This is a genomic window from Sporosarcina jiandibaonis (assembly GCF_013184495.1).
GTDB lineage: Bacteria > Bacillota > Bacilli > Bacillales_A > Planococcaceae > Sporosarcina > Sporosarcina jiandibaonis.
Genome location: NZ_JAAOIY010000001.1, coordinates 863326 through 920996, shown reverse-complemented (window position 1 = coordinate 920996; position 57671 = coordinate 863326). Strand labels below are relative to the sequence as shown.

58 protein-coding genes (2 of these 58 only partly in view) are annotated in these 57671 nt (G+C 41.7%); 56 read left to right on the top strand and 2 right to left on the bottom strand.

Features of this window, described 5'->3' with window-relative positions; translation table 11 throughout:
- The 5 genes in view from carB to pyrE are tightly spaced (each overlapping or abutting the next) and all read left to right on the top strand, a layout consistent with a single transcriptional unit that may run on beyond the window.
- Window positions 1-2298 carry the 3' portion of a carbamoyl-phosphate synthase large subunit gene (carB, locus tag G8782_RS04790; RefSeq protein ID WP_172369747.1) on the top strand. It extends 900 nt beyond the left edge of the window, so the window shows 2298 of its 3198 coding nt (coding positions 901-3198); the start codon falls outside the window, past its left edge; its stop codon occupies window positions 2296-2298.
- Window positions 2295-3071 (top strand): dihydroorotate dehydrogenase electron transfer subunit, encoded by a 777-nt coding sequence (locus G8782_RS04785; protein ID WP_172369746.1) that lies wholly within the window; start codon window positions 2295-2297, stop codon window positions 3069-3071. The genes carB and G8782_RS04785 overlap by 4 nt, the downstream gene beginning before the upstream one ends.
- Window positions 3068-3982 carry a dihydroorotate dehydrogenase gene (locus G8782_RS04780; protein WP_172369745.1) on the top strand — a complete coding sequence of 305 codons (915 nt, stop codon included), beginning with the start codon at window positions 3068-3070 and terminating at the stop codon, window positions 3980-3982. Before G8782_RS04785 ends, G8782_RS04780 begins: the two co-directional genes overlap by 4 nt.
- A complete protein-coding gene (pyrF, locus tag G8782_RS04775; RefSeq protein WP_172369744.1) occupies window positions 3979-4689 on the top strand; it encodes an orotidine-5'-phosphate decarboxylase in 711 nt (236 codons plus the stop codon). Before G8782_RS04780 ends, pyrF begins: the two co-directional genes overlap by 4 nt.
- Window positions 4690-5316: an orotate phosphoribosyltransferase gene (gene pyrE / locus G8782_RS04770; RefSeq protein WP_172369743.1), complete on the top strand. Its 627-nt coding sequence runs from the start codon at window positions 4690-4692 to the stop codon at window positions 5314-5316.
- 321 nt (window positions 5317-5637) lie between these two features.
- Here pyrE and G8782_RS04765 read toward each other — a convergent pair whose 3' ends face one another.
- Complete coding sequence (locus tag G8782_RS04765) at window positions 5638-7329, bottom strand: Rqc2 family fibronectin-binding protein (protein ID WP_172369742.1); 1692 nt, start codon at window positions 7327-7329, stop codon at window positions 5638-5640.
- Window positions 7330-7493: 164 nt separating this feature from the next.
- On the opposite strand from G8782_RS04765, the gene gmk reads away from it, so the two are divergent.
- From gmk to spoVM, 13 genes are all read left to right on the top strand, one after another.
- Window positions 7494-8114 (top strand): guanylate kinase, encoded by a 621-nt coding sequence (gmk, locus tag G8782_RS04760; RefSeq protein ID WP_172369741.1) that lies wholly within the window; start codon window positions 7494-7496, stop codon window positions 8112-8114.
- Entirely contained in the window at window positions 8115-8339 is a 225-nt protein-coding gene (gene rpoZ / locus G8782_RS04755) for a DNA-directed RNA polymerase subunit omega (protein ID WP_172369740.1), read from the top strand.
- A gap of 89 nt (window positions 8340-8428) precedes the next feature.
- A complete protein-coding gene (gene coaBC / locus G8782_RS04750; RefSeq protein ID WP_172369739.1) occupies window positions 8429-9646 on the top strand; it encodes a bifunctional phosphopantothenoylcysteine decarboxylase/phosphopantothenate--cysteine ligase CoaBC in 1218 nt (405 codons plus the stop codon).
- Window positions 9636-12047 (top strand): primosomal protein N', encoded by a 2412-nt coding sequence (gene priA, locus G8782_RS04745; RefSeq protein WP_172369738.1) that lies wholly within the window; start codon window positions 9636-9638, stop codon window positions 12045-12047. The genes coaBC and priA overlap by 11 nt, the downstream gene beginning before the upstream one ends.
- A gap of 24 nt (window positions 12048-12071) precedes the next feature.
- Window positions 12072-12590 (top strand): peptide deformylase, encoded by a 519-nt coding sequence (def, locus tag G8782_RS04740; RefSeq protein WP_172369737.1) that lies wholly within the window; start codon window positions 12072-12074, stop codon window positions 12588-12590.
- Window positions 12587-13528, top strand: a complete 942-nt coding sequence (gene fmt, locus G8782_RS04735; RefSeq protein WP_172369736.1) for a methionyl-tRNA formyltransferase — start codon at window positions 12587-12589, stop codon at window positions 13526-13528. Before def ends, fmt begins: the two co-directional genes overlap by 4 nt.
- Window positions 13525-14886, top strand: a complete 1362-nt coding sequence (gene rsmB, locus G8782_RS04730) for a 16S rRNA (cytosine(967)-C(5))-methyltransferase RsmB (RefSeq protein ID WP_172369735.1) — start codon at window positions 13525-13527, stop codon at window positions 14884-14886. Before fmt ends, rsmB begins: the two co-directional genes overlap by 4 nt.
- Before the next feature lie 27 nt (window positions 14887-14913).
- Window positions 14914-15675, top strand: coding sequence for a Stp1/IreP family PP2C-type Ser/Thr phosphatase (locus G8782_RS04725; RefSeq protein ID WP_172369734.1), 762 nt, complete (start codon window positions 14914-14916; stop codon window positions 15673-15675).
- Entirely contained in the window at window positions 15672-17654 is a 1983-nt protein-coding gene (gene pknB / locus G8782_RS04720) for a Stk1 family PASTA domain-containing Ser/Thr kinase (protein WP_172369733.1), read from the top strand. The genes G8782_RS04725 and pknB overlap by 4 nt, the downstream gene beginning before the upstream one ends.
- Window positions 17651-18562 carry a ribosome small subunit-dependent GTPase A gene (gene rsgA, locus G8782_RS04715; RefSeq protein ID WP_246231545.1) on the top strand — a complete coding sequence of 304 codons (912 nt, stop codon included), beginning with the start codon at window positions 17651-17653 and terminating at the stop codon, window positions 18560-18562. Before pknB ends, rsgA begins: the two co-directional genes overlap by 4 nt.
- Window positions 18555-19223, top strand: a complete 669-nt coding sequence (gene rpe / locus G8782_RS04710; RefSeq protein ID WP_172369732.1) for a ribulose-phosphate 3-epimerase — start codon at window positions 18555-18557, stop codon at window positions 19221-19223. The genes rsgA and rpe overlap by 8 nt, the downstream gene beginning before the upstream one ends.
- Complete coding sequence (locus G8782_RS04705; protein ID WP_172369731.1) at window positions 19220-19873, top strand: thiamine diphosphokinase; 654 nt, start codon at window positions 19220-19222, stop codon at window positions 19871-19873. Before rpe ends, G8782_RS04705 begins: the two co-directional genes overlap by 4 nt.
- Entirely contained in the window at window positions 19866-20024 is a 159-nt protein-coding gene (gene spoVM / locus G8782_RS04700) for a stage V sporulation protein SpoVM (RefSeq protein WP_246231544.1), read from the top strand. The genes G8782_RS04705 and spoVM overlap by 8 nt, the downstream gene beginning before the upstream one ends.
- Window positions 20025-20057: 33 nt before the next feature.
- Here the strand turns inward: spoVM and rpmB are convergent, their stop codons facing one another.
- Entirely contained in the window at window positions 20058-20246 is a 189-nt protein-coding gene (gene rpmB, locus G8782_RS04695) for a 50S ribosomal protein L28 (RefSeq protein WP_172369729.1), read from the bottom strand.
- 216 nt (window positions 20247-20462) lie between these two features.
- Between rpmB and G8782_RS04690 the strand changes: the two genes are divergently transcribed.
- The 38 genes from G8782_RS04690 to G8782_RS04505 all read left to right on the top strand — a co-directional run.
- Complete coding sequence (locus G8782_RS04690) at window positions 20463-20825, top strand: Asp23/Gls24 family envelope stress response protein (protein WP_172369728.1); 363 nt, start codon at window positions 20463-20465, stop codon at window positions 20823-20825.
- 18 nt (window positions 20826-20843) lie between these two features.
- On the top strand, window positions 20844-22511 hold the full coding sequence (locus G8782_RS04685) for a DAK2 domain-containing protein (RefSeq protein ID WP_172369727.1): 1668 nt from the start codon (window positions 20844-20846) through the stop codon (window positions 22509-22511).
- A 100-nt stretch (window positions 22512-22611) separates the two neighbouring features.
- Window positions 22612-23274 carry an L-serine ammonia-lyase, iron-sulfur-dependent subunit beta gene (sdaAB, locus tag G8782_RS04680; RefSeq protein WP_172369726.1) on the top strand — a complete coding sequence of 221 codons (663 nt, stop codon included), beginning with the start codon at window positions 22612-22614 and terminating at the stop codon, window positions 23272-23274.
- 13 nt (window positions 23275-23287) lie between these two features.
- Window positions 23288-24193, top strand: a complete 906-nt coding sequence (gene sdaAA, locus G8782_RS04675) for an L-serine ammonia-lyase, iron-sulfur-dependent, subunit alpha (protein ID WP_172369725.1) — start codon at window positions 23288-23290, stop codon at window positions 24191-24193.
- Window positions 24171-26225: an ATP-dependent DNA helicase RecG gene (gene recG, locus G8782_RS04670; RefSeq protein WP_246231543.1), complete on the top strand. Its 2055-nt coding sequence runs from the start codon at window positions 24171-24173 to the stop codon at window positions 26223-26225. The genes sdaAA and recG overlap by 23 nt, the downstream gene beginning before the upstream one ends.
- 192 nt (window positions 26226-26417) lie before the next feature.
- Entirely contained in the window at window positions 26418-27002 is a 585-nt protein-coding gene (gene fapR, locus G8782_RS04665) for a transcription factor FapR (protein WP_172369723.1), read from the top strand.
- On the top strand, window positions 26999-27991 hold the full coding sequence (gene plsX, locus G8782_RS04660) for a phosphate acyltransferase PlsX (RefSeq protein ID WP_172369722.1): 993 nt from the start codon (window positions 26999-27001) through the stop codon (window positions 27989-27991). The genes fapR and plsX overlap by 4 nt, the downstream gene beginning before the upstream one ends.
- Window positions 27988-28926, top strand: coding sequence for an ACP S-malonyltransferase (gene fabD, locus G8782_RS04655; protein ID WP_172369721.1), 939 nt, complete (start codon window positions 27988-27990; stop codon window positions 28924-28926). Before plsX ends, fabD begins: the two co-directional genes overlap by 4 nt.
- Window positions 28923-29669 (top strand): 3-oxoacyl-[acyl-carrier-protein] reductase, encoded by a 747-nt coding sequence (gene fabG / locus G8782_RS04650; protein WP_172369720.1) that lies wholly within the window; start codon window positions 28923-28925, stop codon window positions 29667-29669. The genes fabD and fabG overlap by 4 nt, the downstream gene beginning before the upstream one ends.
- A gap of 51 nt (window positions 29670-29720) precedes the next feature.
- Window positions 29721-29957 carry an acyl carrier protein gene (locus tag G8782_RS04645; protein WP_172369719.1) on the top strand — a complete coding sequence of 79 codons (237 nt, stop codon included), beginning with the start codon at window positions 29721-29723 and terminating at the stop codon, window positions 29955-29957.
- A 319-nt stretch (window positions 29958-30276) separates the two neighbouring features.
- Complete coding sequence (gene rnc / locus G8782_RS04640; protein ID WP_172369718.1) at window positions 30277-31041, top strand: ribonuclease III; 765 nt, start codon at window positions 30277-30279, stop codon at window positions 31039-31041.
- On the top strand, window positions 31042-34599 hold the full coding sequence (smc, locus tag G8782_RS04635) for a chromosome segregation protein SMC (protein WP_172369717.1): 3558 nt from the start codon (window positions 31042-31044) through the stop codon (window positions 34597-34599).
- A gap of 18 nt (window positions 34600-34617) precedes the next feature.
- Window positions 34618-35616 (top strand): signal recognition particle-docking protein FtsY, encoded by a 999-nt coding sequence (ftsY, locus tag G8782_RS04630; protein ID WP_172369716.1) that lies wholly within the window; start codon window positions 34618-34620, stop codon window positions 35614-35616.
- A gap of 69 nt (window positions 35617-35685) precedes the next feature.
- A complete protein-coding gene (locus tag G8782_RS04625) occupies window positions 35686-36021 on the top strand; it encodes a putative DNA-binding protein (protein ID WP_172369715.1) in 336 nt (111 codons plus the stop codon).
- 14 nt (window positions 36022-36035) lie between these two features.
- Window positions 36036-37391 (top strand): signal recognition particle protein, encoded by a 1356-nt coding sequence (gene ffh / locus G8782_RS04620; RefSeq protein ID WP_172369714.1) that lies wholly within the window; start codon window positions 36036-36038, stop codon window positions 37389-37391.
- 113 nt (window positions 37392-37504) lie between these two features.
- Complete coding sequence (gene rpsP, locus G8782_RS04615; RefSeq protein WP_172369713.1) at window positions 37505-37777, top strand: 30S ribosomal protein S16; 273 nt, start codon at window positions 37505-37507, stop codon at window positions 37775-37777.
- Between the two features lie 12 nt (window positions 37778-37789).
- The gene (locus tag G8782_RS04610; protein WP_172369712.1) at window positions 37790-38023 is read left to right on the top strand and encodes a KH domain-containing protein; all 234 of its coding nucleotides are present in this window, start codon (window positions 37790-37792) and stop codon (window positions 38021-38023) included.
- A gap of 68 nt (window positions 38024-38091) precedes the next feature.
- Window positions 38092-38607 (top strand): ribosome maturation factor RimM, encoded by a 516-nt coding sequence (gene rimM / locus G8782_RS04605; RefSeq protein ID WP_172369711.1) that lies wholly within the window; start codon window positions 38092-38094, stop codon window positions 38605-38607.
- Complete coding sequence (gene trmD / locus G8782_RS04600) at window positions 38604-39341, top strand: tRNA (guanosine(37)-N1)-methyltransferase TrmD (protein ID WP_172369710.1); 738 nt, start codon at window positions 38604-38606, stop codon at window positions 39339-39341. Before rimM ends, trmD begins: the two co-directional genes overlap by 4 nt.
- A gap of 131 nt (window positions 39342-39472) precedes the next feature.
- A complete protein-coding gene (gene rplS / locus G8782_RS04595) occupies window positions 39473-39823 on the top strand; it encodes a 50S ribosomal protein L19 (protein ID WP_172369709.1) in 351 nt (116 codons plus the stop codon).
- 97 nt (window positions 39824-39920) lie between these two features.
- Window positions 39921-40478 carry a signal peptidase I gene (gene lepB, locus G8782_RS04590; protein ID WP_172369708.1) on the top strand — a complete coding sequence of 186 codons (558 nt, stop codon included), beginning with the start codon at window positions 39921-39923 and terminating at the stop codon, window positions 40476-40478.
- A gap of 18 nt (window positions 40479-40496) precedes the next feature.
- Window positions 40497-41360, top strand: coding sequence for a ribosome biogenesis GTPase YlqF (gene ylqF, locus G8782_RS04585; protein ID WP_172369707.1), 864 nt, complete (start codon window positions 40497-40499; stop codon window positions 41358-41360).
- An 88-nt stretch (window positions 41361-41448) separates the two neighbouring features.
- Complete coding sequence (locus G8782_RS04580) at window positions 41449-42234, top strand: ribonuclease HII (RefSeq protein WP_172369706.1); 786 nt, start codon at window positions 41449-41451, stop codon at window positions 42232-42234.
- A 328-nt stretch (window positions 42235-42562) separates the two neighbouring features.
- Window positions 42563-43723: an ADP-forming succinate--CoA ligase subunit beta gene (sucC, locus tag G8782_RS04575; RefSeq protein WP_172369705.1), complete on the top strand. Its 1161-nt coding sequence runs from the start codon at window positions 42563-42565 to the stop codon at window positions 43721-43723.
- A gap of 17 nt (window positions 43724-43740) precedes the next feature.
- Entirely contained in the window at window positions 43741-44643 is a 903-nt protein-coding gene (sucD, locus tag G8782_RS04570; protein ID WP_172369704.1) for a succinate--CoA ligase subunit alpha, read from the top strand.
- A 57-nt stretch (window positions 44644-44700) separates the two neighbouring features.
- Window positions 44701-45594, top strand: coding sequence for a DNA-processing protein DprA (dprA, locus tag G8782_RS04565; RefSeq protein ID WP_172369703.1), 894 nt, complete (start codon window positions 44701-44703; stop codon window positions 45592-45594).
- 112 nt (window positions 45595-45706) lie between these two features.
- Window positions 45707-47782, top strand: coding sequence for a type I DNA topoisomerase (topA, locus tag G8782_RS04560; RefSeq protein WP_172369702.1), 2076 nt, complete (start codon window positions 45707-45709; stop codon window positions 47780-47782).
- Between the two features lie 314 nt (window positions 47783-48096).
- A complete protein-coding gene (gene xerC, locus G8782_RS04555) occupies window positions 48097-48996 on the top strand; it encodes a tyrosine recombinase XerC (protein WP_172369701.1) in 900 nt (299 codons plus the stop codon).
- Between the two features lie 14 nt (window positions 48997-49010).
- Window positions 49011-49550 carry an ATP-dependent protease subunit HslV gene (gene hslV / locus G8782_RS04550; RefSeq protein WP_172369700.1) on the top strand — a complete coding sequence of 180 codons (540 nt, stop codon included), beginning with the start codon at window positions 49011-49013 and terminating at the stop codon, window positions 49548-49550.
- The gene (hslU, locus tag G8782_RS04545) at window positions 49550-50953 is read left to right on the top strand and encodes an ATP-dependent protease ATPase subunit HslU (RefSeq protein WP_172369699.1); all 1404 of its coding nucleotides are present in this window, start codon (window positions 49550-49552) and stop codon (window positions 50951-50953) included. The genes hslV and hslU overlap by 1 nt, the downstream gene beginning before the upstream one ends.
- Window positions 50954-51039: 86 nt before the next feature.
- A complete protein-coding gene (codY, locus tag G8782_RS04540; RefSeq protein WP_172369698.1) occupies window positions 51040-51816 on the top strand; it encodes a GTP-sensing pleiotropic transcriptional regulator CodY in 777 nt (258 codons plus the stop codon).
- A 260-nt stretch (window positions 51817-52076) separates the two neighbouring features.
- Window positions 52077-52811 carry a 30S ribosomal protein S2 gene (gene rpsB / locus G8782_RS04535; protein ID WP_172369697.1) on the top strand — a complete coding sequence of 245 codons (735 nt, stop codon included), beginning with the start codon at window positions 52077-52079 and terminating at the stop codon, window positions 52809-52811.
- A gap of 80 nt (window positions 52812-52891) precedes the next feature.
- Window positions 52892-53782: a translation elongation factor Ts gene (gene tsf, locus G8782_RS04530; protein WP_172369696.1), complete on the top strand. Its 891-nt coding sequence runs from the start codon at window positions 52892-52894 to the stop codon at window positions 53780-53782.
- Window positions 53783-53856: 74 nt separating this feature from the next.
- Window positions 53857-54582: a UMP kinase gene (gene pyrH, locus G8782_RS04525; RefSeq protein ID WP_172369695.1), complete on the top strand. Its 726-nt coding sequence runs from the start codon at window positions 53857-53859 to the stop codon at window positions 54580-54582.
- On the top strand, window positions 54582-55139 hold the full coding sequence (gene frr, locus G8782_RS04520; protein ID WP_172369694.1) for a ribosome recycling factor: 558 nt from the start codon (window positions 54582-54584) through the stop codon (window positions 55137-55139). Before pyrH ends, frr begins: the two co-directional genes overlap by 1 nt.
- Before the next feature lie 288 nt (window positions 55140-55427).
- Window positions 55428-56222 (top strand): undecaprenyl pyrophosphate synthase, encoded by a 795-nt coding sequence (uppS, locus tag G8782_RS04515; RefSeq protein ID WP_172369693.1) that lies wholly within the window; start codon window positions 55428-55430, stop codon window positions 56220-56222.
- Window positions 56219-57013, top strand: coding sequence for a phosphatidate cytidylyltransferase (locus tag G8782_RS04510; RefSeq protein WP_172369692.1), 795 nt, complete (start codon window positions 56219-56221; stop codon window positions 57011-57013). The genes uppS and G8782_RS04510 overlap by 4 nt, the downstream gene beginning before the upstream one ends.
- Window positions 57014-57028: 15 nt before the next feature.
- Window positions 57029-57671: the 5' portion of a 1-deoxy-D-xylulose-5-phosphate reductoisomerase gene (locus tag G8782_RS04505; protein WP_172369691.1), read on the top strand. It continues 506 nt past the right edge of the window; 643 of the gene's 1149 nt are visible here — the first part of the coding sequence; the start codon lies at window positions 57029-57031; the stop codon falls past the right edge of the window.

Below are 57671 nucleotides of genomic sequence, written 5' to 3'. Positions count from 1 at the left end.
CCGCGTGTTAGTCGTTCTTCGGCATTGGCTTCCAAAGCGACTGGTTATCCGATCGCAAAATTGGCAGCGAAAATTGCGGTAGGCCTGACGCTAGATGAAATGATGAACCCGGTGACTGGAACAACATATGCTTGTTTTGAACCGACACTTGATTATGTCGTGACAAAAATTCCGCGTTGGCCTTTTGATAAATTTGAATCTGCCAAACGAAATCTTGGTACGCAAATGAAAGCTACAGGAGAAGTCATGGCGATCGGGCGGACTTTTGAAGAGTCGATCTTGAAAGCTGTTCGTTCACTAGAAATCGGTCAATTTGACTTAGCGCTAAAAGATGGCTCGACAAAGACCGATAAATGGATTGAAAAAAGAATACGCCGTGCAGGCGACGAGCGACTATTTTTTATCGGCGAAGCCTTACGTAGAGGAATTACAGTTGAAACGCTTCATGAGTGGAGTATGATTGATAAATTTTTCCTGCGTAAATTCGAAAACATTATTAAGTATGAAGAAGTCGTTGAAGCAAATCCATTCGATCAAGAAACATTATACGACGCGAAACGAATGGGCTTTTCGGATGTTGCGATTGCAAAACTATGGAAAACGAAAGAAGTCAAAATATATAACTTGCGTAAAGAACTCGGCATTGTTCCGGTTTATAAAAAAGTCGATACATGCGCAGGGGAATATGAGTCAGATACGCCTTATTTTTATGGAACTTATGAAGATGAGAATGAATCGAATCGAACTGATAAAAAGAGTGTCATCGTATTAGGTTCTGGACCGATACGAATCGGTCAAGGCGTCGAATTCGATTATGCGACGGTCCACTCAGTTTGGGCTATCCAAGAATCAGGTTATGAAGCGATTATTATTAATAATAATCCAGAGACAGTTTCAACGGATTTCTCAATCTCCGACAAACTTTATTTTGAACCGCTAACGTTGGAAGATGTTATGAATATTGTCGATTTAGAACAACCAGAAGGCGTCATCGTGCAATTCGGCGGACAAACCGCTATCAATCTCGCTGACGGACTTGAGGCACGCGGAGTGAAAATCTTAGGAACTTCGCTCGAAGATACGGACCGAGCAGAAAATCGAAATAAATTCGAAAGTGCGCTCCGAGAAATCAGTATTCCGCAACCGCTTGGAAAGACAGCAGTTTCTGTTCCAGAAGCAATTGCAATCGCCGATGAAATCGGATATCCCGTCTTAGTAAGGCCTTCTTACGTACTTGGCGGACGTGCGATGGAAATCGTATACGCGGAAAAAGAGTTAATTTATTACATGGAACATGCGGTTGAAGCAAGTCCAGAACAGCCCGTTTTGATCGACAGATATTTAACGGGGACTGAAATTGAAGTGGATGCAATCAGCGACGGGGAAAACGTCCTTATCCCGGGAATCATGGAACATATCGAAAGAGCCGGAGTTCACTCTGGAGATTCAATCGCCGTGTTCCCGCCGCAAAATTTATCCAACAAATACGTGGAGACAATTACGGATTACACAACTAGACTTGCAAAAGGATTGAATATTATCGGGCTCCTTAACATCCAATACGTCATTTCTAAAGATGAAGTATATGTGATCGAAGTCAATCCGCGTTCAAGCCGTACAGTGCCGTTCTTGAGTAAAATCACGAATATCCCGATGGCGAATGTCGCAACGAAAGCAATCCTTGGACAATCAATAGTCGATCAAGACTATCCGACTGGACTCGCGGTAGCTCCTGAAGGGGTATATGTAAAAGTTCCGGTGTTTTCATTTGAAAAACTTGGACGTGTCGATATAACGCTTGGACCTGAAATGAAGTCTACAGGCGAGGTTATGGGGAAAGATGTAACGATTGAAAAGGCTTTATATAAAGGGCTAGTTGCCGCTGGAATGGAAATAAAAGAATACGGATCAGTCTTAATGACAGTATCCGATAAAGATAAAGAGGAAATCGTCGGAATCGCTAAAAGATTTACGAATATCGGCTACCGAATTCTTGCAACCGCTGGAACCGCAAATGTAATAAAAGATGCAGGAATTCGGGTAGAAATGGTCGACAAAATCGGTTCGGAAGGTCCGACGCTTCTCGATGTCATTCAACAAGGCGAAGCACAACTCGTTATTAATACACTGACAAAAGGAAAACAACCAGAACGTGATGGTTTTCAAATTCGCCGTCAAACAGTAGAGAACGGAATCCCTTGCTTCACATCGCTAGATACTGCGGATGCAATGCTTCGCGTCATTGAATCCATGACTTTCCAAACCGAAGAAATGATAAAACAAGAGGTGCGCGTATGATCATCCAAGACAAAATGATCGTGAAGTCTCAAAAAGAAATCGCGCATAATATTTTTGAGATGAAGCTTTCAGGAAAACTTGTTGGTGAAATTACGTCCCCGGGCCAATTTGTTCATATTCGTGTGAATGATTCTTATGAAATGTTGTTGCGCAGACCAATATCAATTGCGGCACTAGACACGGCTGCAAATGAAATTACAATTTTATATCGTGCGGAGGGGCAAGGGACCAAATCCCTGTCTACTAAACGGGAAGGCGATATCGTCGATGTTTTAGGTCCATTGGGAAATGGATTTCCGGTTGAGGAAACGGAGGCTGGTGAAACAGCCTTCCTGATAGGCGGCGGAATTGGCGTGCCGCCGCTTTATGAACTCTCAAAACAATTAACAGCAAAAGGTGTAACTTGTGTCCATATACTCGGTTTTCAATCGGAAGATGTTGTTTTTTACAAAGAAGAGTTTAACGCACTCGGAGAAACGCATATTATCACAGTTGACGGTACAGCTGGATCGCAAGGGTTTGTTACAAACGTTATGGAAAAGTTGGGAACTGACTTTTCTACTTATTACAGTTGCGGTCCAATGCCGATGCTAAACGCGGTTGAAAAAATGTATGAAGGCAAAAAAGGATTTCTTTCATTCGAACAACGCATGGGGTGCGGAGTTGGCGCCTGCTTTGCGTGTGTTTGCGAAACGACAGAAGGCTCAGAGAAAAACTATATTAAAGTTTGCTCCGACGGTCCGGTATTTCCAGCAGGGGTGGTGGCGATATGAACAGACTTTCAGTTGATTTACCAGGTTTACAGTTGAAAAACCCGATAATGCCAGCATCCGGTTGTTTTGGATTTGGGAAAGAGTACGGGAAGCTCTATGACTTATCTGTTTTAGGTGCAATCATGATCAAAGCGACGACACTTGAAACGAGGCTCGGAAATCCAACACCGCGCGTCGCCGAAACGTCTTCGGGCATGCTCAATGCGATTGGTCTTCAAAATCCAGGGTTGGAAGGCGTAATGGAAGGAGAACTGCCATGGTTGGAACAGTTTGATGTTCCAATAATCGCGAACGTCGCGGGAACAGAAACCGCGGATTATGTGGAGGTTGCCAAAGAGATTTCCACTGCGCCTAATGTTCATGCGCTCGAATTAAACATCTCTTGTCCAAATGTCAAAGAAGGCGGGATTACTTTTGGAACGGATCCGAAAATCGCGAAAGAATTGACGGCTGCGGTTAAAGCCGTTTCCAAAGTACCTGTTTATGTAAAATTATCACCGAACGTCACAGACATAAAAGAGATTGCAATAGCGGTCGAAGAAGGCGGTGCTGATGGAATTACGATGATTAATACGCTTCTCGGCATGCGACTCGATGAAAAAACTGGGAAACCGATTATCGCCAACAAAACCGGCGGATTATCAGGGCCGGCCATTAAGCCAGTCGCGATTAAAATGGTGCATGAAGTTAGCCAGGTTGTTAACATCCCCATTATCGGTATGGGCGGGGTAACAAATTCCCAGGATGTCATTGACTTTCTTTCAGCAGGCGCAAGTGCGGTTGCAGTCGGGACAGCGAACTTTGTAAATCCTTTCATCTGCCCGACAATCATTGAAGAATTACCTTTAAAACTAGACGAACTCGGTATTAATCACATTTCCGAATTAGTAGGAAGGAGCCACCGATTTTGAATAAATCGCCGATTATCGCGCTCGATTTTCATTCAGCAGAAGAAGCATTTAGATTTTTAAAACCATTTGATCAAAGCGTAAATGTGAAAGTGGGCATGCAACTTTATTATAAAGAAGGACCGGAAATTGTCGCGAGGTTAAAAGAAAAAGGCTATGGCATTTTTCTTGATTTAAAACTCCACGACATTCCGAACACGGTAAAATCAGCGATGGAGGTACTTGCGGGATTCGGTGTTGATCTTGTAAACGTTCATGCGGCCGGCGGCATTAGAATGATGGAAGCGGCATTGGAAGGACTTGATAAAGGAACAAAAGCGGGACTTCAACGCCCTTCACTCATTGGTGTCACCCAACTGACATCAACTGATGAACGACAAGTTCGTGAAGAACAATTAATAGGTGCTTCATTAGATCAATCGGTGTTGCACTATGCAAAATTGACACAGCAGGCAGGACTTGATGGCGTTGTCTGTTCAGTCCTAGAAGCGTCAGCAATTTCACAAACTTGCGGGCCGGATTTTTTCAAAGTGACACCGGGAATTCGTCTGTCAGACGGTGCGAAAAATGACCAGATTAGAATCGCCAGACCAGAAGAAGCAAGACTTTCCGGCTCAACGCATATCGTAGTCGGCCGTGCGATTACAGCGGCACAAAATCCATATGCAGCATACGAATTAATTACTTCACAGTGGGAAGGGCTGAAATAAATGGTCAAAAAAGAAATTGCAGAAATTTTATTGAATGCAGGCGCCGTTGAAATCAATCCCAATGAACCATTTACATGGGCATCCGGTATTGAATCCCCGATTTATTGCGACAACCGGCTAACGATGTCAGATCCGGCAGGACGTAGACAAATCGCTGAAGGGCTCGCTGATTTGATCCGTACGAATTACCCTGATACGACAATCATTGCCGGTACCGCAACAGCTGGAATTCCACACGCTGCATGGGTGGCGGACATTCTTGGTTTGCCGATGGTTTACGTCCGGTCATCTGCAAAAGGACACGGAAGAAGTCGTCAAATCGAGGGGAAAATCACCCGCGGCGCTAAAGCGATTATTGTCGAAGATTTAATATCGACAGGAGGAAGTAGCTTAAACGCTGCAGCTGGACTCCGCTCTGAAGATATCGAAGTTACGGGGATTGTTTCAATCTTTACATATGAATTGAAGAAAGCTGATGAAGCTTTTGAAGCCGAAAAATTAACATACGCAAGCTTAACGGATTTTGGTGCTTTAATCGAAGTGTCAAAAGAAAAAGGAGCAATTGATGAAAACTCAATCAGCAGCTTGCTGGATTGGCACGGGAAATTAAAAGAGGGAAGATTATAAACTAGTGGATGTGCGTCTGAGATTGTTCTCGGGCGCCCAAATTTGTCGTTCAGCGAGTGAATTCCTCTCCCCGCCGTTCGAACTCTGAGCTTCATCTTCTGAGCGTGTCGCCTAATGGTGAAAAAAGAGTAGCCGGCTCAATACGAGAATAAGCCTTGGGGCAACGAGCACAACCAGACCCGCACCGAGAGCAACCCGCAACGCACCGAGAATAAAAAACATAGTCGGCTCGATACGAAAATCTCATCTGGCCCGAATACCTCCATGCTATTTTAAAATCAAAAAACGCGAGCAGCTAATCCGCTGCTCACGTTTTTTCATTTACTTACGCAATTTTCGAACCAAATCTTCTTCTGGGGTTACAAAGAGTGTTTTTTGTTCAAAGTAGATAACAAACCCCGGTTTGGAACCGTTCGGCTTTTTAACATGCTTCACTTCAGTGTAATCGACAGGAACTGACGAAGAGTCACGTGCTTTACTGAAGTAGGCCGATAGCATGGCCGCTTCTAAAATTGTATTCTCGTCTGGTTGTTCGTCATGAATGACGACATGGGATCCAGGGATGTCTTTCGTATGGAGCCAAATGTGATTTCGCGCTGCTAGTTTAAATGTCAGATAGTCATTTTGTTTGTTATTTTTCCCTACGGAAATTGTTATCCCCAAAGATGATATATACGATTCCGGTTTTGGTTTTTTCGGTTTTCTGCGCTTTTTTACATTGCGCGCTTTCATTAATCCAAGTTCCGCCAATTCTTCACGTATTTCTGCGATGTCATCGGGGGATGCTTGAAGGACTTGCTGTTTCAGCATTTCAAAGTATTCAATGTCATCCGCTGCTTTTGTAAGCTGTTCGGAAATCATGACTAAAGCATTTTTCGCTTTCGAATACCTGGTGAAAAATCGTTGCGCATTTTCAATTGCTGTTCGTCGTGGATCCAACGGAATCGTAATTGTTGTTCCTTGTTCATAATAATTATCGACGACCGCCTCGGATGCGCCTCTTTTAATCGCATGACTATTCGCCGTTAATAGTTCGCCGTACAATTGAAACGTATCAAGTTTACTTGCTGATTCTTGTTCTTTTTGCAGCTTCTTGATTTTGGACTTCAATTTAGCAATTTCATTATCTAGCCAACGTTCCAAGTCAGCAGCTTGCGATTTCACTCGCTCCCGGTCCGCTCGTTCAAAATAAACTTTATCGAGTAACTCGCTGACTGTTTTAAATTCAGCTAACAATTTGTCGGCATGTGTCAGGGACGTCGCTGAAAAAACAGTTCGATTGCCTTTTTCAGAAATATTCGGGTATGCTTGTTCGCCATTAAACGATGACAGAAAATCTTTTAATATCGAAAAACCATCAGAAGTTGCGCCGTTTTTTACCCGGAATAATAACTCATCTCCGTTAATCGGTGAAAACCCAGAAAAAACTCGGACAAAATCACGACCTGTTTCCACCTCAGGAAGCAAATCAATAAATTGTTGTTCAGTTATTTCAAAAGGATTAAGTTTATCTTGCGGCGGTGCTGGTATATAACGTTGCCCTGGTAATATTGTACGATAACTGTTAACTGAAGGGGGCAGATGTTTTATACTATCAATAATTAGTTCGCGATCAGGATCAATAAGAATTAAATTACTATGTCTCCCCATAATTTCAACATACATTTTTCGGCGAATATCGTCCCCGATTTCATTTTTCGCTTGAATATCAAATGAAATTATTCTATCTGTTCCATATTGCTCGATCGAAGAAATAAAACCGCCTTCAAGATGTTTTCGCATGACCATGCAAAACATAGGAGGTTCCGGAGGATTCGTAATCGCTTCATCGGTCAATTGAATTCGAGAATAGGACGGATGAACAGAAATAAGCAGACGATGATTTTGACCGCCTGACCGAATAAGAAAAACGAGCTCTTGAGCGTTCGGTTGATGTATTCTGGAGATACGTCCCCCTTTTAAAACTTGCAGTTCTTTTACCATTGCTGTGGTGAATAAACCATCAAATGCCATAACGATTCCTCTTTCATTACATTTTGCTCCATTTTAGCACTCTATCGTGCATTTATGCTATAATATGAACAAGTTGTTTTCATTAAATAGATTGCAGTTTATTTTTGAAATAAATTTGATCTAACTAAAAATTGACAAGTATACCAAACAAAAAGAGGGATTAAATGTACAAAAAACGGGGACTTCTAATCGTTCTGTCCGGACCATCCGGTGTTGGTAAAGGAACGGTGAGAAAAGAACTATTTACACAACCGAATACGAACTACGAGTATTCTGTCTCAATGACTACGAGGAGCCCGCGCGAAGGCGAAGTAGATGGCGAAGACTATTTTTTTAAAACACGTGAAGAATTCGAGGCGCTCATTGACCAAGGAAAACTTCTTGAGTACGCTGAGTATGTAGGAAATTATTACGGCACGCCGTTAGATTACGTCAATGCGACACTCGATGCCGGACGAGACGTTTTTCTGGAAATCGAAGTTGTTGGCGCTGCACAAGTTCGCGAACTCGTTCCGGACGGGCTGTTTATATTCTTGGCTCCGCCAAGTTTGTCCGCACTTGAAACTCGACTTATTGGCAGAGGCACAGAAACCGAAGATGTCATTAAGTCAAGAGTATTGAAAGCTCGAGAAGAACTCGAGTTGATGAATCTGTACGACTATGTGGTCGAAAACGATGAGGTTCAAAATGCATGTGAACGAATTAACGCTATCGTAACAGCTGAACATTGTCGCAGAGAACGCGTTGAAAAAATATACATCCAGATGTTGGAAGGGGATTGCTAAATGTTATATCCATCGGTCGATTCAATGAAAGCGAAAATTGATTCAAAATACATCCTTGTTACACTTGCTTCTAAACGTGCACGTGAAATCCAAGAAGTAGGAAACAAGCTGCTCCCATCTTATAAAGCTAAAAAAGATGTCGGTAGAGCTTTAGAAGAAATCGTAGCAGGTGTTTTGACAAAAACTACACAAGACGAATCGATTATTTACGAAGACGAAATTTAAATAAACAAAATAAAAATAGTGATGACATCGTACTCCCTAAGAAATTTGTTTTTCTTTGGGAGTTTGTCATTTTAGAAAGGAAGAGTTTAGTGTTAGCAAATAAAAAAATTCTTATTTGCGTAACTGGTGGCATTGCGGTTTATAAAGCCGTTGCACTCGTTAGCAAGTTATCCCAAGCGGGAGCAGATGTGAAGGTTGTTATGACAAAATCAGCTATGGAGTTTGTCACGCCACTAACTTTTCAGGCAATGTCAAGAAATGACGTTTATTTTGACACGTTTGATGAAAAAGATTCTCGTGTGATTGCACATATCGACTTAGCCGATTGGGCAGATTTGGTCATCGTTGCACCGGCTACTGCGAATGTTATCGGGAAAGTAGCGAATGGGATTTCTGATGATATGGTGACGACGGTGCTTTTAGCAACGACTGCTGAAGTTTGGTTCGCACCGGCAATGAATGTCAATATGTATGAAAAGCGATCGGTTATCCGGAACATTGACACGCTTGCTAAAGATGGATACCGGTTTATAGAACCGTCAGAAGGCTTTTTAGCTTGTGGATATGTCGGAAAAGGACGCCTTGAAGAACCGGAGAAAATTGTCAAGCTAGTTCAAGAGAATTTTGTCCCTAAAAATCTGCCACTGACAGGGAAGAAAGTGGTTATAACAGCCGGACCGACACGTGAAAGAATCGATCCTGTCCGCTACGTGTCAAACTTTTCGAGCGGAAAAATGGGCTATGCGATGGCAGAAGCCGCTACTAAACTGGGTGCTAAAACAATACTCGTCTCTGGCCCCGTCTCGCTAAATCCACCGTCTGGCGTACAAGTGATTCATGTTGAAAGCGCGGCTGAAATGTTCGAAGCGGTAAGCAGAAATTATGATGACGCGGAAATTGTTATCAAAGCAGCCGCGGTCGCTGATTATCGCCCAGCTGAAATTCATCCGCAGAAAATAAAAAAGTCGGATAGCGATTCGGTCATTAATCTAGAGCGAACAACTGATATATTGAAAACGCTTGGGGAACGAAAACAGCAACAAATTCTGGTGGGCTTTGCAGCTGAAACCGAAAATGTCATTGAAAATGGCATGGGTAAGTTGGAAAGGAAAAATCTGGATTTCATTATTATAAATGATGTAACGGATCCTGATGGCGGCTTTGGGAATGACACGAATGTCGTAACGTTATTATCAAAAAATGGGACAAATAAGTTATATCCCGCGATGCCGAAAAATGATCTTGCAACTCTTTTACTAGAGGCGATCATTGAAGAGGTAAAGGTCGGCAATTCGCATGATCGCTGAAGTCATTGTTGATGTTGCGGCATATCCGATTGATAGGCCATTTGATTACATAGTTCCTGAACCATTGACGTCAATCATTGAACCAGGTGCACGAGTTAAAGTTCCTTTCGGGCCAAGAAAAGTCATTGGCTATATCACAAAGTTGAAAGATGAAAGTGATTTAGAAGAAAGTAAATTAAGGCCAATCCATGAGTTGGTCGATTTAGAACCCGTATTAACGAATGAATTACTAGATCTCTCCAAGTGGTTGGCGGTTCAAACTTTGTCATATGAAATTGATGCGATGCAAGTGATGTTGCCAGCTGCAATGCGCGCGAAATATGAAAAATTTATTATCGTAAATGAACCTGAAAAAATCGATGATATAGAATTCAGCTTGTTTTTAGCTGGTAGAAATCGCGTTCCGATGAAAGAAGCAGAATCACGCAACTTGCTTGGAGTGTTGAAAAACCTAGTAAAAGACGGAATCGTTACCGTCGATACAACAGTCAGTCAACAAACAGCTATGAAAAAAGTTCGGATGATTCAAATCGTAGAGGAAATCGAACTGCAGCGCATTAAAGAATCCTTGCATCCAAATGCGAAACGCCAAATCGAATTGGTGAATTGGATGCTTGAAAATGCCGGGAAAACAGTTCCTGCGAAAACAATCACTGATGCATTAGGGATACAGAGCACCGTTATTAAAGCGCTTGTTGACCGAGGTGCGGCGCATGAGAGTTACGAAGAAGTATACCGAGAACCTGAAGCATCGGGACTTAAAGATGTGCCAATTCCAGTACATTTAACAAATGAGCAAGAAGTTGCCCTGAACAGTATTTTGAGTTCAGTAGAAAATGAGAAGCCGGAGACGTTTTTATTGCACGGTGTCACGGGAAGCGGAAAGACAGAAGTCTATTTGCGTGCAATTCAACAAGTTTTGGAGAGAGGAAAAGAAGCAATTGTTCTCGTACCGGAAATCTCCTTAACGCCGCAAATGACTGCTCGATTCAAGGCGCGTTTCGGCCCGCTTGTGGCGGTGATGCATAGTGCGCTCTCTTCTGGTGAAAAGTATGATGAATGGCGAAAAATCCGGCGAGGCGAAGTGAAAGTGGTCGTTGGAGCGAGGTCAGCTATTTTCGCGCCATTTGAAAATGTAGGTATTATTATTTTGGATGAAGAGCATGAAGGCACTTATAAACAGGAAGATAACCCCAGATACCATGCCAGAGAAGTTGCGATTAAAAGGGCTGAATATTATAATTGCCCAGTTATTCTCGGAAGTGCCACTCCATCGCTCGAATCATACGCACGTGCTACCAAAGGAGTCTATACATTACTCACTTTAATGAATAGGGCGAAAAACCAGGCGCTTCCGGAAGTGGCTATTGTTGATATGCGAAATGAATTAAAATCGGGAAATCGCTCAATGTTTTCAGTTGCACTTGCCGAAGCGATTCGAAAACGATTAGAAGCTGGGGAACAAAGTATCTTATTTCTAAACCGCCGGGGATTTTCTTCTTTCGTATTATGCAGGGACTGCGGAACAACAGTAGAATGTCCTAATTGCGATATATCTTTAACGTATCATCGTGCAAACGAGCGTTTAAAATGTCATTATTGCGGTCATGAAGAGCGGGTTCCCTTGATTTGTCCAGAGTGCGAAAGTGAACATATTCGTTTTTTTGGAACAGGCACGCAAAAAGTAGAAGAGGAAATAGCGAATCTCTTTCCAGAAGCTCGTGTAATAAGAATGGATGTGGACACGACAAGGCGAAAAGGATCCCATGAACGGTTGCTTCGTCAATTTAGTGAAGGGAAAGCAGATATTTTACTGGGAACCCAAATGATTGCCAAAGGGTTAGACTTTCCAAACATTACACTGGTCGGCGTTCTTGCAGCGGATACGACGCTTCACTTGGCAGATTTTCGCGCAGCTGAAAAGACTTTTCAGTTGATGACTCAAGTAAGCGGCCGTGCAGGCAGACATGAGTTGCCCGGCGAGGTATATATCCAAACGTATTCTCCGGAACACTATGCAATTGAGTTAGCAAAAGAGCATCATTACGAACCTTTTTATAATTTGGAAATGGCTGCGCGCAGACAATTTGGCTATCCGCCATTTTATTTCGTGACGCTTGTCCAATTTACACATGAAGATGTCTTGAAAGTTGCCGATTACGCGAGTCGAGCTTCAACCTTTTTGCAGTCGAATTTGTCGCCTGATACAGTTATTATCGGTCCGACCGCTGCTGCGATTAGTCGAGTGAACAATAGATATCGATACCAATGTTTGTTAAAATACAAAAAAGAGCCCAAGCTAACCGAAACGTTACAACAACTGATCAGATTATATCGTACGGATTGGATTAAAGCTGGGCTTACAATGAGCGTAGATGTAGATCCAGTATCTATTTTCTAACCAGAATGAAAAGAGGAACCTAAGTTGGCAATAAAAGAAATTGTGGAGCATCCATCTCCCATCTTGTTAAAAAAATGCAAGGAAGTTGTGAAGTTTGATGAAAAACTTGCCAAACTTCTTGATGATATGTATGAAACAATGAAAGAAGTCGATGGTGTCGGTCTTGCCGCACCGCAAATAGGCGAAGCAATCCAGGTTGCGATCGTAGAAGTAGATGAAGAACAAGATGTCATCGAACTTATTAACCCTGTTGTGACTGCAATCGGAGGGTCTGAAATAGAAATTGAAGGATGTCTGAGTTTCCCAGGATTGTACGGTGAAGTAGAACGTCCTTTTTATGTAAAAGTTGAAGCGCAGGAGAGAGACGGCTCACTTTACGAAATCGAAGCAGAGGGGTATGAAGCTCGTGCGATCCTTCATGAAATTGATCACTTGAACGGTGTTTTATTTGATTCGAAAATCATTCGTGTTGTTGATCTTGAAGAACTCGAGGCGCTTGAAGAAGAGGAGATTGAAATGAGCAGGGAAGGTGAACAAGTTTGACTTCAATTATTTTCATGGGGACGCCCGATTTTTCAGTGCCGATTTTATCGATGCTTCGGGAAGAAGGGTATGATGTCGTAGCGGTCGTCACGCAACCGGACAGACCTGTTGGAAGAAAGCGAGTTCTAACGCCGCCGCCGGTGAAAGTAGAAGCCGAAAAGCTAGGAATACGCGTCATCCAACCTGAGAAGTTATCAGGTTCGGCCGAACTCGATGAAATTATTTCCTTGAATGCGGACCTTATTATTACAGCGGCATTTGGTCAACTTCTTCCAAAAGAATTGCTCGATGCGCCGAGGCTCGGATGCATTAACGTCCACGCGTCGTTACTGCCGAAATATCGGGGCGGCGCGCCAATTCATAAAGCCATTATGGAAGGTGAAACGGAAACCGGCGTCACGATTATGTATATGGTCGAAAAGTTGGACGCGGGCGATATTATTTCACAAGTCACTGTGCCGATCAATGATACTGATGATACCGGTACATTATTCAACGTATTGTCAGAAGCGGGTGTAGAGCTACTGAAAAATACACTTCCTTCGATTCTAAATGAAACAAATGAACGAATTGTTCAAGATGAATCTCTTGTGACATTTGCGCGTAACATTTCAAGAGAAGAGGAACGCATCGATTGGACAAAGAGCGGTAAAGAAATTTACGATAAAATCCGCGGTCTGCATCCGTGGCCAGTCGCTTATTCTGTATTTCAAGACGCCAATGTGAAAATTTGGTGGGGTGAAAAAGTAGAAACTTCGTCTGATGCTGAACCTGGAACGATTATCGATATAGAAACTGACCGTATTATTGTGAAAACCGGTGATAATACCGGAGTAGCAATTACCGATATCCAACCAGCAGGAAGAAAAAGAATGCCTACTGAAGTATTCATCCGTGGAATCGGTGCGGCATGGAATAAAGGAGATCGGTTTGAATGACCAAGCCAACTAAAAAAATATGGAACGGAAATGTGCGAGACGCAGCCCTTTCCATATTGATGGAGATAAATAATAACCAAGCTTATAGCAACCTTTTACTTCATCGAACGATAAAGAAATATAATATCGAAGCAAAAGATCGCGCCCTATTAACTGAATTGACCTATGGGACGCTTCAACATCGGATGACACTTGATTATTATTTAGAACCTTTCGTTCGCGGGAAACTTGATGGTTGGGTACGAGAGCTTCTAAGAATGTCATTATATCAAATTGTTTATTTGACGAAAATACCGCCTCATGCTGTCGTTCATGAAGCAGTTGAAATTGCTAAAAGACGCGGCCATAAACGGATTGCGCCGACCGTTAACGGGATTTTACGTTCTGTTCTACGTAAAGGCGTTCGGTCACTTGATGACCTTGAAGATGGTGCTGCTAAGATTGCCATTGAAACGAGTCATCCGAAATGGCTAATCGAGCGATGGATTGACATGTACGGTGAAGAAGATGCCGTAGCGATGGCGCATGAAAATAATAATCCGGCTTCTGTAACAATGAGAGTCAACACCAAAAAGACGACTGTTGATGAAGCAATCGCAGCACTTAAATCTGAGGGAATTGAAGTTCGGCGCGGGGAAGTCGTCCCTGAAAGCCTAATTAGTGAATCAGGAAATCCCAGTAACACAGATAGCTTCAAAAAAGGACTCATTACCATCCAAGATGAAAGTTCAATGTTACCGGTTAATGCGCTTAATGTTGAACCAGGTATGACAGTCCTTGATATGTGTGCGGCACCGGGCGGGAAAACAACCCATATTGCAGAAAAGATGAACGATGAAGGCGAAGTTTATGCTCATGATATTCACGAGCATAAAATGAAACTGATTAAGTCGAATGCAGAAAGACTCGGTCTCAATTCGATTATTCCAAAAAGCGGCGATAGTCGGAAGTTAGTCGAATTGTATGGAGAATCGTCGTTTGATCGGATTCTCCTTGATGCACCGTGTAGCGGGTTTGGCGTTATTCGAAGAAAACCTGAAATAAAATATGTGAAAAATGAAATGGATATAAAAGGTTTATTAGCCGTGCAATCAGAACTATTGGATACTGCAGAAAAACTTCTCAAACCAAATGGTATAATCGTGTACAGTACGTGTACAGTAGAATATGAAGAAAATCGGGGTATGGTTGAAAGGTTTTTAGAAAGACATAAAAACATTGAATTGATTCCGCACGCGAATTTACAGGAGAATGAAAAATTGTCGATTGAAAATGATACGCTTCAAGTTCTTCCTCAACACTTTGGCGGAGACGGTTTTTTCGTCGCGGCGTTTAGAAAAAAGATTATTAACAATTAAAGCAGACAAGATAGAATGGGGAGATGGATGGTGCAATTTGAAGTTCTTTCAGATATTGGGAAAAAAAGAGCAGTGAATGAAGACAGCGCGGCAGTCTTTACACTTCCCGAAGGAATAACACTTGCGGTCATTGCAGATGGAATGGGGGGGCATCGCGGGGGCGATTTTGCGAGTTCAGCTGCGATACAAGTTATCGAAGAGGAATTTATGAAATTGAAAGATCGAGAAATCGACCAGGAAATTGATTGGACTCTTTGGTTAAAAGAAACAATCTATCATGTCAATCGATTTTTATTTAATTATGCAAAAGATCATGAGGATTACAAGGGAATGGGTACGACTCTTGAAACAGCGATTATTAAAAATCGTTCCTGCCATATATACCATATCGGGGACAGTAGAGTTTATAAGATAGACCCCGAGGGAATACGTCAAGTTACGGTGGATCATTCCTATGTAAATGTTCTTCTCGAAAGCGGGGAAATCACCAAGGAAGAAGCTGCTAAACATCCGCAGCGCAACTGGATTATGAAGGCCCTGGGATCTGAAAGAACAATTGAACCAGACTATCATTCAATAGAACTTGAAAAAGATAGCTATCTACTCCTTTGTACTGACGGTTTAAGTAATAAAGTCGATGCAGAATCAATGCATCGTATTATTTTATCAGATTGCTCACTGCGTGAAAAAACGGAAGCGCTCGTAAACTTGGCAAATAAATTGGGCGGCGAAGATAACATTTCAGTTATTCTGCTAAAGCCTTCGGATGAGGAGGTGTCGGTCTTGTGATTGGCAAACGAATTGGCGGACGTTATGAAATATTGAAGTTTATCGGCGGAGGCGGCATGTCGCGCGTATATCTTGCACATGATATTATCCTCGACCGGGATGTCGCCATAAAAGTTTTGAATTATGACTTTTCAAATGAAGAGGAACTCAAACGGCGTTTTATGAGAGAGGCTCTTTCTGCTACAAGCTTAATGCATCCGCATATTGTTGACATCTATGATGTAGGAGAAGACGGCGATATCCATTACCTTGTAATGGAATATATTGAAGGTCAAACATTGAAGGAATATATACAATCCAATGGACCATTAGCACCTGAGCAAGCTTTGCCGATTATGCAACAGTTGGTCTCGGCCATCTCAAATGCGCATTATAACGGCATTGTTCATCGGGATATAAAACCGCAAAATATTTTGATGGACCACGATGGAAATGTGAAAATAACTGATTTTGGTATCGCGATGGCATTAAGTGCTACCGCTTATACAAAAACAAATTCAGTATTGGGCACCGTTCATTACTTGTCGCCAGAACAAGCGCGCGGCGGCATGGCAACAAAAAAATCAGATATTTATTCTTTAGGAATTGTCTTTTATGAATTATTAACAGGGAAGCTCCCATTCTCAGGTGAATCGGCGGTTTCAATCGCTTTAAAGCATTTACAGGAAGAAACGCCTTCTGTACGAAAGTTATTTCCGACAATTCCGCAAAGCGTAGAAAATGTCATTTTAAAAGCGACCGCTAAAGACGCTGTTAGCAGATATAGGTCCGCGGATGAAATGCAAGACGATCTTGCAACAGTCTTATCACCTGAACGAGCAAATGAAGAAAAGTTTGCCATTACGTTTGATGATGAAACGACACGAGCGATTCCTGCTATTTCAGCGACATCAAAGTTCGATAATGTACAACAAACAAAAGAAAATCATCCGGTTGAGCCAGAAGAAGAAATAGTTGAAGAACCAGTCAAGAAGAAGCGTAAAAAATGGCCGATATTCTTAGGAATTATAGCCGGTCTTGCTGTAATCGGACTATTAATCATGTTTCTACCTGCTTTATTGGGACTTAATAAAATTGAAGTTCCTGATGTTAGTGATATGGATGAGAGAGAAGCAATCGATCTACTTGAAGAAAAAGGTTTTATCGTTGCAGAAGATAGAACTGAACAAACTTCTGATGAATTTGCAGCCGGTAAAGTAATTCGCACCGTTCCTGAAGCTGGAAAAGAACGAAGACCGGGAACTGAAATCACTCTTTATATTAGTACAGGAAAAGAAGCGACAGAGTTAACGGACTATACCGGACGCGACATCGAGCAAGTAAAGGGTATAGTGGAAAATATGGGTTTTAAATCGGTTAAAATAGATGAAGTTTTTGATAATGAAACAAAGGGAACAATTATAAAACAATCACCTGAAGCAGGTCCTGAATACGTGCTCAGTGAAACTGACTTAGTCCTTACTGTAAGTAAAGGGAAAGAGATGCGAAAACTTGAAAATCTTGTTGGTTATGATGAACAGAAATTAGAGGAATATGCCAAGTCGTCGGGATTAAACATAGTCGTGACTAGCAAGGTGCACCACGCAACAGTCGGACAAGGAAGAATTATTTCTCAAGAACCAGCTGCCGATACAATGATTGAAAAAGGCGGAAGGGTTGAAGTTGTTCAATCTTTAGGTCAAGAGCAAAAGCCGATTAAACAATTAATTCAAACCGTAACGATTGAATATGTCCCTGAAGATCCTGAAGACGGTGAGGACGAAGACTCGGAAGGGGAAAGAAAACCGAATAGAATTCGAATTTATATTCAAGACCGTAAAAATTCAATGGCTGACGTATTTAGCGATTTCGAAATCACCGAAGATACGCCGAGAAGAATCACCATCGAGTTGGAAGAAGGGCAAAGCGGCGCTTACCGAATTATGCGAGACGATACACAAATTGCAGAAGAAACATTCCATTATGACGAAGTTGATTGAGAGAGAGGGTAATTTATCTGGAAGGACAAATTAGAAAAGCGATTAGCGGATTTTATTATGTAGAATGCGATGGCAAAATCGTTCAATGCAAAAGTCGCGGTGTTTTTAGAAAACGCGGGGTTCACCCGCTAGTAGGCGATTTTGTCACCTTTGTTCCTGATGGCGATAATGATGCAACAATTACAGTCGTTCACGAACGAAAAAACGAACTCGTGCGACCGCCGATTTCTAATGTGGATCAGGCGATTCTCGTTTTTTCAATCGTAGAACCAGACTTTAGTGCTCATTTACTTGATCGTTTTCTTACCGTTATTGAATCATTTAAAATTCGCCCGGTTATTTGTTTAACAAAAAAAGATCTTGCGAATGAAAAAGAGCTTGAAAAAGTTGAAATAGCCGCAAAATACTATGAGAAAATCGGTTATTTAGTTATGAAAACTTTTATAGAAGATGAAAATTTACCTGAATTGCTTGGGCCGATATTAAGAGGGAAAACTACTGTATTAGCAGGTCAATCGGGTGTAGGGAAGTCCACATTATTAAATAATGTGCTTCCTTCACTTGGTTTGAAAACAGGCGTGATTTCAGAAGCCCTAGGTCGAGGAAAGCATACGACAAGACATGTTGAGCTGTTAGAAGTCGCTGGCGGCCTTGTTGCGGATACACCGGGATTTAGTTCACTTGAGACTGATCATATCGAAAAAGAGGAGCTTTCTCGCTACTTTATAGAAATCGATCAAGCATCGGATTATTGTAAATTCCGTGGTTGCATACATTTGAACGAACCGAAATGCGAAGTGAAGAAATTAGTTGAGGATGGAGAAATTGTAAAAAATCGCTACGAAAATTATCTTTACTTTTTACAAGAAATAACAGAAAGAAAGCCGAGGTATGAAAAACATGATTAAAATTGCACCTTCAATTTTGGCCGCAGATTTTTCAAAGCTAGCCGAAGAAGTACAAGAAGTAGAAAAAGCAGGAGCGGATCTCATTCATATTGATGTTATGGACGGCCATTTCGTGCCAAATATTACAATGGGACCAATCGTTGTTGAAGCGTTAAGACCGGTAACATCATTGCCGCTAGACGTCCATTTGATGATTGAAAATCCGGACGCTTATATCGAGCAATTTGCAAAAGCAGGAGCAGACTATATAACGGTTCATGTTGAAGCTTGTCCGCATTTGCATCGCACGCTCCAACTGATTCGGTCGACTGGCGTGAAGACGGGGGTCGTTTTGAATCCACATACACCTGTAGAAACGATTCTACATGTTCTTGACAATGTTGATATGGTTTTATTTATGACGGTAAATCCAGGGTTTGGCGGTCAAGCGTTTATTCATACCGTACTACCGAAAGTAAAACAACTCGCTGCAATTATTAAAGAACGGAATTTAGAGATTGAAATTGAAATTGACGGCGGTGTAGATGAAAACACGATAATTCCTTGCGTTGAAGCCGGGGCGACAATTTTAGTTGCGGGTTCAGCTATTTTCAATAAAGAAAATCGTGCTGAAGCTTTACAAAAGATCAAAGCGGCAGGAGAAGGAGTTATTAATCAATGAAATATGCCATTGTCTGTGCGGGAGGACCAAAACATGAACTTGCGGATTTATCCGGATTTCATGAAAAGGAAACAGTGTTTATCGGCGCAGACAGAGGGGCGATTCATCTACTTGAAAAAGGAATCACTCCGAATGAAGCAGTTGGAGATTTCGATTCTGTTTCAATAGAAGAGTATGAACAAATTAAAAAGACAATCAAAAACATCTCGGAATTCAATGCGGAAAAAGATGAAACCGATACTGAACTAGCGATTGCACGTGCGCTCTCTTATAAACCCGAAAATGTATTATTGACGGGTGTCACAGGCGGTCGGCTTGATCATTCAGCGTCTGCGCTTCATCTTTTGTATCGCTTGCAAATCGAATATCCCGACATTTCATTTTCGATTATCAATCGAACAAACGAAATGACAATCCTGCTCCCGACTGTACATAAACTGCTTCATGACCAACGTTATCCATTTGTTTCATTTTTTTCTTTTGGCCTAAAAGTGACAGACCTTACGCTTACTGGATTTAAGTATGAAACTTTTAATGAAACGCTGGAGTTAGGCATGACAAAGTTTACAAGTAACGAGACAGCTTCTCATATCTGTACTATCTCCTTCCGCGGGGGCATATGCTTAATGGTAAGGAGTTCAGATGCTTGAAAGGAGTGGGGAGTTGCGCGTTTATACATTTACTTTACCAAAGTTTGTGAGCGGTTTCGTCCGGAAATGTATAGTTGTCTTTCGTAAAGATGAAAAATCTAAGCCATCGAACAAGAAAAAGAGGAAGAAAAACGAAAAAATGCCAGGCTGAAGTTTTTCAGCTTGGCATTTTGTTTCTCTTCCATTAAACTCTTTGAACTTTACCTGATTTTAGAGCTCTTGCAGAAACCCAAACTCTTTTAGGTTTACCGTTAACGAGGATGCGGACTTTTTGAAGGTTCGCTCCCCATGTACGTCTACTTGAGTTTAGTGCGTGAGAACGTGTATTTCCTGTACTAGCTTTACGGCCAGTGATTACGCATTGTTTAGACATATTTGTACCTCCTCGTAAATGAAGATTAAGCGATGCATTTCTTAAATTCGCATACAATTAAATTTATCATAGTTAAGTCGGTATTGCAACCTATTTCGATGCAACTTTCAAGCTGAATGCCTTTACAAGCACTTTGAAAAGATAATGCTTTCTTTTATTATTATGTGGGGTATAGTACAATAGGGTGAGTAAAACTAGGATGCGGAGGGACGCACTATGTCAATCGAAGTAATAAACGAGTTTGGCAAGATCGATATCACAAATGATGTTATTGCTCAAGTCGTTGGTGAATCAGCTATAGAGTGCTATGGTATTGTAGGTATGGCTTCTAAGCATCAAATCCGAGATGGTTTAACAGAAATACTTCGTAAAGAAAATTTTGCGCGTGGCGTCATTGTTCGAAATATTGGCGATGACACGCATATTGATATGCACGTCATAATTGGATATGGCACAAAAATTTCAGAAGTTGCCTATCAAGTACAATCAAAAGTAAAATACACATTAATGAAAACTGTTGGATTATCCGTTAAATCGGTTAATATATTTGTCCAGGGAGTTCGCGTAACGAACCTGTAGAAGGAGGAAATTATTTCAATGAAGTCAATAGATGGTTTAAAATTTGCGGAAATGATAAAGCTCGGTGCTCATCAGCTTTATCTAAATGCCGACTACGTCGATTCGTTAAACGTGTTTCCCGTTCCTGATGGCGATACAGGAACAAATATGAATTTGTCTATGACATCCGGGGCAAATGAAGTCGAAGCGAATGCCGTCGAACATATCGGTGAAACAGCAGGAGCTCTCTCAAAAGGATTGCTGATGGGAGCACGGGGAAATTCAGGTGTCATCTTATCGCAATTGTTCCGCGGTTTTGGAAAAGCGATTGAAAAAGAAGCTTTTCTTGACGGCAAAAAATTTGCCGAGGCGTTACAATACGGTGTTGAAACAGCATATAAAGCGGTTATGAAGCCAGTAGAAGGCACAATTTTAACGGTTGCAAAAGATGCTGCCAATGCTGGAGTGGAAGTTTCGAAAACAACAGATGATTTCATTGAAGTAATGGAAGCCGTCGTTCGGGAATCGAAAGCTTCGCTTGAACGCACGCCTGATTTACTTGCGGTTTTAAAAGAAGTCGGTGTTGTGGATAGCGGCGGACAAGGACTTGTATACGTCTACGAGGGATTTTTGGCATCTCTGAAAGGCGAAGGACTTCCAGAAAGAACCGATGATCAAGCGATGAAAGAAATGATCAATGAACAACATCATCTTAGCCTTCAAGGATTCATGAATACAGAGGACATTGTCTATGGTTATTGCACGGAATTCATGGTGAAATTCGAAGATAAGAAACTGGCGAATAATCCTTATGATGAATCTGATTACCGTCAAGAATTAAGCCGATTCGGCGATTCACTTCTAGTTATATCAGATGATGACGTCGCAAAAGTTCATATTCATTCAGAAGAGCCGGGCGACGTGCTTTCATTTAGTCAGAAATATGGTTCGCTAATCGATATTAAAATTGAAAATATGCGTGAACAACATATTAACCTCGTGGGGGCAGACCACAATGTACATAATGGTAAACAATCTGAATCCATTAAACATCCTTATGCTATTGTAACGGTTGCAATGGGTTCCGGAATTGCTGAGTTATTGAAAAGCGTAGGCGCTTCAGCAGTTATCGAGGGTGGACAAACTATGAATCCATCCACTGAAGATATCGTGAAAGCGATCGAAGATGTTGGAGCCGAGCGTGTCTTAATATTACCGAACAATAAAAACATTATCATGGCCGCAGAACAAGCCGCGGAAATAGTGGGAATTGAAGCGGCGGTCGTACCGACGAAGACTGTTCCTGAAGGATTATCTGCAATTCTTGCATTTAATCCGGAAGCTGAAGTTAGCGTGAATGCAACTGCGATGACGGAAGCTGCATCCTATGTAAAAACCGCGCAAGTAACTCATGCAGTCAGAGATACGACGATTGATGGTCTGACGATCAAGAATGGCGAATTCATGGGGATTGCCGAAGGGAAAATCGTAACGACTCATGCATCAATTGAAGAAGTGACAAAATCACTTTTATCAAAAGTTATAGACGATGACGCTGAAATCGTCACAGTCCTATACGGTGAAGAGGTAAGTGAAGAAGATGCTTCAGTCATAGAAAGTTATATCGAAGATAACTTTGACCATGTGGAAGCAGAACTTTATCATGGAAATCAACCGCTCTATCCATATATTATTTCAGTTGAATAATAGGCTAAAACAGTGTTGCTAATTCAAAAGCGCACTGTTTTTGTTCTATTCAAGTTTTTCATGTAAAATAGAGACAGGTTTTAGGGAGGGGGAAATTCAGGTGAAATTCAGATCAGTATTTGAAATAATCGGTCCAGTCATGATCGGACCTTCATCTTCACATACAGCAGGGGCCGCAAAGATCGGACGTGTAGCGCGAACACTTTTTGGACGCCAACCGGAATGGGCTCGCGTACACCTTTATGGTTCTTTTGCAGAAACATATAAAGGGCATAGTTCTGATGTTGCGATAATCGGGGGATTACTAGATTACGATACTTTCGATGAACGTATAAAAACTTCCTTTGAAGAAGCTGAAAAAGTCGGTTTGACATTTGAATTTATCCCGGAGGAAGAAGAAATGCCTCATCCGAACACGGCTAGGATTGTAATTGGGGACAGTAGCAGTGTCATGGAATTGACAGGGATTTCTATCGGCGGCGGGAAAATGGAAGTTGTTGAACTGAACGGATTTCCACTAAGACTTTCAGGGAATTATCCAGCACTTCTTGTAGTCCATGAAGATACAGCAGGAGTCATTGCAAACGTTTCCAATGCGCTTGCTAATAGAGGCGTGAATATTGCCCATATGGAAGTCGGGCGAAAAGAAAAAGGTCAAATGGCATTAATGGTCATCGAAGTCGATCAGTTAATCGATGACGACCTTATCGATGAAATAAAAGTTTTACCACATATCACTCAAATTTCGACGATTGCCGATTAAGGGGGACGGAAGAATGGATGTATTATTTAGCTCGGTTAAAGAACTTGTCGCGCTTGCGGAATCGCAAAATAAACCCATATCAGAAATCATGATCGAACAGGAAATATTAATCACGAAAAGAACTCGTGAAGAGATTATCGAACAAATGGATAATAATTTAAAAGTAATGGAAGAAGCGGTTGAAAGAGGATTGCAGGGAGTCCGCTCAACATCAGGATTAACTGGCGGAGATGCAGTACTTATTCAAAAATATATGGAGTCCGGAAAATCGCTTTCTGGTGACGTCATATTAGACGCGGTAAGTAAAGCAGTCGCGACGAATGAAGTAAACGCGGCAATGGGAATGATTTGTGCAACACCGACAGCTGGTGCGGCAGGAATTGTTCCGGGAACTTTATTTGCAGTGAAAAATAAATTGAATCCAACACGCGAACAAATGATAAATTATTTATTTACTTCGGGTGCATTTGGATTTGTCGTTGCAAACAATGCCTCTATATCCGGTGCGGCTGGCGGATGTCAAGCTGAAACGGGATCGGCCGGGTCAATGGCAGCGGCGGCAATTGTTGAGATGGCAGGCGGAACACCACAGCAAAGTGCGGAGGCGTTCTCGATTGTCATGAAGAATATGCTCGGACTTGTCTGTGATCCTGTTGCAGGCCTCGTTGAAGTACCTTGTGTGAAACGAAATGCAATGGGAGCGGCTAAAGCGCTTGTCGGTGCAGACATGGCGTTGGCGGGCGTAGTCAGCCGAATTCCTACGGACGAAGTAATCGAAGCGATGCACCGAATCGGTCAGTCAATGCCTTCAGCTTTACGGGAAACGGCAAAAGGCGGACTTGCCGCAACACCTACGGGGAAAGCATTGCAAGCAAAAATATTTGGAGAGCAAACAGTTGGCAGCAGCTCAGTCACTTAATGACTCCGTAACGACCGTGAAAGGAATCGGAAAGAAAGCTGGAGAGCAACTCGAGTCATTGAAAATCATCACCATTTCCGATTTAATAATGACGTTCCCGTATCGTCATGACGATTTTACATTGAAGGACTTATCTGAAACACCGCATAATGAGCGTGTCACCATCGAAGGAAGAGTCGAAAGTGAACCTGCAGTTCTGTTTTTAGGGAATAAACGATCTCGTCTTCAAGTCCGTCTTCTCGCCGGCAGGCATCTCGTGAAGGCGGTCTTTTTTAATCAGCATTACTTAAAAGATCGCCTTGAACCTGGCTCGATAGTGACAGTAACCGGGAAATGGGATCGCGGCAGGCAATCGATCAATGTATCGAACTTTACTTCCGGTCCAAAATCCGAACAAGCTAACTTTGAACCTGTTTATAGTTTGAAAGGCGTCATGCATCAAAAAACATTTCGCCGCTATATGCGCAATGCATTAGACAGTGTCAAAGGACTTCACGAAGATCCACTGCCTGCTGAAATACTCGAAGCTTATAAGTTGCCCGCACTAGAGCAAGCTCTGGAAATGATTCATTTTCCAAAAAGTTCAGCACATATGAAACACGCCAGAAGACGATTTGTTTACGAAGAGCTTTTACTCTTTCAGTTAAAAATGCAAGGAATGAAAAAGATTCGAAAAGAGTCGGATAAAGGCGTCGTTATCGAATATGATCTTGGCAAAGTGAAAGCGCTGATCGCTTCATTGCCATATGAATTAACCGGCGCCCAAAAGCGTGTCGTCAACGAATTATGCGCAGAATTGAAAAGCGATGTGCGGATGAATCGACTCTTGCAAGGGGATGTCGGTTCGGGGAAAACGGTCGTGGCGGCTATCGCGCTTTACGCAGCCATTACAGCGGGGTTCCAAGGGGCCCTAATGGCGCCGACAGAAATACTTGCCGAACAACATGCCGCATCACTCGCCCAGTGGTTAGAGCCTTTTGGCGTTACAGTCGCGTTTCTTTCTGGTTCGACAAAAGGTAAGGCGAGGGAAAATTTGCTTGAAAGGTTAGCAGCAGGCGATGTCGATTTACTTATCGGTACGCATGCACTTATTCAACCAGATGTGATCTTTAAGAATTTAGGTCTCGTTATAACGGACGAGCAACATCGTTTTGGTGTTGAACAAAGGCGCGTGCTGCGCGAAAAAGGCATTAATCCCGATGTTTTATTTATGACAGCAACGCCAATTCCTAGAACGCTCGCGATTACCGTTTTTGGAGAAATGGATGTTTCTGTATTGGATGAATTGCCGGCAGGCCGTAAAGAAATCGAAACGCACTGGATGAAAGAAGAATCCTTGCACCCGATATTGAATAAAATGCAAGCGGAGCTACAAGCCGGAAGACAAGCCTATGTCATTTGTCCGCTTATTGAAGAGTCCGATAAACTAGACGTTCAAAATGCGGTTGATGTTTATGAGCAATTATCTACACATTTTCGAGGCCGATTCACAGTCGGGCTTATGCATGGTCGACTTCATTCGGATGATAAAGAAAACGTTATGCGCCAGTTCAGCGAAGGTGAAATTGACGTTCTTGTGTCCACAACGGTTGTCGAAGTCGGCGTTAACGTTCCAAATGCTTCTTTCATGTTAATTTACGATGCTGGACGTTTCGGTCTTTCCCAACTACACCAATTAAGAGGTCGGGTTGGAAGGGGAGCTGCGCAGTCATATTGCGTCCTATTAGCAGACCCGAAAACAGAAGAAGGCAAAGAACGAATGCAGTCGATGACAGAAACGAATGATGGTTTTGTTTTAGCTGAAAAGGATCTGGAGCTCAGAGGCGCCGGCGACTTTTTCGGCAGGAAACAAAGCGGCATGCCAGAATTCAAAATGGCGGATCTCGTCCATGATTACAGGGCGCTAGACACAGCCAGGAAAGACGCAGAAAAGTTCTTGGCTTCCGATGATTTTTGGGAAGCACCAGAATACGCGCTTTTAAGAAAGCAACTTGAGGAATCAGGCGCGCTGGGGAATGAACGAATTGATTGAGAAGATTGTACTTTATTTGAATTAAAGCCGATGCCTTAGTATGGGTATCGGCTTTGTTATTCACTTGAACTAGACTAGTCGCTAAAATAGTTTTCCTTAACTCCGATGCTCTCTGCATTTCTTGCTTGCATTCTAATTTCTATCTTTATATACTGATGTTAGTACCAAGTGCTAACTCGGAAGGTGAAACGATTGCGAATGCCTAAAAAAGAGAGGCAAGTGCTTCTCAAAAAGTTGGTAGAACAAGATCCGTTTTTGACAGATGAAGAACTGTCGAAACGATATGACGTAAGCGTTCAAACAATTCGATTGGACAGACTTGAATGCGGAATACCGGAACTGCGAAAACGATTAAAAAGAGTAGCTTCGCAGTCTATGGCAGGCGAAGTAAAATCACTCAGTTCCGACGAAATAATAGGTGACATTATCGATATAGAACTTGATAAACGAGCATTGTCTATTTTTGATGTTACAATAGACCACGTCTTCCAACGAAGCGGGATTGCACGTGGACATCATCTTTTTGCCCAAGCAAATTCACTGGCAGTTGCGGTTATGGATGAAGACCTTGCTTTAACAGTAAAGTCGACAATCGATTTTCTGAAACCAGTGAAAGCCGGCGACCGTGTAATTGCACGTGCAGAAGTTAAAAAAGACAGCAATATGGAAAATCGAACACTTGTTGAAGTAGTTTCCAAAGTCGGTGACTTGGTCGTGTTTACAGGCCAGTTTTATATGTACCGGACGACGGAGCGGAAACAGGAGGAATTATTATGATTATCGCTTTAGACGGAATGGGCGGAGACAACGCACCGGAAGAAATAGTCAAAGGCGCATTAAAAAGTGTCGAGGCTTTTGACGATATACATATACATATTTTCGGGGATGAAAAAGCAATTGCCCCTTACTTAAAAGAACATGATCGATTAACAGTCATTCATTGCACAGAAATAATCGAACCAGATGATGAGCCCGTTCGAGCAATCCGTCGTAAGAAAGATGCCTCAATGGTTCGCATGGCAGGTGCCGTTAAAGACGGATCTGCACAAGCGGGTGTTTCTGCGGGGAATACGGGCGCGCTTATGGCGGCAGGACTTTTTATCGTCGGACGAATCGACGGCATTGAACGACCCGCACTTGCGCCAACACTTCCGACAGTTGACGGTCAAGGATTTGTCATGCTCGATTTGGGTGCCAACTCGGACGCTAAACCATCCCATCTCGGCCAATACGCAGTGATGGGAAGTATTTATGCTGAAAAAGTGCGCGGCATTTCTAATCCGCGAATCGGTTTATTAAATATTGGAACTGAAGAAGGAAAAGGAAATGAACTGACAAAAGCTGCATACGATGTTTTGAAAGCTGCTCCGATTAACTTTATCGGTAACGTAGAAGCCCGCGATTTATTGATGGGTGCTGCAGATGTAATTGTTACTGATGGCTTTACAGGAAATATGGTATTAAAAACAATCGAAGGAACTGCACTAGGATTTTTCACGATGTTGAAAGATGTTTACACATCATCATTAAAAACAAAGGTATCCGCTGCGCTTGTAAAAAGTGAACTAAGCGGATTAAAAAAGAAAATGGATTACTCGGAATACGGCGGAGCCGGATTATTCGGTTTGAATGCGCCAGTGATAAAAGCTCACGGTTCATCGAATGCAAATGCAATTTATAATGCGATTCGACAAGCGCGTACAATGGTTGAATATGATGTGAGCGGAACAATCCGTAAAACGATTGGAGAGGAGCAGAAAGAATGACGAAAATTGCATTTGTTTTCCCGGGACAAGGATCTCAATCTGTCGGGATGGGACAAGAACTTGCGGGTGAAAATGGAGAGTACTTTAAGAGAGCCGATGAAGTACTAGGGTTTTCATTGAGCAATCTTATTTTAGAAGGTCCGCAAGAAGAACTAACAGTGACGTACAACGCGCAACCCGCACTTCTAACTGTCGGATCGATGATTGCATCGAGATTGATTGAAGAGGGAATTACACCTGATTATACAGCGGGGCATAGCTTGGGCGAATATACGGCGCTTGTCGCGTCCGGAGTACTATCATTTGAAGATGGCGTATCTGCTGTACATAAACGTGGACTTTACATGAATGAGGCGGTTCCAGCAGGTGTTGGCGCGATGGCTGCAATTCTTGGTTTGGATGCTGAAGCTGTAACAAAAGTAACAGATTCCATTACCGCAAACGGCGATGCAGTACAGCCTGCGAATTTGAATTGCCCGGGTCAAATCGTGATTTCGGGTACAAAAGAAGGCGTTGAAAAAGCTTGTGTCGAATTAAAAGAAGCAGGCGCTAGAAGAGCAATCCCGCTCGATGTTAGCGGACCATTTCACTCTTCACTAATGAAACCAGCAGCTCAAAAGCTTGATGAAACGCTTGGTGAAATTTCAATGAAAGATGCACAAATTCCATTGATTGCAAATGTGAATGCATCGATTGTCGAGAATAGTGAAGAAATAAAAGGATTGCTCGTCGAACAATTATACTCGCCTGTTTTATGGGAAGATTCAGTTCGTACAATGCTGGACAATGGCGTGACACATTTTATTGAATGCGGTCCGGGCAAAGTGCTTAGCGGATTAATCAAGAAAATTGATCGTTCAGCTACAGTCTTGCCGGTTTATGATGAAGAATCGTTAGAAGCAGTCGTTGAGGCTTCGAAAGGATGGTCAAAATGAGTAGATTTGAAGGTAAAGCGGCAATCGTTACGGGTGCATCCCGTGGGATTGGGCGAGAAATTGCACTGAATCTAGCAAATGAAGGCGCAAAAGTGGTTGTCAATTACAGCGGTAGTAAAGACAAAGCGGATGAAGTTGTCGAGTTAATCAAAAATGCGGGCGGAGAAGCATTCGCAATCCAGGCTGATGTGTCGAATGCCGATAGCGTAAAAAATATGATTGACGAGACAATTGCAACATTCGGCTCAATTGATATACTAGTTAACAACGCGGGCATTACGAGAGATAACTTATTAATGCGCATGAAAGAAGACGAGTGGGACGATGTTATTGATATTAATCTGAAAGGCGTTTTCCTCTGCACAAAAGGCGTGACGCGTCAGATGATGAGGCAACGCGCAGGGAAAATTGTAAACGTAGCATCAATAGTCGGCGTTTCCGGTAATCCTGGGCAAGCCAATTACGTCGCAGCAAAAGCTGGCGTGATCGGTTTAACGAAAACGACGGCGAAAGAACTTGCGACAAGAAATATTAACGTCAACGCTGTAGCGCCTGGATTCATAACCACGGATATGACAGAGACTTTGAGTGAAGATGTGCAAAAACAAATGCTTGCGAACATTCCTCTTGGTAAACTGGGCAGTCCAGAAAATGTGGCGAAAACAGTCTTGTTCTTGCTTTCAGATGACGCTGCATATATAACTGGACAAACAATCCATGTTGACGGCGGAATGGTCATGTAGTCTTGAACAAAATCCATAAGTAAGTATAATCATCGAGGGGAGGTGACAGATTTGGCAACAGTAGTAGAACGTGTAACGAAAGTAATCGTCGACCGCCTTGGCGTCGATGAAAGTGAAGTTAAAATTGAAGCATCCTTCCGTGATGACCTCGGTGCAGACTCTTTAGATGTAGTTGAGCTCGTAATGGAATTAGAAGATGAATTCGATATGGAAATTTCCGATGACGACGCAGAAAAAATCGGCACAGTCGGTGACGCAGTTTCGTATATCGAAGCAAAAGTAAACTAATTAACAGACATAATTACTTAGTTCATCGCAAGGGCGTGAAATTCAATTTTATTTCACGCCAAAATATAAGAGACGCATCCATCCGATCGCAAGAAAGGATAGTGTGCGTCTCTTTTTTAGTTAGTTGGGGGCCGACAGCGGCATTTTAGGTGAGGCAAAGGTCACGAGTTGCAATCAAAACCAAGTCGAGTGCAAGCAAGCTCCACCGATTGGATTTCCCTATGCAACTAAATGCCATCTTCTTCTATTGTCCTTTGCACTTACAGGCTGAACAAGGTAAAATTAAAGGTATCATGTTCTGAAAGGTAGAATCGTTCTTATGACAGGTAGACGCAATACGGAAAAAAATAGAAAAACACTACTTCCAATAGCAGTGCGAAACAAATTCGATGAGCTGCAACAAAGATTATCAATCACTTTTGAAAATCCTTCCCTTTTATACAATGCTTTTACCCATTCATCTTATGTGAATGAGCATCGAAGAAAGAACTTCATGGATAACGAACGACTTGAATTTTTAGGCGATGCCGTACTTGAACTCGGTGTATCGCAATATCTATATTCAACAGAGCCAGGAATGAGCGAAGGCGAATTAACGAAGCTGCGAGCTGCAATTGTATGCGAACCGGCACTCGTCAAGTTTGCCAATGAATTGGAGTTCGGCCAATATGTCTTACTCGGTAAAGGTGAAGAACAAACCGGAGGAAGAATGCGCCCAGCTCTCCTTGCAGACGTTTTTGAAGCGTTCATCGGAGCTTTATATATCGATCAAGGCATGAATGCAGTAACAAAATTTCTGGATACAGTCGTTATTCCGCAAGTCAGCAACGGTGCTTTTTCGCATGTGATGGATTACAAAAGTCGACTACAGGAAATCATTCAGCAGTCGAATAACGGACATCTTCAATATGAAGTGATCGAAGAGAAGGGCCCGGCCCACGCAAAAACATTTATCACAGTCGTAAGGCTCGGCGACACAGAGCTTGGTACAGGTAACGGGAAATCGAAAAAAGAAGCGGAACAAGAAGCTGCCCGACATGCGATTGGTAAACTTAAGAGTGAGCAGGTTGAAGGGGAGATTTAAATGTTTCTGAAAAGACTCGAAATAATAGGCTTTAAATCATTTGCCGAACGGATTGGCATCGACTTTGTTCCCGGAGTGACAGCAGTTGTCGGTCCGAATGGGAGCGGGAAAAGTAATATCACAGATGCAATTCGATGGGTACTCGGCGAACAATCCGCAAAATCGTTGCGCGGAGCGAAAATGGAAGATGTCATTTTTGCTGGAAGCGATTCACGGAAGCCGCTAAACTTTGCCGAAGTAACCCTTATTTTAGATAATAGTAAGGGTCTTTTTCCGCTTGACTACACTGAAATCAGTGTGAGTCGACGGGTTTTTCGTTCCGGAGAAAGTACATATTTATTGAACGGGCAACAATGCAGATTACTAGATATTAATAACGTATTTATGGATTCAGGGCTTGGCAAAGAAGCTTTTTCCATCATCTCGCAAGGTCGCGTTGACGAGATATTAAATAGCCGGCCGGAAGATCGCCGGAGTATTTTTGATGAAGCTGCAGGCGTTTTGAAATATCGCAATCGAAAACGCAAGGCTGAACACAAGTTATTCGAAACATCTGACAACTTAGACCGCGTACTCGACATTTTAAAAGAACTCGAGATTCGGATCGCCCCGCTTAAAGAGCGTGCAGAAGCAGCAGAAAAGCATGCTATCCTTTCTGAAAAAACACGTGAGGCCGACAGTTTATTATTAAATTACGATGCCGGGAAGCTCCGTGTGGAAATAGAAGCCAAATTAGAGGAAGCTGAGAAGTTCGAAGAAAAACAACAGCAACTTAAAATAGCTACAGAAAATGCTGAGAAAGAGACTAGCCAGTTGAAGCATCAACTCGCAACAGTCGATCGAGAGTTGGAAACATTGCAGAAAAAGCTCGTAGATGTGAGCTCGGAGGCGGAAAAATGGGAGGGGCGCCGACTTCTTTCTGTTGAGAAAGAACGAAATGCCACTGTCCAAATTGAAAGGCTACAAGTGGATCTTTCGTCTACTCGTGAAGAAAAAACTACGTTGCTGGCAAAATTAGAGCAATCCAATGCCAAATTAAGTTCCTTAACGGCTGAATACAAAACGATATCAACTGAGATGAATGAAATTTCTCAAATACTGAAGCGAACTGTCGTTGAAACGGAAAATGAAATTGAAGAGTTGAAAGCGACCTATATTGACAGTTTGAATGAAGAAGCTACACTTCGAAATGAATTGAAGCATATAGAAGAAAGACTCGCAGGTGAAAAGTATTCTTCAGAAAAAATAGTTGAACAGACAAAGTCGTTGAACAAACGCCTTGAAGAATTGACTGTTGAAAAAACAGAAAAGGAACGAGCGCTTGCTAAATTATCCGCGGAAATGAAACAAGTAAGTACCGCTTTTAAAAGCAACACAAATGAACTTCGTAAACATGAAGCCGAATTAAGCAAGAAAGAGCAACTTCTTCAACAAGCCTATAATAAGCAGCATGAGATGCAGGGAAGAATGCGTGCTTTAAAAAGTATGGAAGAAGACTTTTCAGGGTTTTATTCGGGTGTAAAAGAGGTGCTTGTCGCTCGTAAATCTGGCAAGTTGAGTGGAATAAACGGTGCGGTAGCTGAACTGATTACCGTTGACAATGATTATGTCAATGCTGTTGAAACGGCTCTTGGGGGAGCGATGCAACATATCGTAACCACGTCAGAGGTTGATGCTAGAAAAGCGATTGGTTACTTAAAATCCCGCAATGCTGGACGCGCGACATTTCTTCCGCTGGATGTTATGAAATCCAGAAAAATTCAACCAACTGCTTTAAGGGCGATTGAGCAACATCCCGAATTTATAAATACTGCTGACAATCTTGTGAATGTGCAAGGTCCATACAAAATCATAACAGAAAACCTATTAGGCAACGTCCTCGTTTCCAAAACGCTTACAGGAGCATCAGAAATTGCCCGAGCAGTAAATTATCGATTCCGCGTCGTCACGCTTAATGGAGATATTGTAAATGCAGGCGGTTCACTAACGGGCGGCGGTACAAAAGGTCGTGCTACCGTCTTCTCCAGAAAGGCTGAACTCGAAACGTTACAAAGTCAACTTGCCAAAATGGCGAATTCGATCGGAGTGGCAGAAGTTTCAATTGGCGATTCAAAAATGAAAGTTGCCGAGTTTATGCAAAAAGCAGAACAATCCCGGCAGGCCAATGAAAAATTACAATTGGAGATGGCCGCTGCGGGGTCAAGCATTCGTGAAACGGATATTGCGATCAATGCACTCGAAATTGAAAGAGCTTCTGTCGAAATGGGAAGACGCGGTGCAGAAACGACAGGTTCTGAACTCGCGAATAGGAAAAACGAATTAGAAGAAAATCACCAACAACTTATCAATAAATTAGAAACAATTAAAAATGAAATCGAAACGCTTGAAAGACTTGCAACGAATCGTCGAAATGAAGAGGCCTCATTGACATCCAGATTAACAGAATTGCGCGAGCGGGCAGCCGTGCTGCGCGAACAGATTTCCTATGAAAAAACAGCGATCCGCGACATGGAGCTTGCAATAGGAGCAGCACAAGAAAGAATAACGTCGATTTCTAAAGAACTGGATTATATCAATGGCGTAGACGGCGAAGAAAATTTAACCGCTGAAGAAATCTCGAAACATATTGAGCAGTCGATAGCTGAAAAAGAAGAAGTAGAAACCGCGATTGTAAAATATAGAGAACAAAGATTGAAACAATCGGCAAGCATTGAAGAAAAAGAAGTAGCTTTACGCAATCTTCGATCGGATGTAGAAAAGATGAACGTTAAACATAATAACGTTACAATCGAGTTATCTCGCTTAGAAGTCAAGTACGAAGCCATTTCCGGGCGATTACTTAACGAATATGGTTTGCGACCAGATTTTCAATCTACCATCGAATTTGATGAAGAGGCGATGCGCGAGAAGCTAATTCAACTGAAACGAGAATTGGCATCAATTGGTCCTGTTAACCCTGGAGCAATCGATGAATACAAAGAAGTTTCAGAACGGCATGAGTTTTTAACTGCCCAACGAAATGATTTGCTCGAAGCGAAAAAAACGTTGCAAATCGCAATGTCTGAAATGGACGAGGAAATGACTTCGAGATTTTCATCTACGTTTAATGCAGTGCAAAATCGATTCCGACATGTCTTCAAGGAAATGTTCGGCGGCGGAAATGCAGATTTAATATTAACTGACCCGAATAATTTATTGGAAACAGGCGTCGATATTGTCGCTCGACCTCCCGGGAAAAAACTGCAAAACCTAAGCTTGTTATCGGGCGGAGAGCGTGCATTGACGGCTATTTCCTTATTGTTTGCTATAATCGAAGTCCGTCCTGTTCCGTTTTGTATTTTGGATGAAGTTGAAGCGGCTCTCGATGAAGCGAATGTTATCCGTTATAGTAAATACTTGAAGAAGTTTTCAGACAAAACCCAGTTCATTGTGATTACCCATCGAAAGGGAACAATGGAAGGGGCAGATGTACTGTACGGGATTACAATGCAAGAATCTGGTGTGTCAAAACTAATTTCGGTAAAGCTGTCTGAAATACCAGAAGAAGCGATAATGTAAAAGATGGAGGGGTATTGATTGTCTTTTTTCAAGCGAATGAAAGAAAAGATTACAGGAACAAATGAAGCGGTAACCGAGAAGTTCAGAGATGGTCTAACAAAAACGAGAGACCAATTCACATCTAAGGTGAATGATTTAGTTGCGCGTTTCAGAGAAGTGGATGAAGAGTTTTTCGAAGAACTCGAAGATCTTCTTTTGCAAGCCGACGTGGGCTTCGAAACTGTCATGGAGCTAATTGATGAACTGAAGATTGAAGTTCAAAGGAAAAACATTAAAAATACAGAAGGTATTCAAACGGTGATTTCTGAAAAGCTCGTTGAAATTTATGAGAGCGGCGAAGAGGCGAATAGCGATTTAAATATCCAGGAAGACGGACTTTCTGTCATTTTGATGGTTGGCGTAAATGGCGTCGGAAAGACGACGACGATCGGAAAGCTAGCGGCGCGTTTAATGGCCGAAGGAAAAACAGTCATGCTTGCAGCGGGAGATACATTTAGAGCAGGCGCAATCGATCAATTGGTCGTTTGGGGAGAACGAGCTGGCGTAGAAGTGATTCGGCAATCGGAAGGTTCCGACCCGGCAGCAGTCATGTACGATGCTGTTCATGCCGCCAAAAACCGAAAAGTGGACGTCCTAATTTGCGATACAGCGGGGAGACTTCAAAACAAAGTGAACCTGATGAATGAGCTGCAAAAAGTCCGTCGCGTCATTAGCAATGAAGTCGAGGGAGCGCCGCATGAAGTATTGCTGGCACTGGATGCAACGACTGGTCAAAATGCACTAGTTCAAGCGGAGACATTCCAAGAAGCGACAAATGTAACTGGTATTGTACTTACAAAGCTTGATGGAACAGCAAAAGGCGGGATTGTTCTAGCAATTAGAAAGAAATTAAACATCCCTGTGAAGTTTGTCGGGCTCGGAGAGAATATGGACGATTTGCAACCTTTCGATCCAGAGAAATATGTGTATGGTTTATTTGCCAATGAATTAGACAAACAATTCGAGGCAGACAAGTAAAATCACTTGACAGAGGAAACTCTTCATATTATGCTAACTTGGGACAAAATGAATTGAGGTGGTTGACGTATGGCGCTAATTAAGACAACACGCATTAACTTCCTCTTCGATTTTTATCAGTCTTTATTAACTGATAAACAAAGAATTTATATGGAATTATATTATTTAGAAGATTTTTCGCTAGGTGAAATTGCAGAGGAATATGGGATATCACGTCAAGCTGTTTACGATAATGTCCGTCGATCAGAAGTGATGCTCGAAGACTATGAATTAAAATTGAACTTGTTTTCGAAGTTTCAAAAACGATTAGAGATTATTGAAGAAATGGAAAAGTTATTAACGGATTCGCTAGATCAATCCGATAAAGTACAAGAATTATTGGAGACATTGAAAGATTACATGTAGGAGGTGCGTCAAGCATGGCATTTGAAGGATTAGCTGAGCGATTGCAAGGGACGCTCCAAAAGATTAGGGGCAAAGGCAAGGTTAACGAAGCTGACGTTAAAGAAATGATGCGAGAAGTTCGGTTTGCGCTCATTGAAGCGGACGTTAACTTAAAAGTCGTTCGTGAATTTGTGAAAACAGTTAGTGAAAAAGCTGTTGGTTCAGATGTTATGAAAAGTTTAACACCGGGTCAACAGGTTGTTAAAATTGTTAAAGATGAATTGACGAATTTAATGGGCGGCGAACAAGAACAGATTAAATTCTCTAGAAAATCCCCGACTGTTATTATGATGGTTGGGCTACAAGGTGCCGGTAAAACAACCACTTCCGGCAAACTCGCAACTTTATTGCGAAAAAGGCATAACAGAAAGCCGTTACTAGTAGCGGCAGACGTCTATCGTCCAGCCGCGATTGAACAACTTGAAACATTAGGCAAGCAATTGACGATTCCGGTATTTTCGCGCGGAACAGATATCTCGCCTGTAGAAATCGTTCGTCAGGCGCTGGAAGAAGCTGAGAAAGAGCATCATGATATTGTAATCGTCGATACTGCTGGTAGATTGCATGTCGATGAAAAATTGATGCAAGAGCTAGCGGATATTCATGAATTGTCGTCTCCGGATGAAGTGTTTCTAGTCGTGGATGCAATGACCGGACAGGATGCTGTTAATGTTGCGCAAAACTTTAATGAGACAGTGGGAATTACAGGGGTTGTCTTAACGAAACTTGACGGAGATACAAGAGGTGGAGCTGCGCTTTCAATTCGTTCAGTGACCGGCAAGCCGATTAAATTTGTCGGAGTCGGGGAGCGAATGGACGCACTTGAACCGTTTCACCCTGAACGAATGGCATCAAGAATTCTTGGCATGGGCGACGTTATGTCTCTTATTGAAAAAGCGCAAGATAATGTGGACGAAGAGAAGGCCAAAGAGCTCGAAGAGAAGTTCCGGACACAATCATTTACGCTCGACGATTTTCTTGACCAATTGCAACAAGTGAAGAAAATGGGGCCGCTTGATGAATTACTCAAGATGATGCCTGGCGCGGGCAAGATTAAAGGTTTAGAAAATGCTCAAGTTGATGAAGGTCAGATGGGGCGTGTAGAAGCGGTGATACAATCGATGACTTCAAAAGAACGCACTGCTCCTGAAATCATTAACGCAAGCAGGCGCAGACGTATCGCAAAAGGATCAGGCACCACGATACAAGAAGTGAATCGACTTTTGAAGCAATTCGAAGAGATGAAAAAGATGGTTAAACAGATGACGAACATGCAACAAAGAGGAAAAAAACGTATGAAAATGCCTGGATTTGATTCTTTTTTCAAGTAAAAAGGTCGATTTGAAAAAGATTTTTAAGGTGTTAAGAGAAAACCCTTTACAAACAAAGAAAAGCTTGTTAATATAATATCTTGTGTGAAACTATTCGGAGGTGCAATAAAAAAATGGCAGTTAAAATTCGTCTTAAACGTATTGGAGCAAAGAAAACTCCTTTCTATCGTATTGTAGTAGCGGACTCGCGTTCACCACGTGACGGTCGTCAAATCGAGACTGTGGGAACTTACAACCCGCTTACAAAACCGGCAGAATTAAAAATTGATGAAGAGCTAGCGCTCAAATGGCTTCAGAACGGTGCGCAACCGTCTGACACAGTCCGCAACCTGTTTTCTGACCAAGGCATCATGGAAAAATTCCATAACGCTAAACACAGTAAATAAGGAGGGGTCTACATGCAGCAGCTGATTGAAACAATTGTAAAACCATTAGTCGATTTTCCCGAAGATGTTCGGGTCAAGAAAGATGAACAGGAAAGCAGAGTTACGTATAAACTTTCTGTGCATGCCGAGGATATGGGCAAAGTAATTGGAAAGCAAGGACGCGTTGCTAAAGCAATCCGCACGATTGTCTATTCAGCTGCGGGTAGTCACCACGGCAAGCGTGTGTTTGTCGATATTGTAGATTGATAGAGGGGGAGGAAGGAGCTTATGTTCCTTCCTCCTTTTTGAACTTTTACTTAAGGATGGTGTGTCAAATGAATTGGTATAATGTAGGGAAAATCGTTAACACCCACGGAATCATGGGGGAGGTCCGCGTGATTTCAAGTACAGATTTCCCGGAAGAACGTTATGCAATCGGAAGCGAACTCGGCCTTTTTATGCCAGGAAGCAATAAACCGATAACCTTAACTGTCGCGAGTCATCGAAAGCATAAAAGTTTTGATCTTTTGACGTTCGAAAATCATCCCTATGTACAAGATGTTGAAGTATATCGAGATGGCGTTTTGAAAGTGTCTGAAGACAAACTTGGAAAGTTAGAACATGGCGTATTTTATTATCATGAAATTGTCGATTGTCTCGTAGTGACGCTAGACGGAACAGAAGTCGGAAAAGTGACGGAAATCTTCGAAACGGGTGCAAATGATGTGTGGACGGTAAAACCCGAAAAAGGAAAATTACAATACATCCCCTACATTGATGATGTCGTAAAAGAAATCGACATTGAAAATAAAAGAATCGTAATCGATCCGATTGAAGGGTTGCTTTCATGAAAATCGATATCCTTTCTTTATTTCCAGAAATGTTCGAAGGCGTGCTTCATTCATCCATCATGAAAAAAGCCCAAGAGAACGATGCTGTAGAATTTGATGTTGTCGATTTTCGGGATTACTCCGAAAACAAACATCGAAAAGTGGATGATTACCCATATGGCGGCGGAGCGGGGATGGTGTTGAAACCAGAACCATTATTTGCTGCTGTAGAAGCCGTGTCATCTAAAGGGAATACGACACCGCGGGTAATTCTGATGTGCCCGCAAGGTGAGCGATTCACCCAGAAAAAAGCGGAAGAGCTCGCAAAAGAAGAACACCTCGTTTTCGTTTGCGGTCATTATGAGGGCTACGATGAACGAATCCGCGAACACCTCGTTACAGAAGAGCTTTCACTTGGCGATTTCGTCTTAACAGGCGGGGAAATAGCAGCGATGGCGATAGTGGATAGTGTCGTTCGACTTTTGCCTAATGTTCTCGGTAATGAAGATTCCTCCGTTTTGGACTCATTTTCAACAGGATTACTAGAACATCCGCAATACACGAGACCGGCAAACTTCAATGGGATGGAAGTGCCTGAAGTATTACTATCCGGCAATCATGCGAAAATAGATCAATGGCGCGAAGAACAATCTCTGATTCGGACGTATGAACGAAGAAAAGACTTATTAAAAACAGCATCATTAACCGATCATCAAAAGAAGTTATTACTTCAACTCGAAAATCAAAAAAAATAAACCGACTCTGTTGCACGATGCCTTGATTTGTGATACTATCTACTATGTACTTCTATGTGGAGTACATACTGACTGGTGTTCCGCTGCAAAGGCAAGTGTGCAAGAGCATCTGTGGAGAAGGAGAGAAAATAATGCAAAACATTATTGCAGAAATTACTAAAGATCAGCTTCGTTCTGATCTGCCAGAATTCCGTGCGGGGGACACTGTTCGTTTGCACGTAAGAATTGTTGAAGGAACGCGTGAGCGTATCCAATTATACGAAGGTGTTGTCATTAAGCGTCGCGGTGGCGGAATTAGTGAAACATTCACTGTTCGTAAAATCTCTAACGGTGTTGGGGTTGAACGTACATTCCCAGTGCATACGCCAAAAATCGAGAAAATCGACGTTGTTCGTCGCGGTAAAGTACGCCGTGCGAAATTGTACTACCTACGCAGTCTTCGTGGTAAAGCTGCACGTATCAAAGAAATTCGCAATAAATAAGACAAAATCAGGGGGCCCGAAATGTGGCCTCCTTTCTTTTTGCCCAAAATATAAATAGAATGTATAGTAGAGATAGTAGATGCGGGAGGCATGTGGAATGAAAGAGAAAAAGCCCAAAAATGAATCATGGGAATGGATTAAAGCATTATTAATCGCATTCGGGTTAGCAGCACTTATTCGAGTGTTTCTTTTTACACCGATTGTCGTGGACGGCATTTCGATGATGCCGACACTAGAAGATGGCGACCGAATGATTGTCAACAAAATTGGCTATACAATCGGTAAGCCCGACCGTTTTGATATTGTAGTATTCCATGCACCCGAGCAAAAAGACTATATTAAACGAATTATTGGGTTACCGGGAGACACGGTGGAATATCGTGATGATATTTTATACATCAATGGGGAACCCCTTGAAGAACCTTATTTAAATCAGTACAAAGAATCAGTTGCGGACAGTCCTTTAACGGAAGATTTTACGCTTGAAGGAAAACTGAATAGCGAAGTAGTACCGAAAGATCATGTATTCGTTCTCGGTGATAATCGTAGAAAGAGCAAGGATTCTAGACATATCGGAGTCGTACCGATTGACGAAATTATCGGGAGTACAAAATTTGTGTTTTGGCCATTAAAAGATTTTGGTTTTGTTGAATGATAGAAGGGGTTTAAAGATATGACAATTCAATGGTTTCCCGGGCATATGGCAAAAGCCCGAAGAGAAGTAACAGAACAATTAAAATTAGTCGATATCGTTTTCGAATTAGTCGATGCGCGCTTGCCGCTATCCTCTAGAAATCCGATGATTGATGAAGTGATCCATCAGAAACCCAGGTTGTTAATCCTTAACAAAGCGGACTTGGCGGATAGCGCCGAAACGACAAAATGGATTCAGTATTTTAAAGCCGAGGGAACAGAAGCGGTTGCCATTAATTCGTTTCAAGGGCAAGGGTTGCAGGTAGTTACAAGAGCGGCGAAAGAGATTCTGAAGCCTAGGACCGAGCGCATGAGAAAAAGAGGGATTCGACCAGGTGCGATTCGGGCAATGATTGTCGGAATTCCGAACGTGGGCAAATCGACATTAATCAACCGATTGGCAAAAAGGAATATCGCCAAAACCGGGAATAAACCAGGTGTCACGAAAGCGCAACAATGGATTAAATACGGAAAAGAACTCGAATTATTGGATACGCCAGGTATTTTATGGCCTAAATTCGAAGATAAAGAAGCAGGATATAAACTTGCGATTACTGGCGCGATAAAAGACACGCTTCTGAATATGGAAGATTTGGCGTTATACGGCCTTCGGTTTTTAGAGCAGAAATATCCGAACAGGCTTATGGAGAGATATGGTATCTCTACAGTTGGAGAAGAACAAGACGAAATCATTAAGTTGTTCGATCATATCGGAGAACTTCGCAATGTATATACGACAGGCGGCGAAGTTGATTACGATAAAGTTTCTGAAATGATTGTGCAAGACATCCGAAACGAACACCTAGGAAAACTTACATTTGATAGTGTTGAAAAAGAAAACTAAAAGCCGATGCTAACGCATAAGTTCATGCGGCATTCGGCTTTTCTTCTTTATGCGATTTGCAAATTTTTCATGGAAGGTCTGAATTTCTATGCTGACAATAAAAGAAATTGAAGAAAAACTTAAAAGTATACAGGAACCTTCATTATGGATTGAAGAACTTAAAAATGATCAGAGATCAGGCGTGCATAAAGCACTTGCACGTTGGCAACGGAACTATGAAATGAGAGAACTGCAACTACGAGAACATCAAGAGAAGATTGCTTTTGATAGGTCGTATGCACCGTTTGCGGAAGCGCTCGTCGCAGGAGTCGATGAAGCGGGAAGGGGACCGTTAGCGGGCCCTGTAGTCACTGCAGCAGTTATATTACCCATGAAATCGACGGAACTGGTTGGACTTGATGACTCTAAAACAATTTCAAAAGAAAAAAGAGAACAGCTTGCTGAGACAATCCGCCAAATCGCAATTGCTTATTCCATACATATTCAATCCGCCGATAAAATTGACGAACTTAATATATACGCAGCGACTCGCTCATCAATGGAAAAGGCTGTAAGCGGACTCGCGCCTCAACCTGATTTTGTAATTGCGGATGCGATGTCCCTCGACACAAAATGCCAAACAGCATCTGTAGTTAAAGCCGACGCTAAAAGTCTCGCTGTAGCCGCCGCATCAATTCTTGCGAAAACTACACGTGATTCAATAATGGATACAATACATAACGATTTCCCAATGTACAATTTCACTAAAAATGCGGGATACGGCACCGCCGAACATTTAGCGGCCCTACGAGAAAACGGTCCATGCAAACACCACCGCAAAACTTTCGAACCGGTAAAAACAATCATTGCCAATCAAACTAGCATTCTTATTTAAGAGAAGGAAGATCATTTTCTCGAGAAGTATGGCGGCGGTTATTTGTTAAAATGGAATCTATAGTTGATTGGAGTGGAGTCTCGGCGCGCGCCCGCGGGAAAGCATCCCTCCCCCCTACAACGGATATCAACGGTTTAAATGACAAAATCAAGTACTAAAAAAATGACTTCTTGCAGTATTTGTTTAATCAATAACGATATGTAAGAATTAACAAACAAATGCAAGTTTCGACAATTTGAACTTCATATGTGGACATTGTATGACATCTTTATTACAATAGATACGGCAGTAAATTAAAAGAGTTATAAGTTTGATTGGAGGATGTAAGATGAATATCCATGAATATCAAGGGAAGCAGCTTTTACGTGATTATGGTGTAGCTGTTTCAAACGGAATTGTCGCGTTTTCTCCGGAAGAAGCGGTTAAGGCAGCAAAGCAACTTAGCACAGACGTCTACGTTGTCAAAGCACAAATACATGCAGGTGGCCGCGGTAAAGCAGGCGGTGTCAAGATTGCAAAAAACCTTGACGAAGTACGTGCATATGCAAAAGAACTACTTGGTAAAATTCTCGTAACTGAACAGACGGGTCCGGAAGGAAAAGAAGTTAAACGTCTTCTTATCGAAGAAGGTTCCAATATCGAGAAAGAATATTACATAGGCCTAGTGCTTGATAGCGCAACTGACCGTGTAACGCTTATGGGATCAGAGGAAGGCGGAGTAGACATTGAAGCGGTAGCTGAAGAAACGCCTGAGAAGATTTTTAAAGAAATCATTGATCCGGTTGTTGGCTTGACAGGTTTCCAAGCACGTCGTATGGCATTTAACATGAACATTCCAAAAAAGCTTGTTAACAAAGCAGCTAACTTTATGTTAGGTCTTTACAAAGTATTCATTGAAAAAGATGCATCCACAGTAGAAATCAACCCATTGGTTACTACAGCAGAAGGAAATATCCTGGCACTTGATGCGAAGTTTAATTTCGATGAAAGCGCATTATATCGTCACAAAGATATCGTAGAACTCCGTGACTTTGATGAAGAAGATTCAAAAGAAATCGAAGCTTCAAAGTATGACTTAAGCTATATTTCCCTTGATGGAAATATTGGTTGCATGGTTAACGGTGCGGGTCTTGCGATGGCTACGATGGATACAATCAACTATTACGGCGGCTCGCCCGCTAACTTCCTTGATGTTGGGGGCGGTGCAACTGCAGAGAAAGTTACAGAAGCATTCAAAATCATTCTTTCAGATGAAGCTGTTAAAGGAATCTTTGTTAACATTTTCGGCGGAATTATGAAATGTGACGTTATTGCAGAAGGCGTGATCACTGCAGCTAAAGAAGTAGGTCTGCAAGTGCCGCTTGTCGTGCGTCTAGAAGGTACAAACGTCGATAAAGGGAAAGCTTTATTGAACGAATCAGGACTTAACATCATCGCTGCAGATTCAATGGCAGACGGTGCACAAAAGATTGTTGAACTCGTAGGCTAAGAAAGGCAGGGACAAACATGAGTATTTATATTAATAAGGATACAAAAGTTCTCGTACAAGGAATTACAGGTTCTACAGCGCTTTTCCATACGAAAGAAATGCTTGAATATGGAACGAAAATCGTCGCTGGAGTTACGCCTGGAAGAGGCGGAGAAACTGCGGAAGGCGTTCCGGTTTTCAATACAGTTGAAGAAGCTGTAAAAGAAACAGGCGCAAACGTATCGGTAATCTATGTTCCAGCACCATTTGCTGCAGATGCAATCATGGAAGCAGTAGATGCTGAGCTTGATATGGCTATTTGTATTACAGAACATATTCCAATCTTAGATATGGTGAAAGTAAAACGTTATATGGAAGGCAAGAAAACACGTCTTGTCGGCCCGAACTGTCCGGGTGTTATCACATCTGACGAATGTAAAATTGGTATCATGCCAGGATACATTCATACAAAAGGACACGTCGGCGTTGTTTCCCGTTCAGGTACATTGACGTACGAAGCTGTTCATCAGTTAAGTCAAGCGGGTATCGGTCAAACAACAGCTGTTGGAATCGGCGGAGACCCTGTAAACGGGACAAACTTCATCGATGTTCTTAAGGAATTCAACGAAGATCCTGAGACTTATGCGGTTGTTATGATTGGTGAAATTGGCGGTTCAGCGGAAGAAGAAGCGGCTGAATGGATCAAAGAAAACATGACGAAGCCTGTCGTAGGATTCATCGGCGGACAAACAGCTCCTGAAGGAAAACGCATGGGCCATGCTGGCGCTATCATTTCCGGCGGAAAAGGTACTGCAGCTGAAAAAATCAAAGCTCTAAACGCTGCTGGCGTCGAAACAGCTGATACGCCATCGGTCATTGGTGAAACATTAATTAAAGTAATTAAAGAAAAAGGTCTTTACGAAAAGTGTAAAACCCATTAATATAGAAAGTGCAGTGTATTCTGAAAATACACTGCGCTTTTTTAATGATAGGGAGGCATGCGATTGAAATTTACAGACGGTGAAAAAAGGCTGTTGGCGTTACATTATCTCTTCCCAGTTCCGAAAAACCGATTGAATGCTCTTTTCGAGATCGACCCCAATCTTGAAAAGCTTCATACATATCCGGCGGAACGTTTGGCTTTTTTACTCCACATCAAGATGGAAAAAGCGGTCTATTTAAAGGAGAGTTTCCTGAAAAACTTATCAACTCCGTATGATTTGATTTATAAACAGCATAGAATAACCCCAATTCCTTTCACGCATTCCTTATACCCTAAGCGATTATTAGAATTGATAGACCCCCCGACTATTTTATATACTAAAGGCGACATATCGATTTTGGCTGAAAAGTTTAAGGTGGCTATTATCGGGTCCCGTAAAGCCACTGTTTACTCGAAAAATGTGATGTCGCTAATCGTTCCGCCTCTTGTGGCGAATAATGCAGTTGTTGTGTCCGGGCTTGCAAAAGGCGCAGACGCGATGGCACATAAGGCTGCGATTTTTTATGGCGGAAAAACAATTGCCGTTCTCGGGCATGGGCTATTTCATCTCTATCCTTATGAAAATAGAGAACTAGCTAATGAAATAAGCAAAAACCATCTGCTGATTTCAGAGTATCCTTCGTATGTAAAACCGGTAAGATGGACTTTTCCGATGCGCAACCGTATCATTAGTGGTTTGTCTGACGCGGTGATTGTGACAGAATCAGCTAGTAAGAGTGGAACGATGAGTACAGTTGAACATGCACTAGACCATGGTAAACATATTTTCGCAGTTCCGGGATCGGTGATGTCAAGCCTTTCGGAAGGGCCGAATAAGCTAATCGATGAAGGCGCACAGCCATTATGGAATGGTTTTCAAGTGGTTGGCTCACTCCTTGAACAAACCTGATAAAAAATAATTCATACTCGATAATTTGCTTTTATTTGAAATCTAGTATACATTTTGCAACAGATATTCTTTTCTGGAATAAATACAAAACCTCTATAAGGGGGAAAATTATATGGCAGATTATTTAGTAATTGTAGAATCCCCAGCTAAAGCCAAAACGATTGAACGCTATCTAGGGAAAAAATATAAAGTTAGAGCATCACTTGGTCATTTAAGAGATCTTCCGAGAAGTCAAATGGGTGTCGATACCGAAAATAATTACGAACCGAAATATATTACAATTCGCGGTAAAGGCCCGATCCTGCAAGAGTTAAAGAAAGATGCAAAAAAAGTTAAGAAAATATACCTCGCAGCTGACCCCGACAGAGAAGGGGAAGCAATCGCCTGGCATTTAGCGCACCAACTCGGCGTAGATATCAATTCCGATTGCCGAGTCGTCTTTAACGAAATAACCAAAGATGCTATCAAAGAATCTTTTAAAAATCCGCGTCCAATTGATATGGACCTGGTAGATTCGCAACAAGCGCGCAGAATTTTGGATCGCCTAGTCGGATATAATATAAGTCCGATTCTTTGGAAAAAAGTCAAGAAAGGGCTTTCTGCCGGACGTGTTCAGTCCGTTGCACTCCGCTTGATCATTGACCGGGAAAATGAAATTAATGCATTTGAACCAGTTGAATATTGGAGCATTACAGGTCAATTCGGAAAAGGGAAATCGGTGTTTGAAGCCGCCTTTTTTGGAGATGCGAAGAAAAAAGTTGAACTGTCCAATAAAGAAGAGGTTGATGCGATACTAGGGAAAATTGAAGGAGATAGTTTCGAAGTTGCAGAGGTTCTTAAAAGAGAGCGTAGACGCAATCCGGCGTTGCCATTCACGACATCCTCATTGCAGCAAGAAGCAGCGCGCAAACTGAATTTCCGTGCACGCAAAACAATGATGGTAGCTCAGCAATTGTATGAAGGCATCAAAATCGGCAAAGAAGGAAACGTAGGGTTAATAACGTATATGAGAACAGATTCGTCCCGAATTTCCGATACTGTCGTTGAAGAGGCAAAATCATTCATCGAAACCACTTATGGAAAAGAATTTTTAACGGCAACTAAAGCTGCTGCTAAAAAAACCAAATCGAATACACAAGATGCTCACGAAGCGATTCGCCCGACTTCGGTAATGCGACCGCCTGCAGCGATGAAGGCATACTTGTCAAAAGACCAGTACCGTTTATACAAGCTGATTTGGGAACGCCTTGTCGCCAGTCAAATGGCGCCAGCAGTTCTTGATACTGTAAGAGCAGATTTAGTAAACGGCGATGTTCGTTTTCGTGCAACTGGATCCCAGGTTAAATTCGAGGGGTTCATGAAAGTGTATGTCGAGGGCGATGACGATAAAAAGGAAGAGAAAGATCGACTTCTGCCGCCGCTTGAAAAAGGCGAGCATGTAAAATATGAAGATATTGAGCCGACTCAACACTTCACGCAGCCGCCTCCAAGATATACAGAAGCTCGACTCGTTCGTACGCTTGAAGAGTTGGGGATAGGGCGACCATCAACATTTGCCCCGACGCTTGACACATTACAAAGACGTGGATATGTCACGTTAGATGCAAGGCGTTTTATACCGACAGAGCTCGGCGGCATTGTACATCATGCTGTTAACGAATTTTTTCCTGATATCATTGACGTAGAGTTCACTGCAGAAATGGAAAAGGAACTCGATGATGTCGAAGAAGGAAATAAAAAATGGATCAATGTAATCGATAAGTTTTATAAAGACTTTGAAAAACATGTCCAGTTTGCCGACGCTGAAATGGAGAAAATTGAAATTAAAGATGAACCAGCCGGTGAAGATTGCGAGAAGTGCGGCGAACCGATGGTTTACAAACTTGGCAGATACGGAAAGTTCATGGCATGTTCGGGTTTCCCTGATTGTCGAAACACAAAAGCAATCATGAAGCCAATCGGAGTTCCGTGTCCGAAGTGTAAAGAGGGGCAAGTTGTCGAACGTAGAAGTAAAACTAGACGTATTTTTTACGGTTGCGACCGCTACCCGGAATGCGATTATGTATCATGGGATAAGCCGATTGCCAGACCTTGTCCAAAATGTGACAATACGCTAATCGAAAAGAAATCCAAAAAAGGCGTTAATATACAATGTACGGAATGCGAGTATAAAGAGGATTTACAATAGAAACTCGCAAAAAGTGAGGGGCGCCTGCTCCTCTTTTTTGTGCGAAGAATCAATCGAAAAAGACCCTAAACATTAATCTAGTAAGTGTTATAGTTGATGTACGATAGTCACTATTGTATAGTAAGTCATGGGCCGACTACTGAATTTAGAAACTAATCCGTATCTTGCCAATTAATTGGCAATTCGTTTAATGGGCTCTGTGATTGAACGATTAGGCAATGATGAAAATCTTCCCAAAAATCAAGCGAATTACTGTTCAATTTAAATTATTATTTGTTATACTAGAAAAGGTTTGCATCGAGGGGGCGAATTCTATGTCAGTCCAACCTTCAACAGTTCTCGATGAATATATTACGCACGTTACGTTAGAGCGGAATTATTCATCCTATACGGTAACAGAATATAAAAAAGATATCGAAGAGTTTTTTTCATTCATCACTAGTGAGGGACTTGCAGATTTAAACGACGTCATGTACTCGGAAGCGAGACTTTATGTAACGACACTTTATGACAAAGGATTATCCAGGGCAACAATCTCAAGAAAAATATCTTCCGTTCGTTCTTTTTTTAAGTTTGCGAACACCAGATACGGGATTGTTGACAATGCATTTAAATCGCTCTATCATCCAAAAAAACAAGAGCGCCTTCCGGCTTTTTTTTACGAAGATGAAATGGAATCCTTATTTGCTGCATGTGAAGGCACTGATAATAAATCCTTAAGGGATCATGCATTATTGGAAATGCTATATGCAACTGGAATACGAGTAAGCGAGCTAACTTCAATCCAATTAGACGACATCGACACGCATCTCGGTATTGTGCTGGTAATGGGGAAAGGTAAAAAAGAACGATATATCCCTTTTGGCAGTTTTGCCGAAGATGCAATCAATGCCTATATCGAAATCAGTCGACCGAAATTGATGAAACAGAAGGATCATAATACTTTGTTTGTAAATTTACGAGGTGATCCTCTTACGGGTCGTGGTGTCCGCTATATATTAACGTCGCTTATGGAGCGTGCTTCTCTTCATTCTAAAATATACCCGCATATGATACGGCATACTTTTGCGACGCATTTATTGTCAAATGGTGCTGACATGCGTACGGTACAAGAATTATTGGGGCATTCACATCTTTCTTCAACTCAAGTATATACACATATAACTAAGGAACATTTACGGAAGACGTATATGAATACGCATCCGAGAGCATAGGGAGGATGGTTTTTATGGAATTCCATGCAACGACGATATTTGCTATTCGTCATGACGGTGCTTGTGCAATGTCAGGTGATGGTCAAGTTACTGTCGGAAACGCAGTTGTTATGAAACATACAGCGAAAAAAGTGCGAAGAATTTTTGGTGGCAAAGTACTTGCAGGATTTGCAGGGTCAGTCGCAGATGCTTTTACTTTATTTGATCTATTCGAAGGGAAACTTACCGAATACAATGGCAATCTCCAACGCGCTGCTGTAGAGCTTGCTAAACAATGGCGTGGCGATAGGATGCTTCGTAAACTCGAAGCGATGTTATTGGTGATGAATAAAGATGAATTGCTCCTCGTATCAGGTACAGGAGAAGTTATTGAACCTGATGATGGAATACTTGCAATTGGTTCAGGCGGACATTATGCGCTTGCTGCTGGCCGCGCACTGAAAAAGTACAGCGGAGATTCTCTTACGGCTGAACAAATTGCGAAAGCTTCACTAGAGACAGCTGCCGAAATTTGCGTCTTTACAAATGACCAGATTATTGTGGAGGTACTATAATGACAAAAAGAGAGGAATTAACGCCGAAAGAACTCACTGCACATCTAGATCGGTATATTATTGGACAAGATAATGCCAAGCGTGCGGTTGCGGTAGCAATTCGAAATCGATATAGAAGAAGCCTTCTTGCAGATGAAGAAAAAAATGAAATCATACCTAAAAACATTCTGATGATCGGACCGACTGGTGTAGGGAAAACTGAAATTGCAAGAAGAATCGCCAAGTTGGTAAATGCACCTTTTTTGAAAGTAGAAGCAACAAAGTTTACAGAAGTCGGTTATGTTGGCCGAGATGTTGAGTCGATGGTTAGAGATTTAACGGAGGCTGGTATTCGAATTGTTCGTGCCGAGAAGCGTGAAGAAGTCCGGGAACAGGCAACTAAGCTTGCAAATGAAAGATTGGTTAAACTAATCGTCCCTAGTAAAAAGAAACAAAGTAGCGGTCAAAATCCATTCGAAATGCTATTCGGTCAAAAGCAAGAAGCAGAAGAGCGCGATTATGCAAAAGAAGCCGAAGTCAGCCAAAAGCGCTCTGATATTGCAAGACGCCTTTTAGCGGGTGAACTTGAAGAGGAGACTGTAACGGTCGAGGTAACTGAGCAGCAGCCATCGCTTTACGATGCTTTCCAAGGGTCGGGGATGGAGCAAATGGGTGCGAACATGCAGGACGCCCTTTCTTCCCTTATGCCTAAAAAGGTGACAAAGCGTAAAATGAAAGTGAAAGATGCGCGTGTCGTGCTCGAATCGGAAGAAGCAGATAAGCTGATTGACCATGATGAAATTGCTAGAAAAGCAATTGAGTTAACCGAGCAATCAGGTATCATATTTCTCGATGAAATGGACAAGATAGCTAGGAGTGAAGGAAATGGCGGCTCATCTGCAGATGTGTCACGCGAAGGTGTTCAGCGCGATATTTTGCCGATAGTGGAAGGCTCTACGGTTTCCACAAAATACGGTGCAGTGAAAACTGATTTCATTTTGTTTATCGCAGCAGGCGCATTTCATATCGCGAAGCCCTCTGATATTATTCCGGAACTTCAAGGCCGTTTCCCGATACGAGTTGAACTAGATAAGTTATCCAAAAATGATTTTGAACGAATATTGAAGGAACCAGACTTCTCGTTGATTCGTCAATATGAAAGGTTATTGGAGACAGAAGGCGTCATTTTAGACTTTACGGACGAAGCGGTTAGTAAAATTGCTGAAATTGCATTTGAAGTGAATGATAACACTGAAAACATTGGTGCAAGACGACTTCATACGATTTTGGAAAAATTACTTGAAGAAGTATCATATGAAGCCGCTGATATCGGCCCTTCAACAATAAAAATAACGCCAGCATATGTCGAAGAGAAGTTGCAAGAAATCGCAAAAAACAAAGATTTGTCACAATATATTCTATAACTGAATCGTATCGCTTTATTTAACGATTGAAAACCTTTAGAATATTCCATAAACACATCAACATAATTTTAGGAGGAAGAATAAAAATGTCACTATTATTAAAAACACGTAAAATTAACGCAATGCTACAAGAATCCGGTGGAGATGCAGTAAACTTCAAAGAAATGGCTGAGAAGCTAAGTCAAGTTATCGAATGTAACGCATTTATCGTAAGCAGAAAAGGAAAATTGCTTGGTCTTGAAATATATCACCAAATTGAAAACGAACGCATGAAAGATATGTTTGAAAATCGTCAGTTCCCTGAAGAATACACGAAGAAACTTTTTGAAGTGAACGAAACTTCTTCAAACTTGGATATTGAAAGTGCATACACAGTATTCCCGGTAGAGAATAAAGATCTATTCAAAGAAGGCTTAACAACAATCGTTCCAATCATCGGCGGGGGAGAGCGTTTAGGTACGCTTATCCTTGCAAGAATGACACAAGAATTCCAAGATGAAGATCTAATTCTTGCTGAATATGGTGCAACTGTAGTCGGCATGGAAATCTTGCGCGAGAAAACTGAAGTAATTGAAATTGAAGCACGTAGTAAAGCTGTTGTTCAAATGGCGATCAATTCACTATCTTACAGTGAGCATGAAGCAATTGAGCATATCTTTAAAGAGCTAGACGGAGAAGAAGGCCTATTAGTAGCTTCGAAAATTGCGGACCGTGTAGGAATTACTCGTTCAGTAATCGTTAACGCACTTCGTAAATTAGAAAGTGCTGGCGTCATCGAATCACGTTCATTAGGAATGAAAGGAACTTATATTAAAGTTCTAAACAACAAATTCCTTGCTGAACTTGAAAAACAAAAAAACTAATAAAACAAATTCTGATTACAACAATATAAATAGCATTCCTTCCTCGTTCTATTGAAGGAAGGAATGCTTTTTTTAACTTCTATGCACTTTGACAACAAAAAATGAACAACAAACAATTGTTTGTTGCATTGTCGAATTCAATATGTTATATTAGCAAATGGTATTACTACACACGTGCATGGACTTTGGAATGGTGCCGAAAGGTTGTTCCACTGGATGATTTGCGCGGAGGAATTCAAACCAAAACAGGAGGAATAAAAATGGCAGTAGTCTCAATGAAGCAATTACTAGAAGCAGGTGTTCATTTCGGACACCAAACTCGTCGTTGGAACCCAAAAATGAAAAAATTCATTTTTGTAGAACGTAACGGCATTTACATTATCGATCTTCAAAAAACGGTGAAAATGCTTGAAGAAGCATACGCATACATGCGTCAAGTTGGTGAAGATGGTGGAAAAGTACTGTTCGTTGGTACGAAAAAACAAGCACAAGATGCGATTAAAGAAGAAGCAGAACGTTCAGGAATGTATTACATCAACCAACGTTGGCTTGGTGGTACACTAACTAACTTCGCTACAATTCAAAAGAGCGTAGCTCGCATGAAAAAAATCGAACGTATGGAAGAAGATGGCACGTTTGATGTCCTACCTAAAAAAGAAGTTGTTCAATTAAATAAAGAACACGAAAGACTAGAAAAATTCCTTGGTGGAATTAGAGATATGAAATCATTACCAGATGTTATGTTTGTTGTTGACCCGCGTAAAGAACGTATCGCTGTTGCGGAAGCAATTAAATTGAACATTCCTATCGTTGGAATCGTTGATACAAACTGTGACCCTGACGAAATTGATTACATCATTCCAGCGAATGATGATGCAATTCGTGCAGTACGCCTACTTACGAGCAAAATGGCTGACGCTTTGATCGAATCCCGACAAGGTGAAGATGAAGCAACAGTTGAAGAAAGCTCAGAAGAGACAGTAACTGTAGAGTAATTTTTTTGAAACCAGGCGATAAGCTAACCCCTTATCGTCTTTTTTAGGAATTGACGACACATTATTGGAGGATGGAAAATATGACAGTAAAAGTAACAGCTCAAATGGTAAAAGAATTACGTGAAAAAACAGGTGCGGGTATGATGGACTGCAAAAAAGCGTTAACTCAGGTAAATGGCGATTTGGAAGCGGCAATCGATTTTCTACGTGAAAAAGGTTTATCCAGCGCTGCGTCAAAAGCTGACCGCATTGCTGCAGAAGGTACAGCATCTATTCTTGTTAAAGACAATGAAGCAGTTATTCTTGAAGTGAATGCTGAGACAGATTTCGTAGTGAAAAACGAATCGTTTCAATCTTTAGTAAAAGAGTTAGCTGAAAAACTTCTAGAAGCTAAACCAGCTACAATTGAAGAAGCGCATGAATTGGAAATTGAAAGCGGAGTAACTGTTGCAGACCACATTTCTAATGCTGTTGCAAAAATCGGTGAAAAGATTACACTTCGTCGTTTTGAAATCCGTACAAAAACAGACAACGATGCATTTGGTCCATACCTCCACATGGGCGGTTCAATAGCTGTTCTTGTCGTTCTTGAAGGTTCAACGAACGAAGAAGCTGCTAAAGATGTTGCTATGCACATCGCTGCATTAAACCCGAAATATATTTCACGTGACGAAGTTCCAGCTGAAGAAGTTGAGCGTGAAAAGAAAGTCCTTACCGAGCAAGCATTAAATGAAGGCAAACCAGAAAACATTGTTGCTAAAATGGTTGAAGGCCGTATCGGTAAATACTTCGAAGAAATCTGTGTACTTGATCAAGCATTCGTAAAAGATTCTGATCAAAAAGTGAAAGCATTCGTTAAATCAACGGGTGGAACATTAAAAGATTTCGTTCGTTATGCAGTCGGCGAAGGAATCGAAAAGCGCGAAGAAAACTTTGCTGACGAAGTAATGAGTCAAGTACAAGGGAAATAAGCTGTAAAATGAATGGGGGACACACAAGCGGTGTTCCCTATTTTTCGAGAAATCTGATTAAACGGAGGGTACTTATGAGCACACCAAAATATAAACGAATTGTTTTGAAGTTAAGCGGTGAAGCACTTGCAGGTGAAAAAGGATTTGGTCTTTCACCAGAAGTCATTAAAACCGTTGCCAAACAGGTCCAAGAAGTTGCCGAACTCGGTGTAGAAGTTGCAGTAGTTGTCGGCGGTGGAAACATTTGGCGAGGCAAGGTTGGTAGTGAAATGGGAATGGATCGTGCAACAGCAGACTATATGGGTATGCTTGCAACCGTGATGAATTCCCTAGCCCTTCAAGATTCCCTCGAACAACTAGGAGTTCAAAGTCGTGTATCATCTTCAATTGAAATGAGACAAGTAGCTGAACCATACATACGTAGAAAAGCAATTAGACATCTAGAAAAGAAACGCGTCGTGATTTTTGCAGCAGGTACGGGGAATCCTTATTTTTCAACAGACACTACAGCAGCGCTTCGGGCGGCGGAAATTGAAGCAGATGTTATTTTAATGGCGAAGAACAATGTCGATGGCGTTTATTCTGCAGATCCTTTACTCGATAAAGATGCAATTAAGTATACCGAATTATCCTATATAGACGTCATTAGCCAAGGCCTTGAAGTAATGGATTCAACAGCTTCAACCCTATGTATGGACAATGATATACCACTCGTTGTATTCTCAATTATGGAGAGTGGAAATATAAAGAGAGCCGTGCTCGGTGAACCAATCGGGACGGTCGTCAGGAGGAATTTGTAATGCCGAACGCAGTATTGAATCAAGCGAAAGAAAGAATGGATAATGCAATTGGGGCGTTTTCGAGAGAACTCGCTTCAATCCGTGCGGGTCGCGCGAATGCTTCTCTGTTAGATAGAATAACAGTCGATTATTACGGGGCGCCTACACCTCTTAATCAAATGGCAGGGATTTCTGTGCCAGAAGCACGTCTGCTCGCAATTCAACCTTATGACAAAACAACACTTGGGGACATCGAGAAAGCAATCCTGAAATCAGATATCGGAATTACGCCGTCTAATGATGGTACGATTATTCGCCTCTCAATTCCTGCATTAACAGAAGAGCGTCGAAGAGATATTGTGAAGACTGTTAAAAAAGAAGCAGAGGATTCAAAAGTCGTAATTCGTAATGTTCGCCGTGATGCAAATGAAGAATTTAAAAAACTTGAGAAAAACGGCGAAATAACAGAAGATGAACTTCACCGCAATGGCGATGAAATCCAAAAGTTAACGGATTCGTACATTAAAAAAATTGACGACCTCGCAAAAGAAAAAGAAGATGAAATCATGGAAATCTGAATAAGTGAAACTAAATCAATGAAGGTTTAATTCGTTGATTAGCGGAACGATTCGGGCATTTACGAGCAGTCGATCCCTTGCTTCCCGTTTATCCGTACTTGATAATATTTTGAATTAGGGAATTGACTGCTCGTTACTGCAAGATAGAAGAACTTTCTATTTTCTAAGACGTCCTTATTTCAGGGCGTCTTTTTTACTTCTATCAAGAATTCAATAATGAATTTAATGCGGATTTTTGGTACGATAGAATTAGCTTGCTCTGAAATGCAGTGGAGTGGAGGAAATATTATGCTAGGAAAGCTCATAAGAAAAAAAAATATGGAAACCGAGCCCTTAATTTCGGTAGAACTTGAAAGTGTGAAAAGTAAGCATATCCCTGCTCACGTGGCAATCATAATGGATGGGAATGGCAGATGGGCAAAAAAACGTAATTTACCTAGAATTGCAGGTCACCATGAAGGAATGAAGACTGTTCGGAAAATTACACGTGTAGCAAATGATTTAGGGATTAAGGTACTAACACTTTATGCGTTTTCCACTGAAAATTGGAAACGGCCAAAATTAGAAATTGATTTTCTAATGAAACTTCCCGGAGAGTTCTTAAGTACGTACCTCCCCGAGCTAATCGAGCAAAACGTTAAAGTAGAAATGATTGGCGATTTTGATGTTTTACCAGAACACACAAAAAATGCTATCCAACGGGCAATCGATGAAACAGCAAATAACGACGGGATGACATTAAATTTTGCTATGAATTATGGAAGTCGCCTTGAATTGATTCAATGTATGCAAGAAATTGCTAAACTCGCAACTGAGGGTAAAATTGAATTAGAGGATATTGATGAGACATTAATAGGATCTCATCTAATGACTGCTCATTTACCTGAGCCTGACTTGCTGATACGCACAAGTGGAGAAGTACGTTTGTCGAATTTCATGTTGTGGCAACTTGCATATGCCGAGTTTTCATTTACAGACGTCTTATGGCCTGATTTTGATGAAATGTGCATGATAAGTGAAATCAAGGAATTCCAATCTCGAAATAGACGTTTTGGGAGTGTAAATGAGGAGGGTGACGCTTGAAACAGAGAATTATAACAGCGATAATCGCATTAGCTTTTTTCACCCCTTTCGTAATAATAGGCGGCTGGCCATTCACGCTCGTAATTTACGCGATTGCAACGATTGGTTTATATGAAATATTACGAATGAGGGATATTAAGATATTATCTGTTCCTGGGGTATTAACTTGGATTGCTCTTGCAGTTTTATTGATACCGTCCAGTTATGAACAAAGATTTTATGAAACAGTAGGCTATACCAAAATTGAACTGGCTTTTGCGGTCGCATTACTTCTATTAATTCATACGGTCATCGTTAAAAATCGTTTTACATTTGACCACGCCGCTTTTTCAATATTGGGTGCATTGTATATTGGTATCGGATTTTACTATTTTATCGAAACTCGACTCTTTGGAATTGAATATGTACTTTACGCACTCATTGTCATCTGGACGACGGATACAGGTGCATATTTCGTAGGGAGAAAAATAGGGAAAGTGAAACTTTGGCCGGATATATCCCCTAATAAAACGATTGAAGGATTTTTTGGCGGCATAATTACCGCAATAATTTTTGCTTGTATTTTTCATTACTTCATACCGATTGCATCGTCGTACTGGATATTAATCGTGGTAACGCTTATCGCATCCATAATAGGCCAGCTAGGCGATCTAGTTGAATCAGCAATTAAACGAAATTATAATGTGAAGGATTCGGGGAGTCTTCTTCCGGGGCATGGAGGAATTTTGGATAGATTTGACAGTCTCCTTTTTGTTTTACCGCTGCTCCATTTTCTTCAATTCGTAGCATAACGGAAGGGTGACATTATGAGGAAGAAAATTAGTTTGTTAGGGGCGACAGGTTCTATTGGCGTCCAAACAATTGATATAATTAAATCAAATCCCGAGAAATTTGAACTTGTTTCATTTTCCGCGGGAATGAATATCGACAAAGTAAGAGAATACGCTTCTGTTTTTCAACCGCAAACAATATCAGTCATTCAACGCGAGGATGCAGAACGGCTCAAAACTGAGTTCCCTTCGATTAATTTTGTTCATGGAAGAGAAGGACTTACTGAAGTAGCAGCCCATACAGGTGCCGACGTTTTAGTTAATGCTGTTATTGGAAGTGTCGGACTAAAACCGACAATCGAAGCAATTCGTTCGGAAATAACAATTGCAATTGCAAATAAGGAAACGCTTGTCGCTGCAGGTGAACTCGTTTTAGAAGAAGCGCGGAAAAAAGATGTTGCACTTCTTCCGGTTGATAGTGAACACTCGGCGCTCTTTCAAGCGTTGAATGGCGAAAACCTTAAAACGGTGTCTAGACTTATTCTAACAGCATCTGGAGGGAGCTTCAGGGACTTAACGCGAGATGAATTAACGAATGTTACTGTTGAACAAGCTCTGTCGCATCCGAATTGGTCGATGGGAAACAAACTAACGATAGATTCGGCAACCATGATGAATA

Excerpts from the sequence above, each read along its gene's own strand:
- sdaAA (WP_172369725.1), top strand. The coding sequence starts at position 23,288 with ATGGATGTATTATTTAGCTCGGTTAAAGAACTTGTCGCGCTTGCGGAA.
- topA (WP_172369702.1), top strand. The coding sequence starts at position 45,707 with ATGGCAGATTATTTAGTAATTGTAGAATCCCCAGCTAAAGCCAAAACG.
- sucD (WP_172369704.1), top strand. The coding sequence starts at position 43,741 with ATGAGTATTTATATTAATAAGGATACAAAAGTTCTCGTACAAGGAATT.
- G8782_RS04705 (WP_172369731.1), top strand. The coding sequence starts at position 19,220 with ATGAAATATGCCATTGTCTGTGCGGGAGGACCAAAACATGAACTTGCG.
- rpoZ (WP_172369740.1), top strand. The coding sequence starts at position 8,115 with ATGTTATATCCATCGGTCGATTCAATGAAAGCGAAAATTGATTCAAAA.
- tsf (WP_172369696.1), top strand. The coding sequence starts at position 52,892 with ATGACAGTAAAAGTAACAGCTCAAATGGTAAAAGAATTACGTGAAAAA.
- trmD (WP_172369710.1), top strand. The coding sequence starts at position 38,604 with ATGAAAATCGATATCCTTTCTTTATTTCCAGAAATGTTCGAAGGCGTG.
- rnc (WP_172369718.1), top strand. The coding sequence starts at position 30,277 with ATGACAGGTAGACGCAATACGGAAAAAAATAGAAAAACACTACTTCCA.
- spoVM (WP_246231544.1), top strand. The coding sequence starts at position 19,866 with ATGCTTGAAAGGAGTGGGGAGTTGCGCGTTTATACATTTACTTTACCA.
- rplS (WP_172369709.1), top strand. The coding sequence starts at position 39,473 with ATGCAAAACATTATTGCAGAAATTACTAAAGATCAGCTTCGTTCTGAT.
- sucC (WP_172369705.1), top strand. The coding sequence starts at position 42,563 with ATGAATATCCATGAATATCAAGGGAAGCAGCTTTTACGTGATTATGGT.
- rpsP (WP_172369713.1), top strand. The coding sequence starts at position 37,505 with ATGGCAGTTAAAATTCGTCTTAAACGTATTGGAGCAAAGAAAACTCCT.
- smc (WP_172369717.1), top strand. The coding sequence starts at position 31,042 with ATGTTTCTGAAAAGACTCGAAATAATAGGCTTTAAATCATTTGCCGAA.
- G8782_RS04780 (WP_172369745.1), top strand. The coding sequence starts at position 3,068 with ATGAACAGACTTTCAGTTGATTTACCAGGTTTACAGTTGAAAAACCCG.
- G8782_RS04690 (WP_172369728.1), top strand. The coding sequence starts at position 20,463 with ATGTCAATCGAAGTAATAAACGAGTTTGGCAAGATCGATATCACAAAT.
- rpsB (WP_172369697.1), top strand. The coding sequence starts at position 52,077 with ATGGCAGTAGTCTCAATGAAGCAATTACTAGAAGCAGGTGTTCATTTC.
- ylqF (WP_172369707.1), top strand. The coding sequence starts at position 40,497 with ATGACAATTCAATGGTTTCCCGGGCATATGGCAAAAGCCCGAAGAGAA.
- lepB (WP_172369708.1), top strand. The coding sequence starts at position 39,921 with ATGAAAGAGAAAAAGCCCAAAAATGAATCATGGGAATGGATTAAAGCA.
- rsmB (WP_172369735.1), top strand. The coding sequence starts at position 13,525 with ATGACCAAGCCAACTAAAAAAATATGGAACGGAAATGTGCGAGACGCA.
- frr (WP_172369694.1), top strand. The coding sequence starts at position 54,582 with ATGCCGAACGCAGTATTGAATCAAGCGAAAGAAAGAATGGATAATGCA.
- rimM (WP_172369711.1), top strand. The coding sequence starts at position 38,092 with ATGAATTGGTATAATGTAGGGAAAATCGTTAACACCCACGGAATCATG.
- G8782_RS04785 (WP_172369746.1), top strand. The coding sequence starts at position 2,295 with ATGATCATCCAAGACAAAATGATCGTGAAGTCTCAAAAAGAAATCGCG.
- G8782_RS04725 (WP_172369734.1), top strand. The coding sequence starts at position 14,914 with ATGGTGCAATTTGAAGTTCTTTCAGATATTGGGAAAAAAAGAGCAGTG.
- G8782_RS04685 (WP_172369727.1), top strand. The coding sequence starts at position 20,844 with ATGAAGTCAATAGATGGTTTAAAATTTGCGGAAATGATAAAGCTCGGT.
- rpe (WP_172369732.1), top strand. The coding sequence starts at position 18,555 with ATGATTAAAATTGCACCTTCAATTTTGGCCGCAGATTTTTCAAAGCTA.
- xerC (WP_172369701.1), top strand. The coding sequence starts at position 48,097 with ATGTCAGTCCAACCTTCAACAGTTCTCGATGAATATATTACGCACGTT.
- fabG (WP_172369720.1), top strand. The coding sequence starts at position 28,923 with ATGAGTAGATTTGAAGGTAAAGCGGCAATCGTTACGGGTGCATCCCGT.
- dprA (WP_172369703.1), top strand. The coding sequence starts at position 44,701 with ATGCGATTGAAATTTACAGACGGTGAAAAAAGGCTGTTGGCGTTACAT.
- plsX (WP_172369722.1), top strand. The coding sequence starts at position 26,999 with ATGATTATCGCTTTAGACGGAATGGGCGGAGACAACGCACCGGAAGAA.
- rpmB (WP_172369729.1), bottom strand. The coding sequence starts at position 20,246 with ATGTCTAAACAATGCGTAATCACTGGCCGTAAAGCTAGTACAGGAAAT.
- pyrH (WP_172369695.1), top strand. The coding sequence starts at position 53,857 with ATGAGCACACCAAAATATAAACGAATTGTTTTGAAGTTAAGCGGTGAA.
- hslU (WP_172369699.1), top strand. The coding sequence starts at position 49,550 with ATGACAAAAAGAGAGGAATTAACGCCGAAAGAACTCACTGCACATCTA.
- ffh (WP_172369714.1), top strand. The coding sequence starts at position 36,036 with ATGGCATTTGAAGGATTAGCTGAGCGATTGCAAGGGACGCTCCAAAAG.
- gmk (WP_172369741.1), top strand. The coding sequence starts at position 7,494 with ATGTACAAAAAACGGGGACTTCTAATCGTTCTGTCCGGACCATCCGGT.
- G8782_RS04625 (WP_172369715.1), top strand. The coding sequence starts at position 35,686 with ATGGCGCTAATTAAGACAACACGCATTAACTTCCTCTTCGATTTTTAT.
- fabD (WP_172369721.1), top strand. The coding sequence starts at position 27,988 with ATGACGAAAATTGCATTTGTTTTCCCGGGACAAGGATCTCAATCTGTC.
- uppS (WP_172369693.1), top strand. The coding sequence starts at position 55,428 with ATGCTAGGAAAGCTCATAAGAAAAAAAAATATGGAAACCGAGCCCTTA.
- G8782_RS04580 (WP_172369706.1), top strand. The coding sequence starts at position 41,449 with ATGCTGACAATAAAAGAAATTGAAGAAAAACTTAAAAGTATACAGGAA.
- priA (WP_172369738.1), top strand. The coding sequence starts at position 9,636 with ATGATCGCTGAAGTCATTGTTGATGTTGCGGCATATCCGATTGATAGG.
- G8782_RS04765 (WP_172369742.1), bottom strand. The coding sequence starts at position 7,329 with ATGGCATTTGATGGTTTATTCACCACAGCAATGGTAAAAGAACTGCAA.
- codY (WP_172369698.1), top strand. The coding sequence starts at position 51,040 with ATGTCACTATTATTAAAAACACGTAAAATTAACGCAATGCTACAAGAA.
- pyrE (WP_172369743.1), top strand. The coding sequence starts at position 4,690 with ATGGTCAAAAAAGAAATTGCAGAAATTTTATTGAATGCAGGCGCCGTT.
- G8782_RS04610 (WP_172369712.1), top strand. The coding sequence starts at position 37,790 with ATGCAGCAGCTGATTGAAACAATTGTAAAACCATTAGTCGATTTTCCC.
- hslV (WP_172369700.1), top strand. The coding sequence starts at position 49,011 with ATGGAATTCCATGCAACGACGATATTTGCTATTCGTCATGACGGTGCT.